Below are 55,702 nucleotides of genomic sequence, written 5' to 3' on the forward strand. Positions count from 1 at the left end.
CCGACCCGGCCGCCGCCGCCTTCATGCGTGGCGACACGCCAGTGCGCCAGAATGTGCTGGGCCGCACCGGCCGCAGCGTGTCGGCCGAAACCACCGACGACCACCGCCTGGTCCGCCTGACGGTGCGCTGGGTGCCGGACGACAGCGGCAACTTCCGCCGCCTGATCGTCGAGCGCACCAGCGACAACAAGTTTGCGACGCGCATCGAAACTGCCAAGATGACGACCAGCAGCCGGCTGTCCGGCGGCGTCATCCACAGCTCGCTGTTTGCCGCCACCGATGCGTCCAACATCCCCGACGCCGTGGCTGTGCAGGTGGCCGAGCTGTTCTCGGGCAACATTGACTTCCGCCGTTCGCTGCGCAAGGGCGACCGCTTCTCGGTGGTGTATGAAACCCTGGAAGCCGATGGCGAACCCCTGTCCAGCGGCCGCGTGCTGAGCGCCGAATTCGTCAACAACGGCAAGACCCACCAGGCCGTCTGGTTCCAGGAGCCCGGCGCCGCCAAGGGCGCTTACTACACACTGAACGGCGAAAGCATGCGCCGCGCCTATCTGGCATCGCCGGTCGAGTTTTCGCGCGTGACCAGCGGCTTCAAGATGCGCCTGCACCCCATCCTGCAAACCTGGCGCGCCCACCTGGGCACTGACTTTGCAGCCCCCACTGGCACCGCCGTGCGCACGGTGGGCGATGGCACGGTGGAGTTTGCGGGTGTGCAGAACGGCTACGGCAACGTGGTCTTCATCAAGCACCGCAACCAGCACGTCACGGTGTATGCCCACCTGAGCCGCATCGACGTGCGCCAGGGCCAGTCGGTCGAACAGGGCCAGACCTTGGGCGCCGTGGGTGCCACGGGCTGGGCCACGGGGCCGCACCTGCACTTTGAATTCCGCGTCAACGGCCAGCACCAGGACCCGATGACCATCGTGGCCCAGAGCGAAGCTGCGGCACCGGTGTCGGCCGCTGGACGGCCCGCATTTGACCGCCTGGCGGCCAACATGCGCGTTCAGCTGAACGCCGCTGCGCTCATCGAGCAAGCCAGCGCGAACTGATCCCATCTCCGCTGTCCAGTCCACCGCCCGCCAGGCCATGTCCGATCTCTACATCGGCCTGATGTCGGGCACCTCGCTCGACGGAATCGACGGGGTGCTGGCCGACTTCTCCGGCCCGCGCATGCGGGTCACGCACCACGCCAGCGCTGGCTTTGCACCCGCATTGCGTGCCGAGCTGCTGGCGCTCAACACCCCCGGCGACAACGAACTGCACCGTGCAGCCCTTGCTGGCAACGCCTTGTCGCGTGCCTATGCCGAGGTGGTGCACACCCTGCTGGCACACAGCGACCTGCCCGCCAGCGCCATCCGGGCTGTGGGTGCCCACGGGCAAACCGTGCGCCACCGCCCCCAGGAGTTCGATGACACCGGCTACACCCTGCAATTGCTCAGCCCTGCCCTGCTGGCCGAGCGCACAGGTATCACGGTGGTGGCAGACCTGCGCAGCCGCGATGTGGCGGCCGGAGGCCAGGGCGCGCCGCTGGTGCCCGCCTTTCACCAGGGCGTCTTCGGACGGCCTGGCGAAACGGTGCTGGTGCTGAACATTGGCGGCATCTCCAACCTCAGCGTGCTCGGAGCAGACGGCAGCGTGCTGGGGTTTGACTGTGGCCCCGGCAATGCGCTGATGGACCACTGGTGCCAGCTGCATACCGGCCAGCCGTTCGACAAGGGGGGCGCTTGGGCGGCTACCGGGCAGGTGCTGCCCGGCCTGCTGGAATCGCTGATGCAGGAGCCTTTTCTGCACAAGCCGCCCCCCAAAAGCACAGGGCGCGACCTGTTCAACCCCCCCTGGCTGGCTGGCCACCTGGAGCGCTTCGGGCCTGCCACGCCTGCCGATGTGCAGGCCACATTGACAGAATTCACTGCCACCGCCTGTTCAGCTAGCGTTGATAGCTATAAAAACAATAGTGAAACCCTGGCAATCTGCGGAGGAGGTGCCCTCAACACCCAGCTGATGCGCCGCCTCCAGGCCCTGTGCCCCACGCTGCAGGTCGTGGCCACCGAGGCCCTGGGGCTGCCCGCGCTGCAGGTCGAAGCCGCAGCCTTTGCCTGGCTGGCACGCCAGGCGCTGCACCAGGCCCCCGGCAACTTGCCCAGCGTGACCGGCGCAGCGGGCCCCCGCGTGCTGGGGGCGGTGTACCCCGCCTGAGCACTGCAGTACCGCAGATTCCTTGCACCCATGAAAAAACCGCCCGAGGGCGGTTTTTATCTTTGGTGCACCCGAGGCAGGGGCCTTCCGACCCGGCCCCAGGGCCCATCAGGCCGAGAAGCTGGAACCGCACCCGCAGGTGGTGGTGGCGTTGGGGTTCTTGATGACAAACTGGGCACCTTGCAGGTCTTCCTTGTAGTCGATCTCGGCACCCACCAGGTACTGGTAGCTCATCGCATCTATCAAGAGCGACACGCCATTCTTGGTCATGGTGGTGTCGTCTTCGTTGGTGATCTCGTCAAACGTGAAGCCGTACTGGAAGCCGGAGCAGCCGCCACCCTGCACGAACACGCGCAGCTTCAGGTCAGGATTGCCCTCTTCGGCAATCAGGTCCGCCACCTTGGCCGCCGCGCTGTCGGTGAAGAGGATGGGGGCGGGCATTTCGGTCTGGATGTTGTCGGCAACTGCGCTCATGGGGTACTCCGGGTTCGGTATTTGAGGTTAATACTACTGCAAACCGCTCGGGAATTCAGATCAGGGATTGTTTGACGCCAACTTCAGTGGGGGCTTTTCCTCCACCAGCACCGCCGTGGGGAACAACTGCCCGGCGATCACGGCCCCCTGGTGCATCTCCAACGCCTTGTAGTGCACATTGCCGGTGATCTGTGCCTTGGGCTGCAGCTCCAGCAGTTCCCCCGCATGCACGGGGCCCAGCACCTGGCCGTTGATGATCACGTGGTCGGCGTGCACAGCCCCCTCGACGCGCGCAGTTTCCGAAATCACAAGGATGCTGGGCTGCTCGGAGCCGGCCCGGATGTCGCCCACCACCTCGCCATCAATGCGCATGCCCTCGGCAAACAACACACTGCCTTCGATTTTGGTGCCCTGGGCGACCAGGCTTTTGATGGGGGGCTGCTTCTTACGCGAAAACATGGGCAGGACTCCTGGAAAAACAGGCGGGCTCCGGGGCCCACATGCGGGTGAACTGAAAAGGGCGACCCGCGCAAAGCAGACCACTCCGCACATGGGCGCTGTACAAGGGGGCCACTATTGGGCGTGACCGCCGCAGCGCCAGGCCATTCGTGGCCTTTTACTCAATCGCCATGGTCTGTGTGGTACGGACGTTGGTGCCGTCCAGCACGCGCGCGGTCACGGTTTTTACCACGGCATGGGCGGGCAAATCGAGGACACCTTCGATGCGGCGGTATTGCTTGACCTGCAGGGGCTGCCCTTGGGGTGGCAGGGTCTGTGTCCAAGGTCTGCCGTCCTGGGTGCCCGCCAACACCAGTTCCAGGCGGCCATTGAACTCGGGCGCGTTGCGCGCGGCCTGGATGACCAGCACCTGCCACCGCAGTTGCATCCCACCCAGCACTTCGGCCTGCAGGGCACGAATCGCGAGGCCATCGGTCTTGGCCGCCGGGATCAGTTTTTCAAAAAACCCCAGGTCTTCACGCAGCGTCCGGTTGTCGGCCTCCAACTGGCGCACCTGGGCCACCAGGCTGTCCTTGGCGGCCCGCTCAGTGGCCAGCAGGCTCTCGGCGGTGAGCGCCACCGTTTGCCGCTCCTGCCCTTCGTCACGCAGGCGGGTGATCTCGGCTTTCATCTTGAGCACCTCGTCGCGCGACACGGTGTCCAGACCCGCAATGGATTTGCCAAACTCAAATGCCCACAATGCGACCGCTGCACAAAAGCCCAGCACCACGGCCAGGGCCAGCCAACGAAAGGGCCAGGGCAAGGCACTGCGGATGGCGACCCGGGGGGCGCTGATGGTCAGCCGACGGCGCAGCAGGCGAAAGCGCATAGGGTCAACAGGCGTGTCATGGACATACGGCCCCAAAAGAAAAGAGCGCACCATAAACGAAAAAACCGCCCGAAGGCGGTTTTTCTCTGTAAAGCACCCAGGGAGTGCTTTGCAGCAGATGCCGCACAGGGCGGCATCCGGGCAGGACCAAGGCTTAACGCTTGGAGAACTGCTTGGCGCGGCGTGCGGAGTGCAGACCGACCTTCTTACGCTCGACTTCACGGGCATCGCGGGTCACGAAGCCGGCTTGGCTCAGTGCGGGCTTCAGCGTTGCGTCGTAGTCGATCAGAGCGCGGGTGATACCGTGGCGGGCAGCGCCAGCCTGGCCGGATTCACCGCCACCGTGCACGTTGATCTGGATGTCGAAGGTTTCGACATGGTTGGTCAACGCCAGCGGTTGCTTGGCAATCATGATCGAGGTTTCGCGGCCGAAATACTGCTGAATGTCTTTGCCATTCACAGTGATCTTGCCGGAACCCTTCTTCAGAAACACGCGGGCGACGCTGGACTTGCGACGGCCGGTGCCATTGTTCCATTCACCAATCATCTCAAGGCTCCTTAGATTTCCAGAGCCTTGGGCTGCTGGGCGGTGTGGGGATGCTCTGCACCACCGTACACCTTGAGTTTCTTGATCATTGCGTAACCAAGGGGGCCCTTGGGCAGCATGCCCTTGACAGCCTTTTCCAGCGCGCGGCCGGGGTGCTTGGCTTGCAGGTCGCGGAAGTTCGTGGCCGTGATACCGCCGGGGTAACCCGAGTGGCGGTAGTACACCTTGTCCAGGGACTTGGTGCCGGTGACCTTGAGCTTGGCTGCGTTGATGATGACGATGAAGTCACCGGTATCGACGTGAGGCGTGTAAATGGCCTTGTGTTTGCCGCGCAAACGGAGAGCAACTTCGCTGGCTACTCGTCCGAGGACCTTGTCGGTCGCGTCAATCACAAACCACTCGTGCACGACCTCAGCGGGCTTTGCGCTGAAAGTAGTAGTCATGAGTTTTCTCTTGATAAGAGGGTTTGGCGGGTCCTTTTCCACGGTCGGTGCTCCTCTTTCGGAAGCCTCTTAGGTGGCACTTGATCTTCGCCGCGGGACCACAAAAGCGCTGCGAAGCCTTCGATTATACGAATTTGTCCCTTGCCAGCGCAAGCAGTGCCGCCAGAGGGGGCCCAGCAACCGCCCCGGCTCAGTTGGGCGTCTGGCGGCGGCGCTGTTCCTCGGCCTCGTAGCGGCGGCGGTTTTCCACGCAGATGGTCTGCCCGGCCTGCGACGGTTTCTGGCACTCCTGGTGGATGCACATGGGCCGGGAGAGGAAATTGGCGTCAGCACAGACCTCCTGCGGCGAAGGCACCCGTGGCGGCGCAGGCTTGGGTTTGGGCTCGGCGACCACGGGAGGTGGTGGCGGCTCAGGCTCCTCGCGCACCACGATGGGCGTTGGCACAGGCTCCGGCGCGTTGCGCTTGGCATTGCGGGGAGTCACCCGGGGCGCAGACGCAGCCACCGAGGCCGGGGTAGCCACCGAGGCAGCCCCTGCAGCACCGACCACCTCTGCGGCCGCCGGGGCCGATGCCGGCACGTCAGCGGCCGGGGCAGCGTCCGTCAGGGCGGCTGCCACTGCAGGCTGGGCGGGCGGCTCGGCCATCTCGGTAATGATGTCATCGTGGGGCACCTTGTTGCCGCCCTGCATCCACCGCAGGCCGGCAGCAGAGGCCACGACCACCAGCACCGCCACCACCAGCCCCGCCACGAGGGGAAAGCGGCGTGCGGACCGGGCCGGTTTTTTGCCTGCAGCACGCACAGTGTCTCGCTCCAGCGGCAGGGCCCGTGGCTCTGCGCCTGGCTTGGGCACGACCCCATGCCTGCGGTGGTGGGCTGCGCCCTCATAGCGCGAGTCATCGGCGGCCACCGTGTCGCCCGCATCAATGAACACCGTGTCTCCCGGGTCGGCAAACACGGTGTCGGGATCTCCCAGCATGACCGTGTCCGCCCCCGGGTCCGTGGCCAGTCGGCCCGTGCTGCCGTCCCCCACCACGGCAGCCGCTTCTGGGGCCTCTGCCCGCTTCGCCTGGGCCTGCATTTCGGCCACGATGCGGGGGGCCGAGGTCACGTCCACCGTGGGCGTGAGCAAGCCAGGGCCGGGCTGGTCGGCGGGCTCGACCCAGATATCGCCCAACTCGGCCCGGAAATCAAAATGCTGCACGTCGTCCGGCGGCGACGTCATTTCCATGGCCTGGAGGAAGGCGTCGATGCTCTGCGGCCGGTCTTCGGGCCGCAGCGCCAGGGCCTGGGCAATCGCGGCCACAAAAGGCGCTGAATACTCCACCCCGAACTGGCGCTTGACGGTGCGTGCGATGCGGGAGAACGACACCATGCGGTCGCGGATGGAGCGCAGCGTGGCGGGCAGCGGGGTGTCGTTGGCCAGGCAGCCGTGCATGACGGCCGCCAGCGAATAGAGGTCGCTCCACGGCCCCTGGCGCAGTTCTTCATCGCCATCGGAGTACTGCTCGATGGGCGCGTAGTTCACCTTGAGCACGGCCGTGTGTTTGCGGTCCTGGTCGTTGATGGCGTGCCGGGCAGCGCCCAGGTCCAGCAGCACCGGTGGCCCGTTGTCCTGCAGAAAGATGTTGTCGGGCGAAATGTCGCGGTGCAGCGTGTTCCCATCGTGCAGCACGCGCAGGGCATCGAGCACCGACCAGAGCAACTTGCGCAGCCAGGCCTCGGGTGGGGGCGTGCGCATCTGCGCGCGGGCCTGCTTGAAGGTCATGCCGGTGTACAGCGGCATCACCATATAGGCGGTGTTGTTGGCTTCCCAGAACCGGAACACCTTGACGAGCGACGGGTGGTCAAACTGCGCCAGCAGGCGCGCCTCGCCCACGAACGAGGCCAGCCCGGCGTGGAAAGTCTGGTGGTCGGACGAGGACCGCACCCACAGCGACTGCCCTTCGGAGCGCCCGGCCAGGGCCGAAGGCATGTATTCCTTGATGGCGACCGCGCGGTGCAGGGAATGGTCAAACGCCTTGTAGACCATGCCAAAACCCCCCACCCCCAGGAGCGCCAGGATCTCGAATTCGGCCAGCCGGGTGCCAGGGGGCAGCGCATCGACATGGCTGACACCACTGGCGGGGGCTTGGTGGAGGCTTTCGGTCATGGTCAAAGGACGTGGCGTGCTTGCGGTATCGAAGGCGATTCAGGGGCGCAACGGAGCGCCAGCACCGCCGCAGGCGCGATCATGCGGCATGGCAGCGGGCGATTTCGAAACAAATGGCTAACAAACGGTGACCTGTCTGCCAAAAACATCACGCCCACCGCAATCGCGGCGGCTCGGGTAGTGCCGTGGCCCGGAAAGATACACCCAACCGCCCCCTGGCACCGCCCGGCCGCCCGTGGCAGCACGAAAAAGCCATCCCGGGGGCGCACTCGTTACCATTGGGCCATGTTCAGTTATCGCCACGCCTTCCACGCAGGCAACCATGCCGATGTGCTCAAGCACACGGTTTTGATTGCCGCCTTGCAACACCTTACCGAAAAAGACGCGGCCCTGACCGTGCTGGACACCCACGCAGGCGCAGGCCTGTACCGGCTGGACGGCGACTATGCCAGCACCAGCGGCGAGGCCGCCGACGGCATCGCCCGCCTGTTTGCCCCCACCGCGCCCGCCCTCGCCCCGGCCCTGCAAGCCTATGTGGACATGGTGAACGCCTTCAACCAGGGCAACACCCTGCGGGTCTACCCCGGCTCGCCCTTCATCACCCAGCGTTTGCTGCGCAGCCACGACAAGCTCAAGCTGTTCGAGCTGCACCCGACCGACCTGCGCTCCCTGGCGGGCAATGTCGCCCAGCTCGAAGCCGGCCGCCAGGTGGCCGTGCTGCATGAAGACGGGTTTGAAGGCATCAAGAAATTTCTGCCTCCACCGGCCCGCCGCGCGCTGGTGCTGTGCGATCCCAGCTATGAAATCAAGAGCGACTATGCCAAGGTGCTCGACATGGCGGCCGACTCGCTCAAGCGTTTTGCCACGGGCACCTATGCGTTCTGGTACCCCATCATCCCGCGCCCCGAAGCGCACGACCTGCCCCGCCGCCTCAAGACCCTGGCCACCAAGGCCGGCAAAAGCTGGCTGCACGCCACACTCACGGTGAAAAACAGCAAGCTCGTCGAGACGGCTGCGGGTGACGTCAAGCGCCCCGGCCTGCCCGCCAGCGGCATGTTCCTGATCAACCCGCCCTACACGCTCAAGGCCGCCCTGAAGACCGCGCTGCCGCAAATGGCCGAAGTGCTGGCGCAGGACAAACACGCCACGCACACCCTCGAATCCGGCGGCTGACGCCCCCCGGGGGCACAGCGCGGGGCGCTGTTTCGGACGATGGGCACTAGAGACGCCGATCTGAACGCCCTCTTCAAGGCGCCGCCGGGCAGTCCTTCTCGTCCTCGTCCAGTGCAAACAGCTCTACCGGCTTGAGCCCCAGGCCAACCATGCCCAGGGCTTCGGCCGCCCCCCGGCTGAGGTCAATCACCCGGTTGCGGACATGGGGCCCCCGGTCGTTGATCCGCACCACCACCGTCCGCCCCGTCGCCTGGCTGCGTACACAAACCCGCGAACCAAACGGCAACGTGGGGTGCGCCGCCGTCAGCGCGCGCATGTCAAACAGCTCCCCGCTGGCCGTGCGCCGCCGGTGGAACTGCGCCCCGTACCACGAAGCCAGCCCGACCTCATCAGCGGGGGTGGCCAGCCCCAGGGAGGATGCATCCACACCAGGCGGCGGGAGGGGGGGCGGTGGCGGTGGGTCGATCAGCATGGCCTCGCCCGGCACCGTCAAGAGGTGGGGGGCCAGCGCATCGGCCTCGGCCGACAGCCCCTGGGCCTGCGCAGGCAGGGCCACCGCCAACGCCGCAGCGCACAGCAACCAGGCGACCGCCATCTGCCAGACCAGCCCCTGGCAGGGTGGCGGCGGCAGGCCGCGCCCCCCCATCAGATCCCCAGGCGGCGACAGATCTCCAGCGTCGCGGCGCTTTGGTTCATGGTGTAGAAGTGCAAGGCGGGCACGCCCGCACTGCGCAGCTGGTCGCACAGGTCGGTCACCACATCCAGGCCGAAGGCCTTGATGCTGGCCGTGTCGTCGCCAAACCCCTGCAGGCGCAAGCGGATCCAGCGCGGGATCTCGGCGCCGCAGGCATCCGAGAAGCGCATGAGCTGCGTGGAGCTGCCAATGGGCATGATGCCCGGCACCACGGGCACTTCGGCGCCCAGGCGCTGCGTGTCTTCGAGAAAGCGGAAGTAAGCGTCGCTGTTGTAGAAATACTGGGTGATGGCCGAATCCGCACCGGCCTGCACCTTGGCCACATAGGCCTTCAGGTCGGCCTCGGGCGAACGGGCCTGGGGGTGCACCTCGGGGTAGGCCGCCACTTCGATGTGGAAGTCTCGCCCCGTCTCGGCGCGGATGAAGGCCACCAGGTCGCTCGCATACTGGAACTCGCCGCCCGCGCCATAGCCGCTGGGCAGGTCGCCGCGCAACGCCACCAGGCGCTTGACGCCCATGGCCTTGAGTGTGGCGAGCTGCTCGCGCACCGACTGGCGCGTGGCGCCAATGCAGGAGAAATGCGACGCGGCGCCCACACCTTCGGCCAGGATCTCGCGCACGGTGCCAAATGTGCCCTCTTGTGTGGAGCCCCCGGCGCCATAGGTCACCGAGCAGAAGTCCGGGTGCAGCGCGTACAGCTGCTGGCGGGCCACGCGCAGCTTGTCAGCGCCTTCGGGCGTCTTGGGCGGGAAAAACTCAAAACTCACAGGGAAACCGGTGCCCTGTGCATTGGCAGCATTCATGCAGCCCTCCTCGCATGGATAAAAAATTCACGGTTGCCGTCGCCGCCCTGGATGGGGCTGTCCAGCCACGCCAGCACAGCCAGGCCCACGGTGGCGCAGCAGTCGCGGATGCGCTGCTCGACCACGGCGTACAGCGCCTCGTCGCGCACGATACCGCCCTTGCCCACCTGGCCCGGCTGCAGCTCGAACTGCGGCTTGACCAGCATGACCAGCTCGCCCTGCGGTGCCAGCAGTGGCACCAGCGCGGGCAGCACCAGCGTGAGCGAGATGAACGACAGGTCGCCCGTCACCAGGCCAAACACGGGCGTGATGTCCACGTCGGCACGGTCGGCGCGGCGGCGGCGCTCCACCGGCAGCGTGCCCTGCGCGCGCGCCTTGGCCAGCTCGGCGCGCTCGGACTTGAAGGCTTCGATGTCTTTTTCCTTGGCATCGTCGCTGTCGTCGTAGTCCTCGTCCACCTGGCCGCCATTGCGCATCCAGCTGTAGGGGGCTTCGGGCTGGGTCTCGTTGTCCTCTTCCAGCTCGATGACTTCCGAGAGCGCCAGTTCGCAGGCCTGCTGCAGCGCTTCGGCCGTCAGCGCGCGGGCGTTCACGCCCTCGACACACACCACCCGCGCGTCGCTCCTCAGCCGCTCATGCAGCTGGTCATGGCCCACATCCACGCCGATCACCTGTGCGGCACCGCGCTGCAGCAGGCAATCGGTGAAGCCGCCGGTGCTCTGCCCCACATCCAGGCAGCGCAGCCCCTGCACCTTCAGGCCCAGGGCATCGAGCGCGCCTTCCAGCTTGAGCCCGCCGCGCGAGATGTACTTGGCCTCGGCGCTGTCGAGCAACTGCACCTCGGCAATCGCTGGGATGTCGTCGCCATTTTTGGCCACCTTCTGCCAGGGCGCGAGCGGCGACAGGCGCCATTCGACACCCGACGCAATCAGGCGCTGGGCCTGCGAGCGGGTGGCGGCATGCCCCCGCTCCACCAAAAACACATCTGCGCGCATGGCGCCCATCCTTCTTATGAGTAAAAACAGCCGCTACCGCGCGACCATCACGCCCTGATAGCTATTATTTATATAGCAATCAAGCTATGAGCATACGGCGCGCAAGCGCCGCTGCCCGGCCCCAGAACAGCAACGCTGCGCCGGGGGAAAGGGCGCAGCCCCTTCAGCGCATCAATAGCGGTAGGTATCGGGCTTGTACGGGCCTTGCTTGGGCACGCCGATGTAGGCGGCCTGGTCGTCGCTCAGCTCGGTCAGCATGGCGCCCACCTTCTTCAGATGCAGGCGCGCCACCTTTTCGTCGAGGTGCTTGGGCAGCACATAGACCTTGCCGTTTTCGTAGTAGTCGCTGTGAGTGAACAGCTCGATCTGGGCAATGGTCTGGTTGGCGAACGAGTTGGACATCACGAAGCTGGGGTGACCCGTGCCGCAGCCCAGGTTCACCAGGCGGCCCTTGGCCAGCAGGATGATGCGCTTGCCGTCGGGGAAGATCACATGGTCCACCTGGGGCTTGATCTCATCCCACTGGCAGTTTTCTTCGAGCTTGGCAACCTGGATCTCGTTGTCGAAGTGGCCGATGTTGCAGACGATGGCCTGGTCCTTCATCGCGGCCATGTGTTCATAGGTGATCACGTCGCGGTTGCCGGTGGTGGTCACGAAGATGTCGGCCTTGTCGGCCGCCCATTCCATGGTCACGACCTTGAAGCCTTCCATCGCGGCCTGCAGGGCGTTGATGGGGTCGATCTCGGTCACCCACACCTGGGCGCTCAGGGCGCGCAGAGCCTGGGCGCTGCCCTTGCCCACGTCGCCGTAGCCCGCCACCACGGCCACCTTGCCCGCGATCATCACGTCGGTGGCGCGCTTGATGCCGTCCACCAGCGATTCGCGGCAGCCATACAGGTTGTCGAACTTGCTCTTGGTCACCGAGTCGTTCACGTTGATCGCGCGGAACATCAGCGTGCCCTTGGCCGACATTTCCTTCAGGCGGTGCACACCGGTGGTGGTCTCTTCGGTCACGCCGATGATGTCTGCGCTCTTGCGGCTGTACCAGTTGCTGTCTTCGGCCAGCTTGGCCTTGATGGCGGCGAACAGGATGCGCTCTTCTTCGCTACCCGGGTTGGCCAGCACGGAGGCGTCCTTCTCGGCCTTCTTGCCCAGGTGCATCAGCAGCGTGGCATCGCCGCCGTCGTCCAGGATCAGGTTGGGGCCTTCGCCTGCAGTGCCCTTGGGGCCAAAGTCAAAAATGCGGTGGGTGTAGTCCCAGTACTCGGCCAGGGTCTCGCCCTTAATGGCGAACACGGGCGTGCCCGTGGCGGCAATGGCGGCGGCAGCATGGTCCTGCGTGGAGAAGATGTTGCACGAGGCCCAGCGCACATCGGCGCCCAGGGCCTGCAGCGTCTCGATCAGCACGGCGGTCTGGATCGTCATGTGCAGGCTGCCGGTGATGCGGGCGCCCTTGAGCGACTGCTTGGCGGCGAACTCTTCGCGAATGGCCATCAGGCCGGGCATCTCGGTTTCGGCGATGCGGATTTCTTTGCGGCCCCAATCGGCCAGGCCGATGTCGGCAATGATGCAGTCGGTGTTGACCGGGGCGTTGACGCGTGCGTTCATGGTGGTGTGCTCCAAAGCATGTTTGAAAAACCACTGGTCGGGGGAGTGACAAGGCTCACCACACGAGAAGTGGATGAGCGTCGTTGCGGGTAGATGGTTCCGAGCCTCACGCCCCGCCTGTGCTGGGGACGCTGCAACGCTCCTCGGATCGGCGGATTATAAAAGCAAGTGCCCGGCGGGGAAACATCCCCGGTCTGCGGGTGGGGCCGCCCGGCGCCTGCCCGCCCACGCCTGCGGACTTGCCAGCCCCATGTCACCTGCGCGGCTGCCGGGGCCGGCAGAGCCCCCGACACTGGCGCTCTTTCAAAAGACCCATCGAGGAGCACAGCATGGACCCCAAGGACAAGGTCGTCATCGTCACCGGCGGCGCCAGCGGCATCGGCCGCAGCATCGCGCGGCGGTTTGCGCAGGACGGCGCACGCGCCGTGGTCGTGGCCGACCTGCACCTGGAGCCCGCCCAGGCCGTGGCGGCAGAATTCGGCGGTCTGGCCGTGCGCTGCGATGTGTCGAAAGAGGCTGACATCCAGGCCCTGGTGGCCACCACACGCGAACGCTTTGGCCGCGTGGACGCCTACATCTCCAACGCGGGCATCCTTGGCCGCCCGGGGGGCATCGAACTCGAAGACCCGCTGTGGGACGCCATGTGGAACATCCACGGCATGGCCCATGTGTGGGCCGCGCGCGCCGTGGTGCCCGAGATGGTGGAGCGCGGCGAAGGCTTCTTCCTCGTCACCGCCTCGGCCGCCGGGCTGCTGACCATTGTCGAATCCGCCCCCTACGCGGTCACCAAACACGCCGCCGTGGCCTTTGCCGAGTGGCTGCGCATCGCCTACGGCCGCAAGGGCGTGGGCGTGGCCTGCCTGTGCCCGCAGTCGGTGCAGACCGCCATGGTCACGGGGGACGGCGGATCGGCCTCGCACGACGGTATCCTGCCGCCCGAGCAGGTGGCAGGCGATGTGCTGGCGGCCATGTTGGACGGCCGCTTCCTGGTGCTGCCCCACCCCGAGGTGGCGCAATACTTCCGCAACAAGGGGCAGGACTACGAACGCTGGATCGGCGGCATGCAGAAGATGTACGCCCGCCACACGCAGGCCCCTACAGGCTGATACCTGCTGCGAAGATTCCAGAGCGCCCGCCCGGTAAAATCCCGCGATTCGGCGCTCCGCGCCTGTCGCGCCCACTGCCGCAGCACTTGCCGCAGCGGGCCCTAGCCCTCTTGGAATCCCCCCGTGTCCTACGCCCCCGAAACCCGGCGCCGCCGCACCTTCGCCATCATTTCCCACCCCGACGCCGGTAAAACGACGCTGACGGAAAAGCTGCTGCTGTTCTCGGGCGCGATCCAGATCGCCGGTGCCGTGAAGGGCCGCAAGGCCAGCCGCCACGCCACGTCCGACTGGATGGAAATCGAAAAGCAGCGCGGCATCTCGGTGGCATCGTCGGTGATGCAGATGCTGTACCGCGAGCATGTGATCAACCTGCTCGACACGCCCGGCCACAAGGACTTCTCGGAAGACACCTACCGCGTGCTCACCGCCGTGGACTCGGCCCTGATGGTGATCGACGCCGCCAACGGTGTGGAAGCACAGACCCGCCGCCTGATCGAGGTCTGCCGCCAGCGCGACACGCCCATCATCACCTTCGTCAACAAGATGGACCGGGAAGTGCGCGACCCGCTGGACATCATGGACGAGGTCGAGCGCGAGCTGGGCATGCCCTGCTGCCCCATGACCTGGCCCGTGGGCCAGGGCAAGGCCTTCGGCGGCATCATCAACCTGCGCACCAAGACGATGACGGTGTTCGAGTCCGGCAGCGAACGCCGCCCGCAGGACTTTGAATCCATCCCGCTCACCGACGTGGACACACTGCGCGCTCGCTTCGGCGCAGAGTTCGACGCCGCCATGGACAGCATGGAGCTGGCCACCGGCGCATCGCCCGAGTGGAACCATGAGGCCTTCCTGGCCGGCAAGCTGACCCCCGTGTTCTTCGGCTCCGGCGTGAACAACTTCGGGGTGATGGAAGTGCTGGATGCCCTGGTGGACATGGCCCCGCCCCCCGGCCCGCGCGTGAGCACGCTCGAAGTCAACAAACAGCCCGTCGTGAAGACCATCCAGCCCGAGGACGAAGGTTTCTCTGGCGTGGTGTTCAAGGTGCAGGCCAACATGGACGCCAACCACCGCGATCGCATCGCTTTCGTGCGCGTGGCGTCTGGCAAGTACATGCCGGGCATGAAGCTCAAGGTGCAGCGCACCGCCAAAGAGCTGCGCCCCACCTCCGTGGTGACCTTCATGTCCCAGCGCCGCGAGGCCGTGGAAGAAGCCTACGCGGGCGACATCATCGGCTTCACCACGCACGGCGGCGTGCAGCTGGGCGACACGATTACCGACGGTGCCAGCCTGCAGTTCACAGGCCTGCCGTTCTTCGCACCTGAAATGTTCATGACCGTGGTGCTCAAGAACCCGCTGCGCACCAAACAATTGCAGCAGGGCCTGGCCCAGCTGGGCGAGGAAGGCGCCATCCAGGTCTTCAAACCCGACGCCGGCGGCAACATGCTGCTGGGCGCCGTCGGCCAGTTGCAGTTTGAAGTGGTGCAGCACCGCCTGAAGGCCGAGTACGACGCCGACGTGCGCCTGGAAGGCTGCCAGTACACGGGCGCGCGCTGGATCACTGCCGACAACGCGGCCGACCTGCGCGCCTTTACCGATGCCTACCCACTGCGACTGGCGCACGACGCGGCGGACACGCTGGCGTACCTGTGCACCTCGCCGTACGACGTGCGGCTGGCGCAGGAGCGGTTTCCCAAGATCCACTTCCATCCGCTGCGGGAGCATGCGGGGTTGGCGTTGCAGAAGGCCGGTTGAGCCCGCATGCAGCCTCTGGACCTCTGGCCGACAGCGGCCCGCCGCGACATCGTGGGCGTGTTCACCGACATCGACGACACCCTGACCACCGAGGGCGCCATCACGCCCGACGCGCTGCAGGCGCTGGCCGACCTGAAAGCTGCAGGCCTGATGGTCATCCCCATCACCGGGCGGCCGATTGGCTGGTGCGAGCCGTTCATGGCTGGGCCTGCCGGTGCGGGCTGGCCTGTGGATGCCATGGTGGCCGAGAACGGGGCCGTGGCATTTACCCGGGGCTCCGGCGCTCAACCCACGCTGGTCAAGCGCTACCAGCAAGACGCCGCCACGCGCAGTGCCAACCAGGCGCGCATGCGCGAGATCGCGGCCAAGGTGGCAGTCGAAGTGCCCGGCGTGGCTCTGAGCCGTGATAGCGCCGGGCGTGAGACGGACCTGGCTTTTGACTACGCCGAGTTCGACCGGCACACGCCCGACACCGTGCAGCAGGTGCTGGCCCTGCTGCAGCGCGAAGGTATGCAGACCACGGTGAGCAGCATCCACATCCACGGCTGCTTCGGCGACTTCAACAAATGGCAGGGCGCCAACTGGATCGTGCGCGAGCTTCTGGGTCGCGACATAACGCAGGAGCTGGACCACTGGGTGTTTGTGGGCGACTCGGGCAACGACCAGGCGATGTTCCAGCACTTCACCCACAGCGTGGGCGTGGCCAACATCGCGCGGTTTGTGCCGCAGCTCACGCACCTGCCGCGGTATGTGACCCAGGGCGAGCGGGGCGCGGGGTTTGCGGAAGTGGCGCGGGCTATTCTGGCGGGCCGGTAGCGCGGCGGGCGCCGCTGGGCCGCCCACTCATGGGAAAGTCCCATTCAAAACAGCGCCCTGCGCGCAATAGGCATACGTTATTAGCTACATATTTAATAGCAAATAACGCAACCGTATCGTGAGACAGCCGCAGCTACGCCTTGAGGAAGATATCGGTGTCCGGCGCAAAACATGCATGTAGCGGCAGCAGCGCCCCGCCCAGCGCCCGCGCGTCGGAGCCCATGGTGCCCAGCTCCAGCCGGGGCGGCTGGTGCAGGCCTTCCCAGTTGTAGTCGGCCAGCGCGTGGCGCGCGCCCTCGCACAAGGCCTGCAGCAGCTCGGGGGCCGCAGCGCCATCGACCACCACGGCATCCAGATCCAAAAACGCCGTGGCCGAGACGATGCAATGCGCCAGGCCGGCCGCAGCGCGCGCAATCCAGCCCCGGCTGTGTTCCAGCCACGGGGCCTGCAGCACGCGCTTGTCGTAGGCGGCCATGGGGTCGAGGCCGTGCTCGCGAAAGCGCTGCTCCAGCTCCCACAGCGAGGCCTGGCTGATGAGCTGCGCGGGCGCCTGGCCCGGCTGGGCGGGTGACAGCGGCAGCGAGGCCACGGCGCCTGCGTTTCCGTGCAGGCCCCGGTGCAGGTGCGAGTTGATGACCAGCCCGCCGCCGACAAAGGTGTCCATGAACAGGTACAAAAAGCTAGGGATGTCACGCCCGCGCCCCTGCAGCAGCTCGGCCACGCAGGCGGCCGAGGTATCTTTGGCAAAGCTCACGGGCAGTTCGGTCATCTGCTGCACCTGCTCGGCCAGGTCGATGTTGTTCCAGGCTTCGGACTGCGCCTCGGTCAGCCCCAGCATGCGGTGCCAGCCGCCCAACTGGAACGGCGCTGCCACGCCCACCCCCACCACCCGCGAGCGCAGCGGGCCCAGGCCGTCGAGCAACTGGTTGAGGTGCGTGCGGATAGCGGGTAGCAGCACGTCGATGTCGGGGAAGGCGTAGTCGAGCACGATGCGCTCGCGCACATGGCCGGTGAAGTCCACCAGAAGCCAGTCGGCGCTGCGGCGACCGATCTTGATGCCGATGGCAAAGGCGCCGTCGGGGTTCAGGCCAATCGGCACCGAGGGCTGGCCCACACGGCCGCGCACAGGCGCTTCGCGGCGCAGCAACTGGTCTTCGTCAAGCCGGGCGGTGATGAGGCCGATGGTCTGCGCCGTGAGGCCCGTGACCCGCGCCATCTCGGCCTTGGCCAGGCTGCCGTGGGTGCGCAGCGCCTGCAGCACCACGCGTTCGTTGAACTGGCGCAGCCCCACGTGGTTGGATCCACGCTGGCGCAGCAGCGCGGGGCCGGCGGCGGCGTTGTCAACGGCGGAGGGAGAAGCGTCGGTGTCCAGCATGATGATGAAACAGTCAGGCGTTCAGAGTGTCGCCGATGACGCCCTTGCGCAGCAGGAAGTTGCCCCAGGGCTGCAGTTCGCCGGTGACGACGATGGCATAGGCCTTTTTGACGCGCTCGTAGAACGCAAAACGCTCCACGCCCTCGGCCTGTTCGCTGGCCACGCCCTCGCGTGCCAGCACGTTCATGGTTTCGCGCTGCAGGGCTGAACGGTAGGGCGCCTCGGTACCACCCACCTGCATGTAGGCCACGGGGTGCGGCACATCCTGCGCCAGCGGCAGCACGCTGGTCACGGCCTGCACAGAGCGCGCCATGCCAATGCCGGGCAGGCGCAGCACGGGCTTGCCCACGCCCAGGCTCATGGCGGTGAAGTTGGCGTCGGCCAGCACGATGGCGTCGTCATGGCCCATCTCGGCCAGCACCTTGAGCAGGTCGGGGGTCAGCAGGGGATCAATGTTCTTCAGCATGGGGGCGTTTCAGGCAAGGCATTCGGCGGGCAGGTCAGACGCGGCCATGGCACCGGTCATCACGGCCACGGTGTCGCTCATGCTGATCTTCTTGGGGTTGACGACGGCGGCGCGCTTGCCCAGGCGGGCGATGTGGATGCGGTCGGCAATCTCGAACACATGGGGCATGTTGTGGCTGATGAGAATGACGGGCAGACCCTTGTCGCGCACGCGGCGGATCAGCTCCAGCACCATGTTGCCCTCCTTCACGCCGAGGGCGGCGGTGGGCTCGTCCATGATGACCACGTGGCGTGCAAAAGCTGCCGCACGCGCCACGGCCACGCACTGGCGCTGACCGCCGGAGAGCGTCTCGACCGCCTGTGTCATGGAGCGGATGCCGACTTTCAGCTCGGCCATGCGGGCCACGCTTTCTTCGAGCATCTTCTTTTTGTCGAGCATGCGCAGTGTGCTGCCCAGGAAGCCTGGGCGGCGCAGCTCGCGTCCGAGGAACAGGTTTTCGGCAATGGTCATGGCCGGGGCCACGGCCAGGTCTTGGTACACGGTTTCGATGCCCGCACGGCGCGCGTCGATGGGGCTTTTGAATTGGATGCGCTGGCCGTCGAGCAGGATCTCGCCCTCATCGGGCACGGTGGCGCCCGACAGCGCCTTGATCAGGCTGGACTTGCCCGCGCCGTTGTCGCCGATCACGGCCAGAATTTCCCCAGCGCGCAACTCAAAGTCAGCACCGTCGAGCGCGGTGACTTGGCCGTAGCGCTTGACCAGGCCCTTGGCCTGCATGACCAGCGGGGCGCTCGTTGTGTGGGTGGTTGCCTGGGTCGTTGTGTGGGTGGAGTTGCTCATGATCAACGCACTCCTTTGCGCGAGAGTTGGTCGGTGGCCACGGCCAGGATCACGAGGATGCCGGTGACCAGAATTTGGTACACCGACGACACGCCCATCAGCGTGAGCCCGTTACGGAACACGCCCACAATCAGCGCCCCCACCAGCGTGCCAAGGATGACGCCGCGCCCGCCAAACAGGCTGGTGCCGCCCAGCACCACGGCGCTGATGGCGTCGAGGTTTTCGGTCTGCCCCGCGTTCGGGTCGCCCGCGCCGGTGCGCGCCACCGACAGCAGCGACGCGATGCCGTAGAACAGGCCCGCCAGCACGTACACGCCCAGCAGCACCTTGTCGGTGGCAATGCCGGTAAGGCGCGTGGCCTCGGGGCTGTTGCCCACGGCGTACACATGGCGGCCCGGCGCGGTCTCGCGCAGCGCAAACCAGGTGACGAGGTACAGCACCAGCATCAGCACCGCGCCCCAGACGATGGCGGTTTGCCCCAGCTGAAAGGTGTTGCCCAGCGCGGTCATGCCCGCAGGGATGTCGGTGATGGTCTGCGCGCCCGAGTACAGCTGCGTGGCGGCAAACGCGATGTTGAGAGTGCCCAGCGTGACGATGAAGGGCGGCAGCTTGATCTTGGTGACCAAAAGGCCGTTGATCAGGCCGAACAGCATAGTCACCGCCATGCCGCACGCAATCGCCACCGGGGCCGAAAGGCCGTAGTCCACCGCCATCTTGGTCATGACGATGCCGCCCAGCGCCATCACCATGCCGCATGACAGATCAATGCCCGCCGTGAGGATGACCAGTGTCTGGCCGATGGCGATGACCGCCACCACCATGACCTGCTGCAGGATGAGCGCGAAGTTCTGCGCCGACAGAAAACGCTCGCTCTGCGTGGCAAAGAACGCACACGCCAGGATCAGCGCGATGAAAGGCCCCAGCGTGGCCAGCGGCGGTAGTTTGGAAGCGGACGAGGACATGGCGGCTCCGTGCGGGTGGACAAAAGTGGCGCTCAGAAAAAGCAGTTGTCGGTTGAGAGCCGATCGCAAAACTCAGCGAAGCGGTTCTGGCTAGGCGCTGCGTCGCAGGCAGTACGGTAGTACGGTAGTACGACAAGACGCAGCAACTACGCCAGAAGAGTTTTGAGAGCGGCTCTTACTTGGCGCCCCAGCACAGGTCGGTGCCGGTCTTCACATCCTTGCTGTCCACGCCCGCCATGGGCTTGGCAGCGATCAGCGTCACGCCGGTGTCGGTGTAGCCGCTGACCTTCTTGCCGGTCTTGGCGTATTCCACGCCCGCCGCCACGCCCATCGCCGCCATGCGCAGCGGGTACTGCTGGCTGGTGGCGGCGATCACGCCCTTGCCCACGTCGGCAATGCCCGCGCAGCCGCCGTCCACCGAGACGATGAGCACGTTCTTCTCCTTGCCTGCGGCCTTGAGCGCGTTGTAGGCACCGGCGGCGGCGGGCTCGTTGATGGTGTAGACGATGTTGATGTCGGGGTTCTTCTGCAGGCAGTTTTCCATGCCGGTCTGGCCCTTGGCGCGGTCGCCAAAGCTGTCGGCCATGCAGACCACTTCGGCGGGGCGCGACAGCTCGTTGCTCTTGGCATCGTTGGCCTGCAGGCCAAAGCCCTTCAAGAATCCGTTGTGCCGCTGCGCGCCCACCGGGTGGCCGGGGAACAGATCCAGCGTGGCGATCACAGGCTTCTTGCCCGCAGCGGCGGCCTTGGCGTACAGGCCAATCAGCTCACCCGCCTTGTAGTTGTCGGTGGCAAACAGCGCGTCCGTCGCATCCATGGGCTCGGTGGGGCTGTCCAGCGCGATCACCATCACGCCGCGTGCCTGCGCCTTCTTGATGGCGGGCACGATGGCTTTGGCGTCGCTGGGTGTAATGAGGATGGTCTTGGCGCCTGCGGCGATCAGGTTCTCCATGGCCGTGACCTGGCCCGCGTTGTCGCCGTCGGTCTTGCCTGCTGCCGACACCAGCTTGGCGCCCAGCTTCTTGGCCTCGGCCGTGGCGCCCTCTTTCATCTTCACGAAGAAGGGGTTGGTCTCGGTCTTGGTGATGAGGCCGATGACGGGCTCGGACGTTTGTGCCTGGGCCAGGCCACAGGCCAGGGCGCCGGTGAGGGCAAGGGCAGAAAGCGCGAAAGCGGGGGTGCGTTGCATGGCGTTGTCTCCGGGTGTTGGGATGGCAGATTCCTGTCGGCCCTGTGCTGCGCGGCTGGCAGGTGAACCACTCTTGTCGGGTGGATGGGATCGAACTATAGTGGCCGACAAGTTAATAAATCAAGTGGATTTACTTATGGTTTTCCCTATCCAGTCCGCCAGTTCTGCCCCCACCTCCAGCGCACCCACCGCACCGCCGCTGCGCGTAGCCACGGCGGGCGAAGCTTTGTTTGACTTGATCGAAGAGCCCGATGGCCGCCTGAAGCCCTGCGCGGGCGGCGCGGTCTACAACCTCACCCGCGCGCTGGGCCTGCAGGGCGTGGGCACGCAGTACCTCAACCCGCTATCGGGCGACATGCTGGGGCGGCAATTGGCGCGTGGCCTGGACGATGCGGGCGTGGCCCTGGCAGCGCCTACGCCGGTGCGCGCGCCCAGTGCGCTGGCGCTGGCCGTGCTGGACGCCGAGGGCAAGGCCAGCTACAGCTTCTACCGCGATGGCGTGGCCGACCGCCAGGTGACGGCCGCAGCGCTGACGGCCGCCTGCGCTGCGTTGCCCGACCTGCAGGTGGTGGCCACGGGCTGCCTGGCTTTGGTGGCGCAGGACGCCGCCATCTACCAGCCCTGGCTGGCAGCGCAGCGCGCAGCGGGCCGCATGGTGGTGGTGGACGCCAACCTGCGCCTGTCGGCCGTGGACGATGCTGACGCCTACCGCGCCAACGTGATGGCTGCCCTTCAGCACGCCCACCTCATCAAGGTGAGCGACGACGACCTGGAGGCGCTGGCTGTGCCAGGCGCCAACGCATTGGAACGCGCCCACTATTTGCAGGAGCAAACACAGGCGCAATGGCTTGCCCTGACCCTGGGGCCAGAGGGTGCCTGGCTGCTGCAGCGTGATGGGCTGGCCGTGCATGCGCGCGAAGAGGCACCGATCACGGTGGTGGACACGGTGGGTGCGGGCGACTGTTTTCTGGCGGGATTGATCACCGCCTTGCTGGCCGGGCCTGAGCGGGGGGAAGAAGCACTGGCCCTGCGCGCGGGGGGCTTGGTGGCGCCCATCGCGGAAGCCCGGTTGCGCGCCGTGCTGCACCATGCGCTGGCCAGCGCCAGCCACTGCGTGGAGCGGGCAGGCTGCACGCCACCCCGCTACGAAGAAGTGCGCGAAAGGCTGGCGCTGCGGCGCTCTGCGACCGCCGCAGGCCGGTAGCCTTTACTCGGCGGGCTTGGCGGCCGGTTTGCGGGCCCGGCTGCGGGGACGGGCAGCGGGGGCCTTGGCGGGCGTGGTGCCTTCTGCCTCCGCAGCAGAGGCCTCAGGCACGGCGGCGGGAGGTTCGGCATGGACCGCTTCACCCGCATCACCCCCAGCACGCGCACCGCGTGCACGGGGCGTGGCGGCCTTGCGGGTGCTGGCGCCAGGCTTTGCGCTGTCTCCACTGCGTGCGCGGCTGCGGCGAGGGGCTACGGCTTCGGATCGGTCGGCCTCGGTGGATGCGCTGACCTCCGGGGTGTCCGCGCCCTCTTCTGCTTCGGAGCGCAGCGCTTGCGGCGCGCTGGTGTCGATCACCGGCTCTGGCAGCACCGCTTCAGGAGCAACGGGCTGGCTGAAGTAGCGGCTGGCTGGTCGCTCAGCGGGAGCATCGGCCTGCTCGGGCTCAAAGTGTTCGTTGCGCTGCGCGGGGCGCGTTTCTGCACGATCTGCGCGGTCCGCCCCGTCACCACGACGCCCTCGGCTGCGGCCCTGTGCGCCCTGCCCTTCGCTGTTGTCAGAACGCAGATCGGGTGCCGTCGCCACCGCATGGAAATCGTGTCGTGTGGCTCCGCTCTGGCCGGTGCGCTCACCAGCCCCTTCAGGCCGTGCAGGCGCGACTGGGGCGCTCGGCCCACCATGGCTGCGGTACACATACGCACCCGATTTTTCATCCCGCCCAAACTCCAGCAGCCCACGCGCCTGCGCTTCTTCCAGCAGGTTTCCAAAGGTGCGAAAGCCATAACGGCCTTCGCTGAAATCGGGCTTGCGGCGCTTGATGGCCTCCTTGAGCACGGAGGCCCAGATCTTGCCGGTGTCGCCCCGCTCCAGCAGCAAGGCTTCAAAGGTCTCGGCGGCCAGCTCCACGCCCTGGGTGCGGCGCGCGTCCTGGCTTTCCTTGCGGCTGCGTTCCTCCTCGGGGCTACGGCGGGGCGCGGGTGGTGGGTTGCTGCCAGGGCTTTGGCGGCGGGCCTGGGCGCGCTGGTTTTCACGCACCAGATCGTCGTAGAAGATGAATTCGTCGCAGTTGGCGATCAACAGGTCGGACGTGGACTGCTTCACGCCCACGCCGATCACCTGCTTGTTGTTCTCGCGCAGCTTGGAGACCAGCGGAGAGAAGTCCGAGTCGCCGCTGATGATGACGAAGGTGTTGACGTGCGACTTGGTGTAGCAAAGGTCCAGCGCGTCCACCACCAGGCGGATATCGGCCGAGTTTTTGCCCGACTGGCGCACATGCGGGATTTCGATCAGCTCGAAGTTCGCCTCGTGCATGGTGGCCTTGAAGCCCTTGTAGCGCTCCCAGTCGCAATAGGCCTTCTTGACCACGATGGAGCCCTTGAGCAGCAGGCGCTCCAGGATGGGCTTGATGTCGAACTTTTCGTACTGCGCATCGCGCACGCCCAGGGCGACGTTTTCAAAGTCGCAGAACAGGGCCATGCTGATGCTGTCGGAGGGGGATGCCATATCGTGTGTGAGTTCCGTTCAATGCTGCGGATCATCACACGGAACGCATTGCCCCCTCCGAAGGGCGTGGCCTCAGGTTGGTTTGGCCAAGCCCAGTTTCTCGACCAGCGCCTTCTCGCGGGTGAAGGTGTCCTGCGCAAACTTCTTGTACGCCGACGTGCTCATGTACATGGGCACCATGTCGTAGCGGGCGAGGGCCGTCTTGTAGCTGTCCTGCTCCATGGCCTGCTTGAAGGCATCGTGCAGGCGCTTGACCACCGCATCGGGCGTGCCCTTGGGCGCGCCGATGCCAAAGGGCGAGTTCTGCACCAGGTTCAGGCCCAGCTCCTTGAGCGTCGGCGCATCGGGGAACTTGGCCAGGCGCTCCGCGCCCCAGGTGTTGAGCACGCGCAGTTTGCCCGCCTCGACCTGCGGCGCAAAGCCGGTGGAGTCGGCCGCCGCCATGATCTGCCCGCCCAGGATGGACTGCATGAGATCCGCGCTGCCCTTGTAGGGCACGTGCAGCAGCTCCAGGCCCAGCTGTTGCGCAATCAGCTCCATCGTCAGGTGCGGGCTGGTCATGGTGCCGGTGGAGCCATAGCTCAGCTTGCCCGGGTTGGCCTTGGCCCAGGCCACGAAGTGTGTCCACGTCTTGAGTGGGGAGTCGGCAGGCACCACCAGGCCAAACGCATAGCCGGTGACGTTGAGCACGTAGCTGATGTCCTTGACCGGGTCCCAGTTGATCTTGGTGGTGTAGGGCAGGCGGAACACGCCCAGCGGGATCTGCGCCACGGTGTAGCCGTCGGCTGGAGAAGTTTGCAGCTGCTGTGCGGGCAATGTGCCGCCAGCACCGGGCTTGTTCTCCACGATCACGGGCTGGCCCAGGATCTTGCTGGCGTTGTCGGCCAGCGCACGCATGGTGATGTCGGTGGGCCCCCCGGCCGGGAAGGCGATGACCAGCTTGATGGGCTTGTTGGGAAAGCTCTGGGCCTGCGCCAAAAATGCGGGGGCGGCGAGGCTGGCGGCTCCCCATTGGATGATCTGGCGACGTTGCATGGCAGGCTCCTGAAAAAGCAAAACAAAGACTTCGCCATTGGACTGCAGCCCGTACCGCGAGGGCATGCGGAAACCCCCTAGCCGATGTCACCAAGGCGCCAGCGCGCAGCCCTTGCGCCAGTGCACAGACGGGGACGCATCACGCCTTGTAGGTGGACAACAGGATGCTGGTTTCGGTATTGGCAATGCCGGGCGTAAGGCGGATGCGCCCCAGCGCGGCGTCAAACGCCTCCAGGCTCTCGGCACGCACCTCGGCCACGATGTCCCAGCGGCCGTTGGTGGTGTGCAGCGTGCCCACCGTGGGCTCCCCGCGCAGTGCGCGGATCACGGCGGGGGCTGCGTTGCCCTCCACCGCAATGCTCATCCAGGCGCGGATGCGCTGGGGCTCTGAATCGGGCCGCAGGCGCACGGTGTAGCCGGTGATGACGCCGCTCTCCTCCATCTTGTGCAGGCGGTTTTGCACCGTGCCGCGCGACACGCGCAGCTTTTGCGCGAGGGTGGCCACGGGCGTACGGGCATCAGCGCGCAGGATGCTGAGGATTTCGCGGTCGGTGTCGTCGAGTTTGGTCATAGTGGGGACTGCAATTGGCAGATCGGCAATTTTCAGCGCATTTTGAACAATCCTGGCGCTATTGAATAGCGCTGGCTGTTCAGAGAATGGGGCCTTCTCTTCTTTCACCGGCTCTTTTTTGCTGCGCCCTGCCCCACCATGCCCACCTCTGCCCAAGCCCCCTGCGCCGTTGTCATGGTGCGCCCCCACCACTTCCACCCCAACCCCGAAACCGCCGGAGACAACAGCTTTCAGGCCCGCGCCACCGGCCTGGCCGCTGAAGACATTGCGCGCCAGGCGTGGGACGAAGTCACGGCCGCCGCTGCGGCGCTGGAGGCCGCTGGCGTGCGTGTGCACCTGTTCGACGACCGGGGCGAGCGCCACACGCCCGATGCGGTGTTCCCCAACAACTGGTTCTCCACCCACGCGGGCGGGCATGTGGCTATCTATCCGATGTATGCGCAGAACCGCCGCCGCGAGCGGCGCAGCGATGTGATCGAGTTGCTCAAGATCGAGTACCGCGTACAGGACGTGATTGATTACTCGGGGCTGGAGGCCGATGGCATGTTTCTGGAAGGCACCGGAGCGATGGTGCTCGACCACATCCACCGCATCGCCTACACCGCGCAATCCCACCGCGCCGACCCGGTGGCGCTGGAGCGCTTTTGCACCCACTTCAACTACGAGCCCATGGCCTTTGCCACGGCCGACGCCCAGGGCCGCCCTTGTTATCACACGAATGTGATGCTGTGCGTGGGCACCGACTTTGCGCTGGGCGGTTTTGACCTGATCACCGACCCAGCGCGTCGCCACGCCGTGCGCGCGCGGCTGCGCGAGACGGGGCGGGAGCTGATCGCACTGAGCCCCTGGCAGATCGGCGAATTTGCAGGCAACGCGCTGGAGCTGCAGGGCACACAAGGCCGGGTGCTGGCAATGTCAGCACGCGCGGCCGCCAGCCTGTCGCCCACACAGAAGGCCGTGATCGAACGCAGCGCCGCGCTGCTGCCACTGGCCGTGCCCACCATTGAGCTGGCGGGTGGGTCGGTGCGCTGCATGCTGGCGGGGATCCACCTGGCGCGGCGTGCCATTTTTCAAGCAAAAAATGCCGCTACCGCCTGATGATCAAGCCTTTATTGCTATATATTTGATAGCAATCCACATCTACCCGGCAGACGGCGGCTCCACATCCAGCCGCGCGTCGCAGCCGATGCCCGACGCGATCCAGCGCCGCGCCAGGGCCGACATCGCACGCACCGCCCAGGGCTGGGTGAACCCCATCACGCCGCCCGGGTCGGCCACCATGCCACACCAGTAGCGCTGGTCCGCATCGCTCCAGCGCAGGGCCACACAGGCGCCCTTGCGGCGCCGCGACACCAGCACGCCCAGCGGGCAGGGTTCGGCCAGGCAGCACAGGCCACAACCGTTGCAGGGTGCGCCTTCGGCAGGCTTGGTCGGTGCTTCGGGGTGCAGCCACACCACGGTGGACGGGACAGGGGGTTGTGCGGGCATAGGCGGCGGCGGATGGAGCGCAGCACGGGCACAGCGCCGCGCGCGCACCACCCCATTGTGCCGCTCGGAGGCTTCTGCACACACCGGTATCGCGTGGCATGTGGGCGTGCGGAGCCCCCCCAGGGTTACCCGCAGGGCCCACCGCCGCCAGCACAAAAAAAGCCCCTGCCGCTCTCGCAGCAGGGACTGAACCGGCCGCAAGGGCCGGGGAGGGAGGCACGCAATGGGAGAGTCGAAATGCAGGCTCAGCAGCCCAGGGGGCGGTTGGGGCGCATCGGCACGATGCCGCTCACACGCAGTGTGGCGCCGGAGCCATCGGTGGCCGTCAGCGTCTTGCCGGTGAACCGCACCTGATCGCTCTCGCGCACCACGGCGGTGTCGGTGGCTTCGCCGCTTGCGTATTCCTTGCCGTCAAATGTCAGGAACACCTGGTGCAGGCTGGTGGCATCGGGGCGGTAACGAATGTCGCCAAAAGCCGTGGCGGATGAGCCCACCTTGTTGGCACCGTCAAAGCGGAAGGTGCACAGCTCTGGCACCGAGCCGATGGGGTTTTTCTTGTCCACCTCGGTGAGGTTGAGCGCGCCGTTGCCGTACACGCCGTTCAGCCCGTCGAGGGTCGCGCCACTCACGGTCAGCACACCGGGCTCGTTGCTGGGGGTGGGGTCGTCGTCATTGCCGCCGCCACAGGCGACCAGCAGCACCGAGGTGGCGGCGAGGGCGGTACAGGTCTTGAAGAAATGAAGCGTATTCATGGTGATGGCGTCCTTGAATGTGAAGAGAAGCTGGGGAGCAAGTCCCCTGCAACCCATCGTAGGAAGCCCACCCCACAGGCGGCGTGCGCCATGTTCCGCGCTGCGCGTAGGACGGGGGCCGACGAGGCTGTGCGCCCGTCGCCCCCTGTGCTCAGCGCCTCAGCGCGCCAGCACCGGAGCCAGCGCCTTGCCCGTGTGCGTGCCCGCAGCCACCACCTCTTCGGGCGTAGCGGCCGCCACGATGCGGCCACCGGCGTTGCCACCCTCCGGACCCAAGTCCAGAATCCAGTCGGCCTCGGCGATCACATCGAGGTCGTGCTCGATCACGATCACGCTGTGGCCGCCGTCCACCAGGCGGTGCAGCACACGGATGAGCTTGTCCACATCGGCCATGTGCAGGCCCACGGTGGGCTCATCGAGCACATACAGCGTGTGCGGCGCCTTCTGGCCCCGGCGGCCCACCTCGTCGCGCACCTTGGTCAGCTCGGTCACCAGTTTGATGCGCTGCGCCTCGCCGCCGCTCAATGTGGGCGACGGCTGGCCCAGGGTGAGGTAGCCCAGGCCTACGTCCTTCAGGAGTTGCAGCGGGTGCGCGATGCTGGGCATAGTGGCGAAAAAGTCCACCGCCTCGTCCACCTCCATCTGCAGCACATCGCCAATGCTCTTGCCACGCCAGGTCACGGCCAGCGTTTCGGGGTTGAAGCGCGCGCCGTGGCAGGTCTCGCAGGGCACCTTCACGTCGGGCAAGAAGCTCATCTCGATGGTGCGCACACCCGCGCCTTCGCAGCTGGGGCAGCGGCCTTCGCCGGTGTTGAAGCTGAAACGCCCGGCCGCGTAGCCGCGTGCCTTGGCCTCCAGCGTTTCGGCAAACAGCTTGCGGATGGTGTCCCAGAAGCCGATGTAGGTGGCAGGGCACGAACGCGGCGTTTTGCCGATGGGCGTCTGGTCCACTTCGAGCACACGGTCGATGCTCTCGAAGCCCGACAGGCCCGTGCAACCGACCAAGGGCGGCGCCTTACCCGCGTCCATCGCATCGCGTCCGGCTTTGGTACTGCGCTGCTGCACCCAGGCCTGCACGTTGGCGAGCAGCACATCGCGCGCCAGGGTGGACTTGCCCGAGCCGCTCACACCCGTCACCGCCACCAGGCGGTGCAGTGGCACGGTGGCCGTCACGTTCTGCAGGTTGTGCAGCTGCGCGCCATGCACGGTGAGCCAGCGCATCGCAGCGCGCTCCTTGGCCTCGGTGAGTGCATCGGCGGCTAGCGCAGCGGCCTGGGCAGCGCGCTTCTTCACCGCCGCGCTTTGTCGGCCAGTGGGCGCTGCCGCCTCGGCCTGAGCGAAGGCGGCTGTGGCCTCGGCGCTGATCTCGCCCGCCACCATGCTGCGGCGCAATTGCAGCGGGTGTTTCATCGCGTGCAGCAGGTAGCGGCCGGTTTGCGAATCTTCGGCAGCCGTGAGGTCGCTCACCGAGCCCTGCGCCACCAGGCGCCCGCCGCGTTTGCCCGCGCTCGGGCCAATGTCGATGATGTGGTCGGCGCGGCGGATGGTGTCTTCGTCGTGCTCCACCACCACCAGCGTGTTGCCCTTGTCGCCCAGCTTGTGCAGGGCGTTGAGCAAAATCTGGTTGTCGCGCGCATGCAAGCCAATGGTGGGCTCGTCGAGCACGTAGCACACGCCCTGCAGGTTGCTGCCCAGCTGCGCGGCCAGGCGGATGCGCTGCGCCTCGCCACCGCTGAGCGTGGGCGCGCCCCGGTCCAGCGTGAGGTAACCCAAGCCCACTTCTTCGAGGAATTCGAGGCGGCTCTGGATCTCGGGCACCAGGTCGCGGGCGATGTCGGCCTCGCGGGCTGTCATGCCGCCTTCCACGCGCAAGGTCTCCACCCAGCGGCGCACGTCCGTGACGGACAGCGCAGCAATGTCGGTGATGCCCACGCCTGCAAACTGCACCGCGCGGGCCGTGGCGTTCAGGCGGGTGCCGCTGCAGGTTGGGCAGGCCGCATCGGCCAGGTCTTCCACCTCGGGCTCGGCAAAGGTCTGCTCGCGGCCTTTTTCCTTGTCGTCCTGCACCGAGTCGTCAAACACCTTGCGCTGGTCTTTGGTGAGCTTGACGCCCGTGCCCACGCAGTCGGGGCACCAGCCGTGCTTGCTGTTGTAGCTGAACAGGCGCGGGTCCAGCTCGGCATAGCTGGTGGCGCACACGGGGCAGGCGCGTTTGGTGGAAAACGCCTGCAGCGTTCCAATGCCCGCCGTGGGCTGACCGCCCTCCATGGCTTCGCGCAGGCCTGCAATGCTTGAGAGAACGTGCACCACGCCCTTGCCGTGCGTGAGCGCATCGGCCAGCGCGGAGCGCAGTGCGGCCTCGTTCTCGGGCGACACATCGAGGCTGGCCACGGGCAGCTCGATGGTGTGTTCCTTGAAACGGTCAATGCGCGGGAAGTTGGTGGTCGGCAAAAAATTGCCGTCCACCCGCAGGTGCGTGTAGCCGCGCGGGCGGGCCCAGTCGGCCAGCTCGGTGTAGACGCCCTTGCGGTTCATCACCAGCGGCGCGAGCAGGCCGATGTGCTGGCGGCGGAACTGGGTGAGCAACTGCGCGGCAATGCTCTCGGGCGTTTGCGGCTGCACGGCCGCGCCGTCCTTGGTGCAGTGCTGCGTGCCGAGCTTGACGTAGAGCAGGCGCAAAAAGTGCCACACCTCGGTGGTCGTGCCCACGGTGGACTTGCGCCCGCCGCGCGAGAGGCGCTGCTCGATGGCGACGGTGGGCGGAATGCCGTAGACCGCGTCCACTTCAGGACGCCCGGCGGGTTGCACGATGGAACGCGCATAAGCATTGAGCGATTCCAGGTAGCGGCGCTGCCCTTCGTTGAACAGGATGTCGAACGCGAGCGTGGACTTGCCCGAGCCGCTCACGCCTGTGACCACGTTGAACTTGCCGCGCGGGATGTCCACGCTCAGGTTCTTGAGGTTGTGCTCCTTGGCGTTGACGATTTCAATGGCATTTTTGGCCTCCTGCGCGCTTCCATCTTGCCCCGACAGCTCTCTTTTTCGTAGCAACGCCGCTTTTTCGTGCACCGAATGGCCGCCCACGCCCAGCGCCAGTTCGTAGTCGCGCAGCGCCTGCCCGGTGTGCGAGGTGGCGTGCTGGCGCACGTCCTCGGGCGTGCCCTCGGCCACGATCAGGCCGCCTGCATAGCCGCCCTCCGGCCCCAGATCGATGAGCCAGTCGCTCGCGCGGATCACGTCCAGGTTGTGCTCGATGACGATGAGCGAATGCCCCGCATCGATGAGCTTGCGCAGCGCACGCATGAGCTTGGCAATGTCATCAAAGTGCAGGCCGGTGGTGGGCTCGTCGAACAGGAATAGCGTGCCTTTGCGTGCGACGGCCTGGCGGGATTTGGAGGCTGTCTTCGCCGCCTCGGCCAGGAAGCCTGCCAGCTTGAGCCGCTGCGCCTCACCGCCAGACAAGGTCGGCACCGGCTGGCCCAGCGCCACGTATTCGAGCCCCACATCCACGATGGGCTGCAGCGCGCGGATCACGTCGCGGTCGTTGGCAAACACCGCCGCCGCCTCGGCCACGGTGAGGGCCAGCACATCGGCCACGTTCAGCGTCTTGCCGCCGCGCTCGATGGTGATCTCCAGAATCTCAGGCCGGTAGCGCTTGCCGTCGCAGTCCGGGCAGCGCAGGTACACGTCGCTCAGGAACTGCATCTCCACATGCTCAAAGCCCGAGCCGCCGCAGGTCGGGCAGCGCCCGTCGCCGCTGTTGAAGCTGAACTTGGCAGCGGTGTAGCTGCGCTGTTTGGACAGCGGCGCTACTGCGAAGAGTTCGCGGATGCTGTCCCACGCGCCCACATAGCTCACGGGGTTGGAACGCGCGGTCTTGCCGATGGGCGACTGGTCCACAAACACCACGTCCGACAGGTGGTCGGCGCCCAGCATGCGGTCGTGCGCGCCGGGGCTGTCGGTGGCCTTGCCGAAGTGACGCAGCAGCGCGGGGGCCAGCACGTCCTGGATCAGGCTCGACTTGCCCGACCCGCTCACGCCCGTCACCGTGACCAGGCGCTGCAGCGGAAACTCCACCGACACGTTCTGCAGGTTGTGCTCGCGCGCGCCCTCGAGGATGAGGCGCGGGGTCGATTCGGTGACCATGCGCTTGAAGCCGAAGCCCACATGCTTGCGCCCGCCCAGGTAGGCGCCCGTGAGCGTGTCGGCCTGGCGCAGGTCGGTTGTCGTGCCGTCAAAAACAATCTGCCCGCCCAGGCGGCCGGGGCCGGGGCCCATGTCGATCATGCGGTCGGCCGCGAGCATCACCGCCGGGTCATGCTCGACTACCACCAGTGTGTTGCCCGCATCGCGCAGGCGCAGCATGGCCTCGGTGATGCGGTGCATGTCGCGCGGGTGCAGGCCGATGCTGGGTTCATCCAGCACAAACAGGGTGTTGACCAGGCTGGTGCCCAGCGCCGTGGTGAGGTTGATGCGCTGCACCTCCCCGCCACTGAGCGTGCGGCTTTGGCGGTCGAGCGTGAGGTAGCCGATGCCCACGTCGCACAGGTACTGCAGGCGTGTGGTGATTTCTTCGTGCAGCAGCTTGAGCGCCTGGGCATCGCCGCCCTTGGCGTCGTCACCCACCGGCAACTGCATGCGGTCGAAGAACCGACGCAGGCGGTCGATGGGCAGCAGCATCAGGTCGTGCAGGCACAGGCCGGGCAGCGCTTCGAGCTGCTCGCGCGACCATTGCACGCCCTCAGGCAGGAAACGCTTGCCGGGCTCCAGCACCGCGTCGGCGTCTTCCTTGCGACCGATGCGCCAGAGCAGGCTTTCGGTCTTGAGGCGCGCACCCGCGCAGGTGGGGCACGGCGTGTAGCTGCGGTACTTGGACAAGAGCACACGGATGTGCATCTTGTAGGCCTTGCTCTCCAGGTATTCAAAGAAGCGCTTGATGCCGTACCACTGCTTGCTCCACTGCCCGTCCTTGTAGCCAGGGGCGCCGCCGATCACCCATTTCTTCTGGTCATCGGTCAGCTTGTACCAGGGCGTGTCGCGCGGGATGCCTGCGGCCTCGGCGTGGCGCATGAGGTCGTCCTGCGCTTCCTGCCATGCGGGGGTCTGGATGGTCTTGATGGCGCCCGCGCGCAGCGTGAGCTTGTCGTTGGGGATGACAAGGCCGTAGTCCACCCCGATCACGCGGCCAAAGCCCCGGCAGCTGTCGCAGGCGCCCACGGCCGAATTGAACGAGAACATCGAGGGGATGGGGTCGCTGTAGCGCAGGTCGCTGTCGGGGCAATGCAAGCCTGTCGAAAAGCGCCACAGCTCGGGCTCGCCTTCATCCACCAGGCGGTACACATTCAAGCGCCCGGTGCCGCGCTTAAGGGCCACCTCGATCGCCTCGATCACGCGAGCCTTCTCGGCGTTGCCCAGGCGGAAGCGGTCAGCCACCACATCCAGCACCTTGCGCGGGCCGGTGGGTGTGGCCACTTCGCGTTCGGCCTGCACCTTGGTGAAGCCGCTGGCGGACAGCCACTGCTCGACCTGCTCAGCGCTGGTGTTGGCAGGCAGCTCGACCGGGAAGGTCAGGACGATACGTGGGTCGCCCGCCTCGGCGCTGCGCTGCTGCAGCTCGGCATAAATGGTCTCGGGCGAGTCGTGGCGCACCGGCTGCGCGGTCTGCTTGTCAAAGAGCTGGCCCGCACGCGCGAACAACAGCTTGAGGTGGTCGTTCAGCTCCGTCATCGTGCCCACGGTGGAGCGGCTGGAGCGCACGGGGTTGGTCTGGTCGATGGCAATGGCCGGGGGCACACCCTCGACCTTGTCCACGGCGGGTTTGTCCATGCGGTCGAGGAACTGGCGCGCGTAGGCGCTGAAGGTTTCCACATAGCGGCGCTGGCCCTCGGCATAGAGCGTGTCGAACACCAGGCTGGACTTGCCCGAGCCGCTGGGGCCCGTGACCACCGTGAGTTCGCCGGTGCGGATGTCCAGATCCAGGTTCTTGAGGTTGTGCTGGCGTGCGCCACGGATGCGGATCTGTCCCTGGGTCATGGAGGCGGTCTTTCGGGTGTGAGGCAGAACATTCTAGGGACGCCCGGAGCCCCGCGTATGCGCCAGGCGATTACCCCCGCAGGGCAGTGCGACGGGGTTTGACAAGGCACAAAAACCCACGCTGCAAAGGGTATTTCACTCGGACAAACCCCTTTGGCGCCCCGGGGGCATGCGTATAGACTGCCCCTTCACCGCGACAACAAGACACCAGCAAGAGGAGACAGCCATGAAGCAATGGCAAACACTGTGGGCCGGCCTGGCCCTGGCCCTTTCCGTGGGCGGCACCAGCCACGCCCAGATCCTGATCGGCCAGACCGCCGGGTTTTCCGGCCAGGTGGCGGCCGGGGTGAAGGAGACCACCGACGGTGCCCGGCTGTACATCGACGCCATCAACGCCAAAGGCGGTGTCAACGGTCAGAAAATCGAGCTGATCTCCCTGGACGACAAGTTCGACCCCAAGCTGGCAGCGGAAAACGCGCGCACGCTGATTGAAGACAAGAACGTCTCTGCCCTGTTCCTCAACCGGGGCACACCCCACACCGAAGCCATCCTGCCGCTGCTGGACAAACACGGCGTGGTGCTGGTGGCACCGTCCACGGGCGCCATGGTGCTGCACCAGCCCGTGCGCAAATACATCTTCAATGTGCGCGCCACCTACCAGCGCGAGGCGGAAAAGGCGATCACCCACCTGGCCTCCATGGGCATCAGCCGCGTGGCGCTGGTGTATGCGGACGACAGCTTTGGCGCCGACGGCATCCAGGGCGCACAGAAGGGCCTGGCGGCCGCCAAGCTGACCGCCGCGGTGTCCGAAAAGTTCGACCGCGCCAAGCCCGACTTCGCCCCCATTGCCGCCAAGGTGGCCAAAGCCGATGCGCAGGCGGTGCTGATGGTGGCCTCGGGCTCTGCGGTGGTGGACGCCACCAACGCCCTGCGCACAGCGGGTTCGGCCGCGCAGATCGTGACGCTGTCCAACAACGCCTCCAGCGGCTTCATCAAGAGCCTGGGTGCCAACGCCCGGGGCGTGATCGTGACCCAGGTGTTCCCCAACGAGCGGGCCGTGACCTACCCGATGGTGAAGGAAGCCCAGGAGCTGGCCAAAACCAAGGGGCTCAACGAGATCAGCCCCGCCATGCTGGAAGGCTTTGCCGCCGCCAAGGTGCTGGTGGAAGGCCTCAAGCGCGCAGGCCCCAAGCCCACCCGCGACAAGATCCAGACCGCGCTGGAAAGCATCAAGAAGCTGGACCTGGGCGGGCTGGAGGTGAACTTCAGCCCCGAGGACCATACCGGACTGGACTTTGCCGACCTGTCCATCATCGGCACGGACGGGCGCTTCCGCCGCTGAGCGCCTGGGCGCTAGGTCTACGCGTTTTTACAGTTGTCCCGCGCGGGGGCGTCCCTACACTCGGGCGCTCCACACGCAGGAGACAACCCCATGAAGAAAACTGGCCTGGCCGGCGCGCTCTGCGCCCTGGCCGCCACCCTGGGCATCGGTTCCGCCCACGCACAGATCCTGATTGGCCAGACGGTGGGCATCACCGGCTCAGCCGCAGCCACGGTGGCCGAGTCCATGCAGGGCGCCGCCCTCTACATCGACCACATCAATGCCAAAGGCGGCGTGGGCGGCCAGAAGGTCGAGGTGGTTTCGCTGGACGACAAGTTCGACCCCAAGCTCACGCTGCAGAACACCAAGACACTGATAGAAGAAAAGGGCGTGATCGGCCTGTTCATGACACGCGGCACGCCCCACACGCAGGGCATCATGCCGCTGCTGGAGCAGCACGGCGTGCCGCTGGTCGGCCCTTCCACCGGGGCCATGGTGCTGCACCAGCCGGTGCCCAAGTACATCTTCAACGTACGGGCGCCCTACCAACGCGAGGTAGAAAAGGCCATCACCCACCTCAACACCCTGGGCATCAAACGCATCGGTGTGGTGCATGTGGACGACACCTTTGGTGCGGATGGCCTTGCGGGTGCGCAGTCCGGCTTCAAGGCCAACCAGCTGGACGCCCTCTTCATCGAAAAGTTTGACCGCGCCAAGCCCGACTACAGCGCGATCGCACCCCGGGTGGCACAAAAGCAGCCGCAGGCCGTTGTTTTCATCGGCACCGGTGCGGCGGTGGTAGATGGCATCAAGGCCTTGCGTGCCGCAGGCGTCAACGGGCAGATCGTGACGCTGTCCAACAACGCATCGGGCGGCTTCGTGAAACTGCTGGGCGACCAGGCGCGGGGTGTGGTGGTCACCCAGGTGTTCCCTTCTGAGCGCTCACTCAACTACCCCGTCGTCAAGGAGGCCATGGAACTGGCGCGCGCCAAGAAGATTGCGGACCTCACCCCCGCCATGGTGGAAGGTTTTGTCAGCGCCAAGGTGCTTGTGGAAGGACTCAAGCGCGCAGGCCCCAAGCCAGACCGCGCCAAGCTGCATGCGGGGCTGGAGAGCATCAAGAAGTGGGACCTGGGCGGGGTAGAGCTGAGCTACAGCCCCACCGACCACAGTGGCCTGGTGTTTGCCGATCTTTCCATCATCGGCAGTGATGGCCGCTTCAAGCGCTGAGGCACCAAGCCGCTGACGCGCCAAAACACGGCGCAGCGGCGCCACCAAAAAAGAAGCCCGGGGCGAATGCACCGGGCTTTTTTGTGTCCCGTCATGGCTGGTTGACAGGCGCCACACAGGCACCTGCAGGCCATGCGGCGGAACGCTTACTGTGCGCTGGCAGGAGCAGCTGGAGCAGCAGGCGCCGCAGCGGGAGCTGCCACCGGCGCAGATGCAGGTGCGGCCGCACTGGCAGGGGCCTCTGGCGCGTGCACGGCATCGGCGCCGTGTTTTTCACCGCCCATGTCGGCCTTGTCGCCCGCCACGATGATCACGTACATCGACAGCGCTGCGAACAGAACGAAGCCAACAACAATCTTCCACATAACAATCTCCTTGGGTCCTTGGGAATGGGTTTGTTCAATCAAGGGGCCTGCTGACACGCAGGGTTATCGGTTGTACTGGTGCGCGGCACAAGCCCCTTGATGGAACACAGGGCCCGCCCCTTGCGGGTTGGGCCCTGCACACCGGTCGGTGCCGATCGGCAACCCCACAGGGTCACCGGTCGGGCATCACGAATCAGTCGTTGGCGTAGATGTCCACGTCCTTGGTTTCCTTGATGAACAGGCCACCAATCACCACCGTGGCACCGGCGATGATGATGGGGTACCACAGGCCGTTGTACATGTTGCCGGTCTGGGCCACGATGGCGAACGCCGTGGTGGGCAGCAGGCCGCCAAACCAGCCGTTACCAATGTGGTACGGCAGGGACATGGACGTGTAGCGGATGCGGGTCGGGAACATTTCCACCAGCATGGCGGCAATCGGGCCGTACACCATGGTCACCAGCAGCACCAGGTAGACCAGGATCGCGATGACCATGACCTTGTCGATGCGGGCGGGGTCCGCCTTGGTGGGGTAGCCAGCGGCCTTCAGAGCATCGGCCACGGCCTTCTTGAACTCGCCGTCCTTCTTCTTGGCTTCGTCAGCGGGCAGGCCCTTGCTGCTGTAGCCGGTGATGGCGGTTTCGCCGATCTTGATCACAGCAGGGGTGCCTGCTGCGGCAGGGGCGTTCTCGTAGCTCACCGAAGCGCCGGCCAGCACCTGCTTGGCGATGTCGCACGAGCTGGTGAACTTGACGGTGCCGGTGGGGTTGAACTGGAACGAGCACTCGTTGGCGTCTGCCACCACGACAACCTTGTTCTTGGCCTGGGCTTCAGCCAGGGCGGGGTTGGCCGCCTTGGTGAGTGCGCCGAACACGGGGAAGTAGGTCAGCGCGGCCAGCAAGCAGCCTGCCAGGATGATGGGCTTGCGGCCGATCTTGTCAGACAGCGAACCGAACACGATGAAGAAAGGCGTACCGATCAGCAGCGAGATGGCCACGAAGATGTTGGCCGTCGCGCCGTCCACCTTCAGCGCTTGCGTCAGGAAGAACAGTGCATAGAACTGGCCCGAATACCACACCACAGCTTGGCCAGCCGTCAGGCCCACCAGTGCCAGGATCACGATCTTGAGGTTCTTCCACTCGCCGAAGGATTCCTTCAGTGGGGCCTTGGAGGTCTTGCCCTCGGCCTTCATCTTCTGGAATGCAGGCGATTCGTTCATGGCCAGGCGAATCCACACAGAGATGGCCAGCAGCACGATGGACACGATGAACGGAACGCGCCAGCCCCAGTCTGCAAAAGCCTCTTCACCCACAATGGTGCGGGTGCCCAGGATCACCATCAGCGACAGGAACAGGCCCAGCGTTGCGGTGGTCTGAATCCAGGCGGTGTAGGCACCACGGCGGCCGTGCGGAGCATGCTCGGCCACGTAGGTGGCGGCACCACCGTACTCACCGCCCAGGGCCAGGCCCTGCAGCAGACGCAGCACGATCAGGATGATGGGAGCGGCTACACCAATCGACGCGTAGGTCGGCAGGATACCCACGATGAACGTGGACAGGCCCATGATCAGGATGGTGACCAGGAAGGTGTACTTACGGCCGATCATGTCGCCCAGGCGGCCGAAGAAGATGGCGCCGAAGGGGCGAACAATGAAGCCCGCGGCAAACGCCAGCAGCGCGAAGATGAACGCCGAGCCGGCATCCAGACCGCTGAAGAACTGCTTGGCAATGATGGCCGCGAGCGAGCCGTAGAGGTAAAAGTCGTACCACTCGAAAACAGTGCCGAGCGACGAAGCGAAGATGACCTTCCGCTCTTCGGGCGTCATCGGCCGCGGTGCGGGATGGACTGTAGCCATGGTGAATGTCTCCTGTTGGTTATTCAGACCGCGCTGCGGCGGGCTGTACGCATTCTTGGAGATTGCACTGACCACGCTCTGACGCGAAACCAACAAGAGCTTTCATCAAACTGACCGCTCTCTGACAACTTAGGGTGAAACCCGCAGCACCCCTTTCAGCATCCGGAAACAGCTCACGACTTCGCGGGTAAACCCGATGGAAGCTGGCTGACAGCATCCCAGCCCGGGCCATCAAACCATGTGTCTCCATCGAGGTAGGCGCGCAGCATGGGCAGGCTGTCGAGCCCCCAGAAAATCTTGCCATCCACTGCGAACGCAGGCACGCCAAACACACCCGCCGCCTGCGCGGCCTCGGTGTTGGCGCGCAGCAGCGCCTTGGGGCCGTCGCTGTGCATGTCCTGCCCTGGGCGGATCTGATCGGCCAGCTCGGCCGCCAATGCAGCCAGGCGCTCAGCATCCAGCGCATCGTGCCCGCCCTGCCACACGTGGCGCAGCACGGTGCCCGCCACAAAGCGGTTGATGCGGCCATCGTCGCTGCAGGCCAGAGCCTGTCGCAGCAGCGGCAGCGGATTGAACGGGTGGCGCGCGGGCATCGAGAGCGGCGTGCCCTGCGCGTGGCCCAGCCAGGTCACGTGGCGGTAGGTCCAGGCGCGCTTGGGCACGATGCCCGCCGGGCCGGGATTGCTGTGCTGCTGCAGCAGCGCGCCCAGCAGCACGGGCTGGTAGGCCACGCTGTAGCTCAGGCCCTCCAGCACCTCGGGCAGGCGTTCAAACGCCAGCCAGGCATAGGGCGAGACAAAGTCCAGGTAGAAGGTGATGTGCTTCATGTCAGCTCTCCATGTCATTGCGCGGCGGCCCACCGGGCATAAAACGGGCGCGTCCCGGACGAGGGAAGCCGCTCAGGGGGGTGTCTCAAGGCCAATGCCTGCACGGCCGAGCAGTTGCCCCCAGATGCCCCGGCGCAGGTTGCCATCGGCGCACGACCAGAGGCGGATCTCGTCCAGCGTGCGAAAGCAGCCTTCGCAGTGGCTGCGGTCGGGGGACATGCGGCACACCGAGATGCAGGGAGAGGGCACGGGCTCGGCATTTTCATGGTCAAAATGGCCGTCTGCGCGCAACTGAGTTGCCTTAGCAGCTAGCAAATCAATAGCATTCATGCCGCGACCGGGGCCTGGACCACATCCACCACCGGGGCGCCCGTCAGGCGCTGCAGATCGCTGGGATGCAGTGCAAACACACCATGCGGGTGCCCTGCGGCGGCCCACACCACTTCAAAGCGCAGCAGGTCCTGGTCGATGAGCGTGACAGGAGGCGTGGCGTGCGCCACGGGCGATACGCCGCCGATGGAAAAGCCCGTGCGGCTCTTCACAAAGTCGGCATCGGCGCGGCCGATCTTGCCGCCCACATGGGCCTCCACCTTTTTCTCGTCCACCCGCCGGTCGCCCGAGGTGACCACCAGCACGGCCACGTCGTCGCTCTTGCGGCGGAAGATGATGCTCTTGGCAATCTGTCCCACGGCAATGCCCAGCGCTTCTGCCGCCTGCTGCGCGGTGCGCGCGGCGTCGTCCAGCATCTGCGGGCGGTGGGGGTGGCCCAGGGATTCGAGCGCTGCAGCCACGCGCTGCACGCCCTCGGGCAGGTTTTTCAGTTCAGCTCCACACATCGTTTTTCACTCCGAAATCACAGTCGTCTCGGGTATTTTGACCGCATGGCGCCAGCCCCGGCCCCTGCGCCTGTGAAACGGGCCCAGCGAAGCCATAGGGCGTGCCCCTTCCGCACGGGGAGAAGGGGGCAGAGATGCGTCAGCGTCTCAACAACAGCAGCCCCTCACCCCGCACGCTTGGTCAACAGCGCGTTGGCAGCACGGGAGTTGGGCTTGCGATCCAGAAAACCGCTGATGTACGCGCCTGCATCGATGAGCTTGTCGAGGTCAATGCCCGTCTCGATGCCCATGCCCTGCAGCATGTAGACCACGTCTTCCGTCGCCACATTGCCCGTGGCGCCCTTGGCATAGGGGCAACCACCCAGGCCCGCCACGGACGACTGGAAATTCCACACGCCCAGCTCCATCGCGGCCAGCGTGTTCGACAGCGCCTGGCCGTAGGTGTCGTGGAAGTGGCCCGAGACTTCATCGATACCAAAGTGCTGCAGCGTCGCCTCCAGCGCCTTTTGCACCTTGCGCGGCGTGCCCACGCCAATGGTGTCGGCCACGTCCACACGCTGTACGCCAATGCCCTTGAGCAGGCCCGCCAGATAGGCCACACGCTCTGGGGCAATGTCACCCTCGTACGGGCAGCCCACAGTGCAGCTCATGGCTCCGCGCACGCGGATGCCTGCGGCCAACGCGGCCTCTACCACTGGGGCAAAGCGCTCAATGCTTTCGGCAATGCTGCAGTTGATGTTGCGCTGGCTGAAGGCCTCGCTGGCGGAGCCGAAGACGACGATCTCGTCGGGCTTGTCCAGCAAGGCGGCCTCAAAGCCCTTGAGGTTGGGCGTGAGCACCGAATACGCGACGCTGCTCTGGCGGGTGATGCCCGCCATCACCTCATGGTTGTCAGCCATCTGCGGCACCCACTTGGGGCTGACGTAGCTGGTGACTTCGATCTCTTTCAGGCCCGCCTGTTGCAGGCGGTGCACCAGCTCGATCTTGACGGCGGCGGGCACCGGGGTCTTTTCGTTCTGCAGGCCGTCGCGGGGGCCAACGTCGATGAGGCGGACGCGGGAGGGGATGCTCATGGGGCTACCAAGGGTGGACAAGGAATCTCGCCATTGTCTCGCCAGCGCCGCTGCAGGGCCACCCCATATCGTGCCAGACCACTCGCCGGACGCGCCATCAGCCGCTCTGCGCCTCAGCGTCTTCCACCTCTTGCCGCAGCAAGGCCACCATGGCCTGCGCCGCCAGCGACAGCGGCCGCCCGCGCAGGGTGATCAGCCCGATGGGCCGGTGCAGCACGGGCGCCTTGAGCGGACGCGTGACCACCTCGGGCCTGCGCACTACTTGAGCAGCCAGCTCAGGCAGCGCGCTCACCCCCAGCCCCGCCGCCACCATGGCCGCAATGGTGGCCAGGTGCTCCACCTCGTAGTGGGGTTCAAAACGGATGCGGTGCGTCAGCAACGCCTCTTGCGCGTACTGCCGCACGCTGGTGCCTGCGGGCATGGAGATGTGGGGCAGCTCGGCCACATCGGCCCAGGCCACGGCGCCCCGTACACGGGCCAGCGGGTGCGTGCGCGGCAGCAGCAGCACGAATCGGTCGGACACCAGCGGGGTGTAGTCCAGGTCCGCATAGGCGGGGTTGGCGGCCGTGAGGGCAAAGTCCACCCGCCCGGCGCGCACCATGTCAAACGCAGGGCCCGCCAGGCTGTCGATCAGCTCCATCTGCACGCCCGGGTGCTGCGCGGCAAACCGGGCAAACGCGCGGGGCACGGCCCCGGCCGCCAGCGACGGCAGCGCCGCCAGCGCAACGCGGCCCACCTGCAGCTGCGCCACTTCCTGCACGCGGCGCACTGTTTCTTCCATCTGGTGGCGCAGGAACCGCGCCTGCTCGGCAAACACCTCACCCGCCAGCGTGAGCTGCACGGTGCGCGTGGTGCGCTCGAACAGGCGCACGTCCAGCATCTCCTCCAGCCGCGCCACCGTGCCGGACACCGCAGACTGCGACAGGTGCATCTGCAAGGCCGTGCGCCGAAAGCTCAGCGTCTCGGCCAGCGACAGGAACACATCCACCTCGCGGGCGGACCAATTGATCTTCATGGCCGATCAGTCTATCGAAAAAGACGTCTGGACCGCGCAATGCAGGCTCCCTAGACTGCATTGCACGCAAGCACGCTCAGCAAGACACAGGAGACACGATGGAAACAAGTTCGCCTCGCAACGCACGCACCGTGGTGGTGGGTGGAGGCACTATGGGGGCCGATGTGGCCGTCGTTCTGGCGCGCGGGGGCGCCCACGCCACAGTGGTGGACCCGCACACCGAGCGCCGCAACCGGCTGCTGCCCCACATCGCCCAGGAGCTGGCCGCCGCCGGTCAGGCCACCCACGCAGGCCCGGTGCAGGTGTGCGCCTCGCTCCAAGAGGTGGACTGGACCGGCGTGGTGCTGGTGGTCGAATGCATCACCGAGCAACTGGCCGCCAAGCAGCAACTGTTTGCCGAGCTGGAAGCCGTGGCGCCCGCCAACGCCGTGCTGGCCAGCAACAGCTCGGGCTTTCCCATCAGCGCCATTGCCCAGGGGCTGGCCACGGCGCAGCGCATGCTGGGCCTGCACTTCTTCATGCCCGCCCACCTGGTGCCGCTGGTGGAGGTGGTGCTGGGCGAGCGCAGCGACCCGGCCCTGGGCACCTGGCTGCACGCCTTCATGCGAGGCTGCGGCAGCGTGCCGGTGCTGGTCAAAAAGGATAAGCCCGGCTTTCTGGCCAACCGTATGCAGCACGCCCTCTCGCGCGAGGCGTTTGCCCTCATCGACGAAGGCATTGCCTCGCCGGAGGATGTAGACGCCGCCGTGCGCTTTGGCTTCGGCTTCCGCTTTCTGGCGGCCGGGCCGGTGCTGCAGCGCGACCATGCGGGTATCGAGGTGCATACGGCCGCCGCGGCCACCATGTACCCAACCCTCTCCAACACCGACATACCCGCCCAGGCCCTGCGCGACAAGGTGGCCCAGGGCCAGCTCGGCATGAAGACGGGCAAGGGATTTTTCGATTGGCCCGAAGACCGCAAGCAGGCCGAGCGCGCGCGCTATGACACGCTGCTGCGCCAGGGCTTGGCGCTGTTGGCCAGCGAGCTGCCCACCATCGAGCCCCCTGCCGACGCTGCCCCCCATACCGGAGATCGTTCATGACTGCATCGCCCGCATCACCCGCTATGGCCAGCCAGTGGGCCGACCCGCTGATCGTGACCGTGGCCCCCAACGGGGCGTACAAACAGCCCGCTGACCACCCCGCCGTGCCCATCACCCCCGCCACGCTAGCCACCACGGCCAAGGCCTGCCTGGATGCGGGCGCGGCCATGCTGCATATGCACATCCGCGACGGACAAGGCCGCCACAGCCTGGATGTGGAGGGCTACCGCGAGGCCCAGCGCGTGGTGCGCCAGGCTGTGGGCGATGCGATGGTCATCCAGATCACCAGCGAGGCCGCAGGCGTCTACCAGGCCCCAGCGCAGATCGCCATGGTGGAGGCGCTGCAGCCTGAGGCCGTCTCCATCGGCCTGCGCGAGGTGGACAAGCCTGAGATTGGCGAAGCGGGACTGCAGCGCTTCTTCGCCGGCCTGGCCCAGCGCCACACCATGGTGCAGGTCATCCTGTACGACGTGGCCGACCTGCGCCGCTGGCAGGCCTTGCGCGCCAGCGGCGTGGTGCCGGATGCACCTTGGTTTCTGCTGTTTGTGCTGGGCCGCTACAGCGCGGGCCAGACCTCCAGCCCGCGCGACCTGCTGCCATTTTTGAACGCCCATGAGGGGAACGAGCCCTGGGCCGTGTGCGCCTTCGGTGCGGCGGAGAACGCCTGCGTGGCCGCCGCTGCCGTGTTTGGCGGCCACGCCCGCGTGGGGTTTGAAAACAACCTGCTGTGCAAGGACGGCAGCGTTGCGCCCGACAACGCCGCACTGGTGCGCCAGGCGGTAGAAGCCGCCACCGCTCTGGGCCGCCCGCTGGCCACCGCAGCCGACATCCGTCACCGCTATAGCGCGCCCTGAGCGCCCCCTTTCACTTCCTCCATCGACATCAACCCGCAGCAGACGGGTTTTATCCACCCCCACAGGAGACAGACATGCACCACCGCGACCTTCGCTTGCTCACGCCCCGCACCACCCGCCGCACCGTGCTGCACGCTGCCTTGGCCGTCCCCCTGGCCTTGGGCCTGGCAGGGCAGGCCGCCGCGCAGTCGGCCGCCACCGCGTTCCCCAGCAAGACCATCCGCTTTGTGGTGCCCTACCCGCCTGGCGGCCCCACCGATCTGATGGCCCGTATGCTGCAACCCGAGCTGCAAAGCCGCCTGGGCGTGCCCGTGGTGGTGGACAACAAGGGCGGCGCCGGTGGCAACACCGGCAGCGCCGAAGTCGCCAAGCAGGCACCCGCCGATGGCCACACGCTGCTGCTGGCAGCCAGCGGGCCGATGGCGGTGAACCCCTCGCTCTACGCGAGCATGCCGTTCAACCCTCTGACCGATCTGGCGCCGGTGATCCAGCTCTCGGCCTTTCCGCTGGTGCTGGAAGTGCACCCCTCGCTGGGCGTCAAGACCCTGGCCGAATTCCTGGCCCTGGCCAAGGCAGGCAAACCGGTGCTCAGCTTTGCGTCGGCCGGCAACGGCACACCGCAGCATCTGGCGGGCGAGCTGTTCAACACCATGGCGGGCGTGAAGATGGGCCACATTCCCTACCGGGGCGCAGGCCCGGCGCTCAATGACCTGATCGGTGGGCAGGTGAACGTGATGTTCGACATCGTCGGCAGCTCGCTGCCCCACATCCAAGCGGGCAAACTGATCCCGCTGGCCGTTACGTCCAGCGAGCGCGCCAAGGTCCTGCCCAACGTACCCACGATGGCCGAGGCTGGCATCGCGGGCTACCAGATCACGGGCTGGCATGGCATTGCCGTGCGTGCGGGCACCCCGCAAGCCACCATCGACAAACTCAATGCCACGGTCAACGCGATCTTCAAGGACCCCGCCTTCCGCACCAAATGGGAAGCCATCGGCACGCCGGTGGTGGCGGGCAACGCGGCCGACTTTGGCGCGCTGATCAAGGCCGATGCGCAGCGCCTGGGCAAGCTGGTGCGCGATGCGGGCGTGACGGTGGACTGACCGCCACACCGTCCCACAGCGCGCTGGCGCAGCTCAGTAGCCGCGCCCTGGGTTGACGATACCGGCCACGGCCTCGCCCCGTTCCAGCGCCACCATCTTGCGCGCGATCTGGGCGATGCTTTCATCGCGCAACGTGCGCGCCGAGGTGTGCGGCGTGACGGTGATGCGGGGGTGCGTCCAGAACGGGTGGCCCGCGGGTAGCGGCTCGGTGCGGAACACATCGAGCGTGGCGCCCGCCACATGGCCGCTGTCGATGGCGGCCAGCAAATCCTCGTCCACCAGATGCGCTCCGCGCGCCACGTTGATGACATAGGCGCCGGGCCGCAGCCGGGCCAGCGTGTTCTTGTTGATCACATCGGTGGTGTCGGGCGTGAGGGGCAGCAAATTGACCAGCACACGGCTCGCAGCCAGAAAATCGTTGAACTGGTCCGTCCCCGCGAAAGCGCGGCCCCCCTCGATGGCCTTGGGGCTGCGGCTCCAGCCGTTGATCGGAAAGTCAAACTGCCCCAGCGCCTTGGCCACGCGCTCGCCCAGCACGCCCAGGCCCATCACGCCGATGGGGTAGTCGCTGCGCAGGCGCGGCTTGCGGTAGCCCCAGCGCCCGGCGGCTGTGTCGGCCTCGTAGCCGTCAAACTCGCGGAAGTGGCGGATGACCGCGTGGCACACATATTCGGCCATCTGCACGGCCATGCCTGCATCGTCCAGCCGCACCACCAGGGCCTGGGGCGGCAGGCGCAGCTTGAGCAACCCATCCACACCCGCGCCAATATTGAACAGCGCCTTGAGGCCCAGTTGCTCGTCGATGAACTGCTGGGGCGGCGCCCAGACCACGGCGTAGTCGGCCTGCGGCGCGCCGGGTTGCCACACGGAAATCTCAGCGCCGGGCAACGCGGCGGAAAAGCCCTGGAGCCAGGGCTCGGGCTTGGCATCGGTACAGCAAAAGGTGATTTTCATGGGGACCAAGCGTAGCCGCATTGGGCACTCCGCGCTGTCACGCAAGGCATCACCCCGCTTGCTCTGAGCCCGTCTAAGGGCGCACGAAGACGCGCCCAGGCTTCGACAAGTTCAGCCCGAACGGATGGCGGACGCCACCCATGCGGTACCTGCGGTGGGGTTCAAGCCTTCTCGGCCACCACGAGCTTGAGCAGCTCTGCCCCTTCGGTCACCTGGTCACCCGGCGCATACAGCAGCTCTTGCACCACGCCGTCGGCTGGCGCGGCAATGGTGTGCTCCATCTTCATGGCTTCCATCACCGCCAGCGGCTGGCCCTTGGCCACTGTGTCACCGGCCTTCACGGCAAACGAGACCACCTTGCCGGGCATGGGGGCCGTCAGGCGCCCGCCTTCGGTCGCCACTTCGCCCGCATGGGCCAGCAGGTCGATGGCGGTGATCTGCGTGGCGCCGCGCGGGGTGAACACATGGTCTACCTCGCCCTGGGCGTACACCGCAGCGCGGGTGCGCTGGCCGGCAAACTGCAGCTCGATGCCATCGGCTTGGGCGGCAAACACCAGCGGCCCCGCCACAGCGGCTTCACCCTCGCCGACCGTCAGATGCAGGCTGCCGCCACGCTCGTAAGCCAGCCAGGCCTTGGCATGCTCGCCGCCAAACTCGAACTCGAAGCGGCGCTGCACCACGCCATGGGTGTGGAAGCCATCGCGGCGGCTGAACGGGTCCACGCCTTCGCTGGCGCGCTCCTTCAGCAGCGTTTGCGCCACCGCAGCAGCGGCGGCCAGCGGCAGGCCAACGGGCTCCTGATGGAACAGCACAGCCTGCTCGCGCGGGATCAGCGCGGTGTCGAGCTGTGCGCTCGCAAACGCATCAGTGCGTGCCACGCGGCGCAAGAACTGCACATTGGTCGCCAGGCCCACGATGTGGGTCTGCGCCAGCGCTTCATCGAGCCGTGCCAGCGCCTGCTCGCGCGTGTCGCCATGCACGATGAGCTTGGCCACCATGGAGTCGTAGAACGGGCTGATCGCATCGCCCTGGCGCACGCCCGAATCGACGCGCACCGAGCCACGTTCAAACGTCACGCACTCGGGCAGCGCATACACATTCAGCGCGCCGGTGGCGGGCAGGAAGTTGTTGTCGGGGTTCTCGGCACAAATGCGCGCCTCGATGGCGTGGCCGGTGATGCGCAGGTCCTGCTGCTGCACGGGCAGCGGCTCGCCAGACGCCACACGCAGTTGCCACTCCACCAGGTCCAGGCCGGTGATGGCCTCGGTCACGGGGTGCTCCACCTGCAGGCGGGTGTTCATCTCCATGAAGTAGAACTTCATCTGGTCGGGCCGCTCGTAGCCACCCGGCTGCTCCACAATGAACTCCACTGTGCCCGCACCGACGTAGTTCACCGCCTTGGCGGCGGCCACGGCAGCCTCGCCCATCTGTGCACGCAGCGCAGGCGTCATGCCGGGGGCGGGGGCTTCTTCCAGCACCTTCTGGTGGCGGCGCTGCACCGAGCAGTCGCGCTCGAACAGGTACACGCAGTTGCCATGCGTGTCGCCAAACACCTGGATCTCGATGTGGCGGGGGCGCTGCACGTATTTTTCGACCAGCACCGCATCGTCGCCAAAGCTGTTGATGGCCTCGCGCTTGCACGATTCCAGCGCAGCGGCAAAGTCCTCGCTCTTGTCCACCGCACGCATGCCCTTGCCACCGCCGCCCGCGCTGGCCTTGATGAGCACGGGGTAGCCAATGCGGTCGGCCTCGCGCTGCAGCAGGGCCGGGTCCTGGTCGCTGCCGTGGTAGCCGGGCACCAGCGGCACGCCGGCCTTTTCCATGAGCTGCTTGGACTCGGCCTTGAGCCCCATGTCCTTGATGGCCGAGGCGGGCGGGCCGATGAACACCAGGCCCGCTGCGGCGCAAGCATGCGCGAAGTCCTCGTTCTCGCTCAGGAAGCCGTAGCCGGGGTGAATGGCCTGCGCGCCCGTGGTTTTGGCGGCCTCGATGATGCGCTCCCAGCGCAGGTAGCTGTCCTTGGGCGCGCTGCCGCCGATGTGCACGGCCTCGTCGCACACGGCGACATGTTTGGCGTTGGCATCGGCGTCGGAATACACCGCGACGGTTTTCACGCCCAGGCGCTGGGCCGTGGCGGCGACTCGGCAAGCGATCTCGCCTCGGTTTGCAATCAAAATTTTTGTGAACATGGCTTCCTCGCTCTACCTGCTGGACTGATTTAAATAGGGACTCGACGGCTCGTGGATCTGAATGGCGACGGAGATCCGGCTTTTTTCCGTCATCAAGAAGCGTTCGATCTGGGCGACCAGATCCTGCGACCACCACGACTGGTCCAAGCGCAGCTCAGCACCCCGTAAATCGGTGCTCCAAAACTCGCGCTGGCCACTGCTTCCACGCACTGACAACTCACGGACCTGCTGCAGCTCCAACACAACGGCTTCGCGCCAGAAATTTGGGGCCACCCTCAGCTTGTCGCGGGTGAAACAAAACACCGGCCTCGGGCGCAAGCCCCGATGCCAGATCAGGAGCAGGACCACAAACAATACGGTGAGCGAGCCGTAACGGAACGCGGCCTCACTCCAGTGGCGGTAAACACCACCAGCACTAAAAATCAGCATCGGAAGCGATGACAGCCACACCGGCCAGGCAGCTTCATACAGGCCATCGTCCCGTAACTGGTATTGAGGAATCATGTGGCTCCTTCTGCAGCAGACATCACGACGTTGCCCCAGGCACTCGGGCACCTGACGAGCCCGTGAGCTTGCGTACCACGGCGCGCAGAAACTTGAACAGCACCACCAGCAGCAGCACCGACACGGCCACCATCACCACCAGCGCCACACCAAACGCCACCGGGTACTGCGTGGCCAGCCACACCACGGCCACCACCAGGCCGTCTTCAAAGAACGATAGGCCCCAGTTGGAAAAAGGCTCGGGCGAGGTGTTCACCGCTGCCCGCGTGGTCATCTTGGTGGCCAGCGCCGTGGCCGATAGCGAGCCGCCCAGCAGCCCCGCCAGCACGGCCAGGGTGGCGTTGTCGGCACCGAACACACCAAAGGCCAGGGCCGCGCCTGCAGGCACGCGGATGAAGGCGTGCACAGCGTCCCAGGCGCTGTCCACCCACGGCACCTTGTCGGCAAAAAACTCCACCAGCAGCATGAAGCCACTGACCAGCAGCACCAGCGGGTGCTGCAACACGGCCAGACCGGGCGGCAGCGGCATCCAGCCCAGCACGCCCATCATCCCCACCAGGAACACCACGGCATACAGTCGGAACCCGCTGGCCCAGCCCAGGGCGGCAGCCAATGCCAACAGGCTGGGCATATCGAGTTGGGCGGTCGCTGTGGCCGCCGCGTCGCCCACCGCGCGTGCGGTGCCACCATCCACATGCAGCCCCAGCGTGTGGAGCCACTGCACGATGTTGAACCAGAGGGTGTCCATGGCGCTGCCTGTGCCGACCGATCAGCCCAGCCAGTTGGGCTTGCGCTTGTTGAGGAAGGACTGCACGCCCTCCTTGCCTTCGTCACTGGCGCGGATGTCGGCAATGCCCTGTACTGTGGCGGCGATCAGGCCCGCGTTGATTTCGCGCTCGGCCACGTCGATGACCAGCTTCTTGCAGGCGCGCACGGCGCTGGGGCTGGCGCTGGTCAGTGCCTTGAGCAATTCATCGACCTTGGCATCGAGCTGGTCGGCGGCCACCACCTCATGCACAAAGCCGGTGCGCAGCGCATCAAACGCGCCAAAGCGCTCTGCCGTCAGAAAGTAGCGGTGCGCAGCCCGCGCGCCCATGGCACGGATCACATACGGGCTGATGGTGGCAGGGATGAGACCCAGCTTCACCTCGCTCAGGCAGAAGCCTGCGGTGTCCACGGCCACGGCCATGTCGCACGCGGCCACCAGGCCCATGCCGCCTGCGTACACATCGCCCTGCACACGCGCCACCGTGGGTTTGGGACATTCATAGATCACGCGCAGCATCTCGGCCAGCTTGCCCGCATCGGCGATGTTCTCGTCACGCGTGTAGTCGGCCATGCGGCGCATCCAGTTGAGGTTGGCGCCCGCGCAGAACGCTGGGCCCTCGGCGGCCAGCACCACGGCGCGCACATCGGGGCGGGCGCCAACGTCGGTGAAGGCGGCGGTGATTTCGGCAATGACTTCGTCGCTAAAGGCATTGCGCACCTCGGGCTGGGTGAGCGTGATGCGCGCCACCGCGCCGGTCTGGGTGATGGAAAGGTTCTGGCTGCTCATGGCTTGGACGGGTTTTTGCAGAAAGTAGACGAGGTCCAGCTCCGGGCAAGGCTGGCCCAGCGCTGTCAGTGCGGCGGTGATCTGGCCACGGTGGTGCGTGCCGTGGTTGAACACATGCGCCAGCGTGGCCGCAAACGGCAGCGATGCCGCCGTGCCGCGCATGGTGGTGTAGTCGAGCGTGCCGCCCCAGCGCTCGGGGGAGAACGACGCAATCAGCGGCGCCCAGCGGGCGGCCCCTTCGCGCAGGCGGGCATCCAGCTGCGCGCGGTCGCGCTCCAGCTCGGCATCCAGCGCCACCTTGGGCGAGATGCCTTCGGCAAAGCGCACGAACCACAGATGGTGCTCGCCCACCAGAAGGTGGTTGAGTGTGCCGTGAATGCTTTTGAAAAACAGCCCCACATCGCGCCGGTAGTCATCTTCCGGCAGCGCCCGCACGGCTGCGAGCAGGCGCGCCGTGGCCCACACGTTGTAGCCTGCGAGCAGGTCGAAATGCGCAGACCAGCCCGTGTTCATGGCGCATCGCGGGTGGCCAGCACCCGGCTCCAGAAACTATCCAGCACCGCCAAGGACATGGCGCGCGCTTCGGGGTTGCCGCCCTGGTGCACGCCCAGTGGAGATACACCATTGGGCACATCAGCCCGCAGGCGTACCGGGGCCGAGCCATCAAACCCGTGGTAGCTGCCTTCGAACACATGCACAGCGATATCGCTGCCTGCGCTGCGCACCTGCAGGCTGCGGGCAAAGTCCACACAAGGCTGGGCAGGGGTCCAGTCGTCCAAGGCCCCCAGCAGCATCACCAGCGGCGTGGACTCCAGCATGGCCTGGCGCTTGCCCAGCGGGCCACAGCCGGGGTAGAAAACTGCCGCACCGGCAATGGCGGGCTCTCCCGCTTCGGGATGTAGGCGGCGCTGCTCCAGCAGGGTGAGCGTGGTGGTCGCACCGTTGGACCACCCCATCACGCCGATCCGCCGTGCATCTACCTGCGGCTGGGCGGCCAGCCAGGCCAGCGCAGCGCGCGCGTCCTGCACCCGCTGGGCCACATCCACACCCCGCTCGCGATAGCGCGTCTGGCAGATTTCGCGCAGGCTGCGCGAGCCAAAGCTGTCGGGCATCAGCACCGCATAACCTGCGGCATGCAGGCGCTCGGCCGTTTCACGGTAGCGCTCGGCCAAGCCACCCCCCTTGGTGTACAGCCCACCACAACCGTGCAGTGCGAGCACCGCCGGGCGACGCTCCGGGCCCTCTGCGGGCAACCAGTGCGCGCGCAGCACCACGCCAGAGGGCTGCGGCGGGAGGTCCACCCGCTGCAGCGCTGGCGCTGCATGCACGGTGACCACCGAGAATACGATGGCCATGCGCAGCAAACAACGAGAGACAAGACCCATGCTCAAGCGCTCCTGCTACTTTCGGCCACCGGTTGGCGCAAAGCCATGGCTGTCGAGAAACTCCGACACCAGCGGCTGCCACACCTGGGGGAACTGGTTGAACAGAAGGTGTCCATCCTCCCCATGGGGCGGCACCTGCACGAATTTCGCGCTGCCACCCGCCTGCACAAAGGCAGCATGCCACTCGCGCGGCAGCTGGCGGCCAAAGAACTGATCGTTCTCGGCATAGATCCAGAGCATCGGCACGCGGGCCTGCGCACCATAGTCCCGGTAGACCTTCTCCAGGCGCGCGGAAGAACAGGGATTTTGTGGCCGCCCCACCGGGTCCCCCCCGGAGCCCCCCGCGAAGTTGATGGCCGCACCCAAACCCGATGGATTCATCGCCGCGAGTGCCACGGTGGAGGCCCCGCCAAAGGACTGCCCTACGGCCAGCACGCTGTCGGGCGCCACGTCCGGCCGCTGGCGTACTGCAGCCAGCACTGCCAGCGACTGGTCTGCAGCGGCTGCAAAACCTGGCGCGAAGTTGCGGCTGTTGCAAGCCCCCGTGTCTTCCACATCGGGCCCACCAGACACACCATAGCCCACGCGTGTGGGCACAGCGACAACAAAGCCACGCTGCACAAAATAACGCGATGCATCGACGAAACGCGCACGACCCAGACGCGCACGCGCTTCAGCGCTGGTGGCACGGCCATGGTTGAGGATGGCGATGGGCGCCGGGCGCGGGTTGGCATCATCGGAAAACACCGTCACGCGGATGGTTTGTGCGGCCTCCTTGCCCCACGCGTCGCGCACGCGCACAGGCACGTCGATCTGCTCCTCCACCAGCCGCGCGAACGCAGCAGGGGGCAGAACCAGCAGCAGACTGGCGACGAGGCAATGCAGCAAAGCGTGGCGGCGCATGGCGGGTACTCCGGGATGCCTACATCCGGAACACACCAAACTTGGTGTCTTCAATCGGCGCGTTGCGCGTGGCCGACAGGCCCAGCGCCAGCACGCGGCGGGTGTCGGCGGGGTCGATCACGCCGTCGTCCCACAGGCGGGCGGTGGCGTAGTAGGGGTGGCCCTGGTCTTCGTACTGGCGGCGGATGGGGGCCTTGAAGGCTTCTTCTTCCTCCATGCTCCACTGCCCGCCCTTGGCCTCGATGCCGTCGCGCTTGACGGTGGCCAGCACGCTGGCCGCCTGCTCGCCGCCCATCACGCTGATGCGCGCGTTGGGCCACATCCACAGGAAGCGCGGCGAGTACGCACGGCCGCACATGCCGTAGTTGCCCGCACCAAAGCTGCCGCCGATGATGATGGTGAACTTGGGCACGCTGGCCGTGGCCACCGCCGTGACCAGCTTGGCGCCGTGGCGGGCGATGCCTTCGTTTTCGTACTTGCGGCCGACCATAAAGCCGGTGATGTTCTGCAGGAACACCAGCGGGATCTTGCGCTGGCAGCACAGCTCGATGAAGTGCGCGCCTTTTTGCGCGCTCTCGCTGAACAGGATGCCGTTGTTGGCGATGATGCCCACGGGCATGCCCTCGATGCGCGCAAAGCCACACACCAGGGTGCTGCCAAAGCGGGCCTTGAACTCGTCGAACTCGCTGCCATCCACCACACGCGCAATGATCTCGCGCACATCAAAGGGCTTGCGCGTGTCCACGGGGATCACGCCATACAGCTCTTCCGCTACAAATTTAGGAGCCACCGGGGCTTGATCAGCAGGCGCAGGGGCCTTGTTTTTATTCAAATTGCGCACCGCCGTGCGCGCCAGCTGCAGCGCATGCAGGTCGTTCTGCGCCAGGTGGTCGGCCACGCCCGACAGGCGGGTGTGCACATCGCCACCGCCCAGGTCTTCGGCGCTTACCACCTCGCCCGTGGCGGCTTTGACCAGTGGTGGGCCGCCCAGAAAGATGGTGCCCTGGTTCTTGACGATGATGGATTCGTCGCTCATCGCAGGCACGTAGGCGCCACCCGCCGTGCAGCTGCCCATCACCACCGCGATCTGCGAGATGCCCTGGGCGCTCATGTTGGCCTGGTTGAAGAAGATGCGGCCGAAGTGGTCACGGTCGGGGAACACGTCGTCCTGGTTGGGCAGGTTGGCACCGCCGGAGTCCACCAGGTAAATGCAGGGCAGGCGGTTCTGTGCGGCCACCTCTTGCGCGCGCAGGTGCTTCTTCACCGTCATGGGGTAGTAGGTGCCGCCCTTCACCGTGGCGTCGTTGCACACAATCATGCAGTCCACCCCGCTCACGCGGCCGATGCCTGCGATCAGGCCCGCGCCCGGTGCATCGTTGTTGTACATGTTGAGCGCGGCCAGCGGGGCCAGCTCCAGGAAGGGCGTGCCGGGGTCGAGCAGGTTGGCAACGCGCTCGCGCGGCAGCAGCTTGCCGCGTGCAGTGTGTTTGGCGCGGGCCGCTTCGCCGCCGCCCTGGGCGATCTTGTCCTGCTGGGCACGCAGGTCATCCACCAGCGTGCGCATGGCAGCAGCATTGGCCAGGAAGTCCCCCGAGCGGGCGTTGAGTTGGGTGTCGAGAATGGTCATACGGTCTTGCTCTTTCAAGCGGTTTTCTGTTCTTCCAGGCCCAGCTGGTCCTTCATCTCATCGCGGATCTTGAACTTCTGGATCTTGCCCGTCACCGTCATCGGGAAGCTGGTGACAAAGCGGATGTAGCGCGGCACCTTGTAGTGCGCAATCTGGCCCTTGCAGAAGGCACGGATGTCGTCCTCGGTCGGCTTGGTGCCCGGCTTAGCGATGATCCAGGCGCACAACTCCTCGCCATATTTCTGGTCGGGCACGCCCACCACCTGCACGTCCTGCACCTGCGGGTGGCGGTACAAGAATTCTTCAATCTCGCGCGGGTAGATGTTCTCTCCGCCCCGGATCACCATGTCCTTGATGCGGCCGACGATGTTCACATAGCCCTCGGCGTCCATGGTGGCCAGATCGCCGGTGTGCATCCAGCCGTCGGCATCAATGGCTTCGCGCGTCTTGGCCTCGTCGCCCCAGTAGCCGTGCATCACCGAATAGCCCTTGGTGCAGAACTCGCCCCGCTGGCCGATGGGCACTACGGCCCCGGTGTCGGGGTCCACGATCTTCACCTCCAGGTGCGGCTGCACCTGGCCCACGGTCGATACGCGCTTGTCCAGCGGCGTGTCGGTGCTGCTCTGGCAGCTCACCGGGCTGGTCTCGGTCATGCCGTAGGCAATGGTGATCTCGCGCAGGTTCATCTGCTCCACCACACGCTTCATCACCTCGGTCGGGCAAGGCGATCCGGCCATGATGCCGGAGCGCAGCGTGCTCAGGTTGAATTCGGCAAAACGCGGGTGGTCCAGCTCGGCGATGAACATGGTGGGCACGCCGTGCAGGCCGGTGCAGCGTTCGTCCTGCACCGTCTGCAGCACGGTGAGCGGGTCAAACCCGTCGTTGGGGTACACGATGGTCGCGCCGTGCGTGAAGCACGCCAGGTTGCCCAGCACCATGCCAAAGCAGTGGTAAAGAGGCACGGGGATGCACAACCGGTCTTCGGGCGTGAGCTTCATGCACTCGCCAATAAAGAAGCCGTTGTTCAGAATGTTGCGGTGCGTGAGCGTGGCGCCCTTGGGAAAGCCTGTGGTGCCGCTGGTGAACTGGATGTTGATGGGGTCGGTGGCTTTGAGCGTCGCTGCGATGGGCGCCAGGCGCGGGTCGGCCGCATTGCCGCGTGCCAGCAGGTCGGTAAAGCGCATCAGGCCGGGCTCGTCGACGCCCTGCCCGGCTTCGTCATCAATCCACACCACCGTCTTCAACTGCGGCAACTTGGCAGCGTGCAGGTGGCCGGGCTGCTGGCCCTGCCACTCGGGCGCCAGTTCGCGCAACATGCCCAGGTAGTCGCTGGTCTTGAAGCGCGCCATGGTCACCAGCAGCTTGCAGCCCACCTTGTTGAGCGCGTATTCCACCTCGGCCGTGCGGTAGGCCGGGTTGATGTTGACCAGCACCAGGCCCACCTGCGCGGTAGCCAGCTGCATCAGCACCCATTCGGCATTGTTGTGCGACCAGATCCCAACGCGGTCGCCGGGTGCGAG

General features: G+C 66.2%; 50 protein-coding genes, 1 pseudogene and 1 riboswitch (2 of these 52 running past the window's edge). Of the genes and pseudogenes, 13 read left to right on the top strand and 38 right to left on the bottom strand.

The window, feature by feature from the left end:
* On the top strand, positions 1 to 1,049 hold the 3' portion of the coding sequence (locus ACSQ3O_RS23035; protein ID WP_436140601.1) for a peptidoglycan DD-metalloendopeptidase family protein. Its footprint begins 313 nt before the window's first position; 1,049 of the gene's 1,362 nt are visible here — the last part of the coding sequence; its start codon lies off the left edge, out of view; its stop codon occupies positions 1,047 to 1,049.
* A gap of 37 nt (positions 1,050 to 1,086) precedes the next feature.
* Positions 1,087 to 2,196, top strand: a complete 1,110-nt coding sequence (locus ACSQ3O_RS23040) for an anhydro-N-acetylmuramic acid kinase (protein ID WP_436140602.1) — start codon at positions 1,087 to 1,089, stop codon at positions 2,194 to 2,196.
* A 108-nt stretch (positions 2,197 to 2,304) separates the two neighbouring features.
* Here the strand turns inward: ACSQ3O_RS23040 and erpA are convergent, their stop codons facing one another.
* The 6 genes from erpA to ACSQ3O_RS23070 all read right to left on the bottom strand — a co-directional run bounded on the left by erpA (position 2,305) and on the right by ACSQ3O_RS23070 (position 7,139).
* Entirely contained in the window at positions 2,305 to 2,670 is a 366-nt protein-coding gene (erpA, locus tag ACSQ3O_RS23045; protein ID WP_056414289.1) for an iron-sulfur cluster insertion protein ErpA, read from the bottom strand.
* Between the two features lie 60 nt (positions 2,671 to 2,730).
* Entirely contained in the window at positions 2,731 to 3,129 is a 399-nt protein-coding gene (locus ACSQ3O_RS23050) for a bactofilin family protein (RefSeq protein WP_137747738.1), read from the bottom strand.
* A 157-nt stretch (positions 3,130 to 3,286) separates the two neighbouring features.
* The gene (locus ACSQ3O_RS23055) at positions 3,287 to 3,997 is read right to left on the bottom strand and encodes a DUF6776 family protein (protein WP_436140603.1); all 711 of its coding nucleotides are present in this window, start codon (positions 3,995 to 3,997) and stop codon (positions 3,287 to 3,289) included.
* Positions 3,998 to 4,151: 154 nt separating this feature from the next.
* Positions 4,152 to 4,544, bottom strand: a complete 393-nt coding sequence (gene rpsI, locus ACSQ3O_RS23060; RefSeq protein WP_011804080.1) for a 30S ribosomal protein S9 — start codon at positions 4,542 to 4,544, stop codon at positions 4,152 to 4,154.
* A gap of 11 nt (positions 4,545 to 4,555) precedes the next feature.
* Positions 4,556 to 4,987 carry a 50S ribosomal protein L13 gene (gene rplM / locus ACSQ3O_RS23065; RefSeq protein ID WP_026437700.1) on the bottom strand — a complete coding sequence of 144 codons (432 nt, stop codon included), beginning with the start codon at positions 4,985 to 4,987 and terminating at the stop codon, positions 4,556 to 4,558.
* A 190-nt stretch (positions 4,988 to 5,177) separates the two neighbouring features.
* Positions 5,178 to 7,139: a serine/threonine protein kinase gene (locus ACSQ3O_RS23070; RefSeq protein ID WP_436140604.1), complete on the bottom strand. Its 1,962-nt coding sequence runs from the start codon at positions 7,137 to 7,139 to the stop codon at positions 5,178 to 5,180.
* A gap of 285 nt (positions 7,140 to 7,424) precedes the next feature.
* Here ACSQ3O_RS23070 and ACSQ3O_RS23075 point away from each other — a divergent pair, with 285 nt between their 5' ends.
* Entirely contained in the window at positions 7,425 to 8,312 is an 888-nt protein-coding gene (locus ACSQ3O_RS23075; protein ID WP_436140605.1) for a 23S rRNA (adenine(2030)-N(6))-methyltransferase RlmJ, read from the top strand.
* A gap of 73 nt (positions 8,313 to 8,385) precedes the next feature.
* Here ACSQ3O_RS23075 and ACSQ3O_RS23080 read toward each other — a convergent pair whose 3' ends face one another.
* From ACSQ3O_RS23080 to ahcY, 4 genes are all read right to left on the bottom strand, one after another.
* Complete coding sequence (locus tag ACSQ3O_RS23080; protein WP_436140606.1) at positions 8,386 to 8,958, bottom strand: septal ring lytic transglycosylase RlpA family protein; 573 nt, start codon at positions 8,956 to 8,958, stop codon at positions 8,386 to 8,388.
* Positions 8,958 to 9,809 carry a methylenetetrahydrofolate reductase [NAD(P)H] gene (gene metF / locus ACSQ3O_RS23085; protein WP_298456976.1) on the bottom strand — a complete coding sequence of 284 codons (852 nt, stop codon included), beginning with the start codon at positions 9,807 to 9,809 and terminating at the stop codon, positions 8,958 to 8,960. The genes ACSQ3O_RS23080 and metF overlap by 1 nt, the downstream gene beginning before the upstream one ends.
* A complete protein-coding gene (locus ACSQ3O_RS23090; protein WP_436140607.1) occupies positions 9,806 to 10,804 on the bottom strand; it encodes a TlyA family RNA methyltransferase in 999 nt (332 codons plus the stop codon). Before ACSQ3O_RS23090 ends, metF begins: the two co-directional genes overlap by 4 nt.
* A gap of 171 nt (positions 10,805 to 10,975) precedes the next feature.
* On the bottom strand, positions 10,976 to 12,412 hold the full coding sequence (ahcY, locus tag ACSQ3O_RS23095; RefSeq protein WP_436140608.1) for an adenosylhomocysteinase: 1,437 nt from the start codon (positions 12,410 to 12,412) through the stop codon (positions 10,976 to 10,978).
* A 68-nt stretch (positions 12,413 to 12,480) separates the two neighbouring features.
* Positions 12,481 to 12,563: riboswitch (S-adenosyl-L-homocysteine riboswitch) on the bottom strand.
* 178 nt (positions 12,564 to 12,741) lie between these two features.
* Here ahcY and ACSQ3O_RS23100 point away from each other — a divergent pair.
* The 3 genes from ACSQ3O_RS23100 (at position 12,742) to ACSQ3O_RS23110 (ending at position 16,086) form a co-directional block, all read left to right on the top strand.
* Positions 12,742 to 13,518 carry an SDR family oxidoreductase gene (locus ACSQ3O_RS23100; protein WP_436140609.1) on the top strand — a complete coding sequence of 259 codons (777 nt, stop codon included), beginning with the start codon at positions 12,742 to 12,744 and terminating at the stop codon, positions 13,516 to 13,518.
* Positions 13,519 to 13,641: 123 nt separating this feature from the next.
* Entirely contained in the window at positions 13,642 to 15,270 is a 1,629-nt protein-coding gene (locus ACSQ3O_RS23105) for a peptide chain release factor 3 (RefSeq protein WP_436140610.1), read from the top strand.
* 6 nt (positions 15,271 to 15,276) lie between these two features.
* Positions 15,277 to 16,086 (top strand): HAD-IIB family hydrolase, encoded by an 810-nt coding sequence (locus ACSQ3O_RS23110; RefSeq protein WP_436140611.1) that lies wholly within the window; start codon positions 15,277 to 15,279, stop codon positions 16,084 to 16,086.
* A gap of 133 nt (positions 16,087 to 16,219) precedes the next feature.
* Here the strand turns inward: ACSQ3O_RS23110 and ACSQ3O_RS23115 are convergent, their stop codons facing one another.
* The 5 genes from ACSQ3O_RS23115 to ACSQ3O_RS23135 form a co-directional block, all read right to left on the bottom strand.
* Positions 16,220 to 17,461, bottom strand: coding sequence for an ROK family transcriptional regulator (locus ACSQ3O_RS23115; RefSeq protein WP_436140612.1), 1,242 nt, complete (start codon positions 17,459 to 17,461; stop codon positions 16,220 to 16,222).
* A gap of 13 nt (positions 17,462 to 17,474) precedes the next feature.
* Entirely contained in the window at positions 17,475 to 17,927 is a 453-nt protein-coding gene (locus ACSQ3O_RS23120; RefSeq protein ID WP_436140613.1) for an RbsD/FucU family protein, read from the bottom strand.
* Positions 17,928 to 17,936: 9 nt separating this feature from the next.
* Complete coding sequence (locus tag ACSQ3O_RS23125; RefSeq protein WP_436140614.1) at positions 17,937 to 18,767, bottom strand: ATP-binding cassette domain-containing protein; 831 nt, start codon at positions 18,765 to 18,767, stop codon at positions 17,937 to 17,939.
* Between the two features lie 2 nt (positions 18,768 to 18,769).
* Positions 18,770 to 19,729 carry an ABC transporter permease gene (locus tag ACSQ3O_RS23130; RefSeq protein ID WP_436140615.1) on the bottom strand — a complete coding sequence of 320 codons (960 nt, stop codon included), beginning with the start codon at positions 19,727 to 19,729 and terminating at the stop codon, positions 18,770 to 18,772.
* 175 nt (positions 19,730 to 19,904) lie between these two features.
* Positions 19,905 to 20,918 carry a sugar ABC transporter substrate-binding protein gene (locus ACSQ3O_RS23135; RefSeq protein WP_436140616.1) on the bottom strand — a complete coding sequence of 338 codons (1,014 nt, stop codon included), beginning with the start codon at positions 20,916 to 20,918 and terminating at the stop codon, positions 19,905 to 19,907.
* Between the two features lie 136 nt (positions 20,919 to 21,054).
* Here ACSQ3O_RS23135 and ACSQ3O_RS23140 point away from each other — a divergent pair, with 136 nt between their 5' ends.
* A complete protein-coding gene (locus ACSQ3O_RS23140) occupies positions 21,055 to 22,122 on the top strand; it encodes a PfkB family carbohydrate kinase (protein ID WP_436140617.1) in 1,068 nt (355 codons plus the stop codon).
* A gap of 3 nt (positions 22,123 to 22,125) precedes the next feature.
* Here ACSQ3O_RS23140 and ACSQ3O_RS23145 read toward each other — a convergent pair whose 3' ends face one another.
* The 3 genes from ACSQ3O_RS23145 to ACSQ3O_RS23155 form a co-directional block, all read right to left on the bottom strand.
* Positions 22,126 to 23,625, bottom strand: a complete 1,500-nt coding sequence (locus ACSQ3O_RS23145; RefSeq protein WP_436140618.1) for an NYN domain-containing protein — start codon at positions 23,623 to 23,625, stop codon at positions 22,126 to 22,128.
* A 72-nt stretch (positions 23,626 to 23,697) separates the two neighbouring features.
* On the bottom strand, positions 23,698 to 24,660 hold the full coding sequence (locus ACSQ3O_RS23150; RefSeq protein WP_298457000.1) for a Bug family tripartite tricarboxylate transporter substrate binding protein: 963 nt from the start codon (positions 24,658 to 24,660) through the stop codon (positions 23,698 to 23,700).
* Positions 24,661 to 24,799: 139 nt separating this feature from the next.
* Positions 24,800 to 25,231 (bottom strand): Lrp/AsnC family transcriptional regulator, encoded by a 432-nt coding sequence (locus ACSQ3O_RS23155; RefSeq protein WP_298457002.1) that lies wholly within the window; start codon positions 25,229 to 25,231, stop codon positions 24,800 to 24,802.
* Between the two features lie 138 nt (positions 25,232 to 25,369).
* Here ACSQ3O_RS23155 and ctlX point away from each other — a divergent pair, with 138 nt between their 5' ends.
* Entirely contained in the window at positions 25,370 to 26,329 is a 960-nt protein-coding gene (gene ctlX, locus ACSQ3O_RS23160) for a citrulline utilization hydrolase CtlX (RefSeq protein ID WP_436140619.1), read from the top strand.
* Positions 26,330 to 26,371: 42 nt separating this feature from the next.
* On the opposite strand, the gene ACSQ3O_RS23165 is transcribed toward ctlX, so the two are convergent.
* From ACSQ3O_RS23165 to uvrA, 3 genes are all read right to left on the bottom strand, one after another.
* Positions 26,372 to 26,719, bottom strand: coding sequence for a hypothetical protein (locus ACSQ3O_RS23165; RefSeq protein ID WP_436140620.1), 348 nt, complete (start codon positions 26,717 to 26,719; stop codon positions 26,372 to 26,374).
* Positions 26,720 to 26,964: 245 nt separating this feature from the next.
* Complete coding sequence (locus ACSQ3O_RS23170) at positions 26,965 to 27,471, bottom strand: hypothetical protein (protein ID WP_137747766.1); 507 nt, start codon at positions 27,469 to 27,471, stop codon at positions 26,965 to 26,967.
* A gap of 159 nt (positions 27,472 to 27,630) precedes the next feature.
* Positions 27,631 to 33,504: an excinuclease ABC subunit UvrA gene (gene uvrA / locus ACSQ3O_RS23175; protein ID WP_436140621.1), complete on the bottom strand. Its 5,874-nt coding sequence runs from the start codon at positions 33,502 to 33,504 to the stop codon at positions 27,631 to 27,633.
* Positions 33,505 to 33,730: 226 nt separating this feature from the next.
* On the opposite strand from uvrA, the gene ACSQ3O_RS23180 reads away from it, so the two are divergent.
* Entirely contained in the window at positions 33,731 to 34,846 is a 1,116-nt protein-coding gene (locus ACSQ3O_RS23180) for an ABC transporter substrate-binding protein (RefSeq protein WP_436140622.1), read from the top strand.
* Between the two features lie 90 nt (positions 34,847 to 34,936).
* Positions 34,937 to 36,055: an ABC transporter substrate-binding protein gene (locus ACSQ3O_RS23185; RefSeq protein WP_137747769.1), complete on the top strand. Its 1,119-nt coding sequence runs from the start codon at positions 34,937 to 34,939 to the stop codon at positions 36,053 to 36,055.
* Positions 36,056 to 36,201: 146 nt separating this feature from the next.
* On the opposite strand, the gene ACSQ3O_RS23190 is transcribed toward ACSQ3O_RS23185, so the two are convergent.
* From ACSQ3O_RS23190 to ACSQ3O_RS23220, 7 genes are all read right to left on the bottom strand, one after another.
* Positions 36,202 to 36,420: a hypothetical protein gene (locus ACSQ3O_RS23190; protein ID WP_137747770.1), complete on the bottom strand. Its 219-nt coding sequence runs from the start codon at positions 36,418 to 36,420 to the stop codon at positions 36,202 to 36,204.
* 193 nt (positions 36,421 to 36,613) lie between these two features.
* A complete protein-coding gene (locus ACSQ3O_RS23195) occupies positions 36,614 to 38,275 on the bottom strand; it encodes an MFS transporter (protein ID WP_137747771.1) in 1,662 nt (553 codons plus the stop codon).
* 173 nt (positions 38,276 to 38,448) lie between these two features.
* Complete coding sequence (locus tag ACSQ3O_RS23200; RefSeq protein ID WP_436140623.1) at positions 38,449 to 39,102, bottom strand: 2-hydroxychromene-2-carboxylate isomerase; 654 nt, start codon at positions 39,100 to 39,102, stop codon at positions 38,449 to 38,451.
* A 72-nt stretch (positions 39,103 to 39,174) separates the two neighbouring features.
* A complete protein-coding gene (locus ACSQ3O_RS23205) occupies positions 39,175 to 39,432 on the bottom strand; it encodes a DUF1289 domain-containing protein (RefSeq protein WP_436140624.1) in 258 nt (85 codons plus the stop codon).
* The gene (locus ACSQ3O_RS23210; RefSeq protein WP_436140625.1) at positions 39,429 to 39,938 is read right to left on the bottom strand and encodes a YbaK/EbsC family protein; all 510 of its coding nucleotides are present in this window, start codon (positions 39,936 to 39,938) and stop codon (positions 39,429 to 39,431) included. The genes ACSQ3O_RS23205 and ACSQ3O_RS23210 overlap by 4 nt, the downstream gene beginning before the upstream one ends.
* Positions 39,939 to 40,102: 164 nt before the next feature.
* Complete coding sequence (locus ACSQ3O_RS23215; RefSeq protein ID WP_137747775.1) at positions 40,103 to 41,011, bottom strand: hydroxymethylglutaryl-CoA lyase; 909 nt, start codon at positions 41,009 to 41,011, stop codon at positions 40,103 to 40,105.
* Positions 41,012 to 41,108: 97 nt separating this feature from the next.
* Positions 41,109 to 42,026, bottom strand: coding sequence for a LysR family transcriptional regulator (locus ACSQ3O_RS23220; RefSeq protein WP_137747776.1), 918 nt, complete (start codon positions 42,024 to 42,026; stop codon positions 41,109 to 41,111).
* A gap of 98 nt (positions 42,027 to 42,124) precedes the next feature.
* Here ACSQ3O_RS23220 and ACSQ3O_RS23225 point away from each other — a divergent pair, with 98 nt between their 5' ends.
* From ACSQ3O_RS23225 to ACSQ3O_RS23235, 3 genes are all read left to right on the top strand, one after another.
* Entirely contained in the window at positions 42,125 to 43,108 is a 984-nt protein-coding gene (locus tag ACSQ3O_RS23225) for a 3-hydroxyacyl-CoA dehydrogenase family protein (protein WP_436140626.1), read from the top strand.
* Positions 43,105 to 43,962 (top strand): 3-keto-5-aminohexanoate cleavage protein, encoded by an 858-nt coding sequence (locus ACSQ3O_RS23230; protein ID WP_436140627.1) that lies wholly within the window; start codon positions 43,105 to 43,107, stop codon positions 43,960 to 43,962. The genes ACSQ3O_RS23225 and ACSQ3O_RS23230 overlap by 4 nt, the downstream gene beginning before the upstream one ends.
* A 74-nt stretch (positions 43,963 to 44,036) precedes the next feature.
* Positions 44,037 to 45,065 carry a Bug family tripartite tricarboxylate transporter substrate binding protein gene (locus ACSQ3O_RS23235; RefSeq protein WP_436140628.1) on the top strand — a complete coding sequence of 343 codons (1,029 nt, stop codon included), beginning with the start codon at positions 44,037 to 44,039 and terminating at the stop codon, positions 45,063 to 45,065.
* A gap of 33 nt (positions 45,066 to 45,098) precedes the next feature.
* On the opposite strand, the gene ACSQ3O_RS23240 is transcribed toward ACSQ3O_RS23235, so the two are convergent.
* The 10 genes and pseudogenes from ACSQ3O_RS23240 to ACSQ3O_RS23285 form a co-directional block, all read right to left on the bottom strand.
* Positions 45,099 to 46,019: a 2-hydroxyacid dehydrogenase gene (locus tag ACSQ3O_RS23240; protein ID WP_436140629.1), complete on the bottom strand. Its 921-nt coding sequence runs from the start codon at positions 46,017 to 46,019 to the stop codon at positions 45,099 to 45,101.
* 161 nt (positions 46,020 to 46,180) lie between these two features.
* Complete coding sequence (locus ACSQ3O_RS23245) at positions 46,181 to 48,208, bottom strand: acetyl-CoA carboxylase biotin carboxylase subunit (protein ID WP_436140630.1); 2,028 nt, start codon at positions 48,206 to 48,208, stop codon at positions 46,181 to 46,183.
* A 12-nt stretch (positions 48,209 to 48,220) separates the two neighbouring features.
* Positions 48,221 to 48,712: a hypothetical protein gene (locus ACSQ3O_RS23250; protein WP_436140631.1), complete on the bottom strand. Its 492-nt coding sequence runs from the start codon at positions 48,710 to 48,712 to the stop codon at positions 48,221 to 48,223.
* 22 nt (positions 48,713 to 48,734) lie between these two features.
* Positions 48,735 to 49,460 carry a DUF4126 domain-containing protein gene (locus ACSQ3O_RS23255; protein WP_436140632.1) on the bottom strand — a complete coding sequence of 242 codons (726 nt, stop codon included), beginning with the start codon at positions 49,458 to 49,460 and terminating at the stop codon, positions 48,735 to 48,737.
* A 21-nt stretch (positions 49,461 to 49,481) separates the two neighbouring features.
* Complete coding sequence (locus ACSQ3O_RS23260; protein ID WP_137747783.1) at positions 49,482 to 50,267, bottom strand: enoyl-CoA hydratase/isomerase family protein; 786 nt, start codon at positions 50,265 to 50,267, stop codon at positions 49,482 to 49,484.
* Positions 50,268 to 50,345: 78 nt separating this feature from the next.
* Positions 50,346 to 50,780 (bottom strand): annotated as a pseudogene (locus tag ACSQ3O_RS23265) (DinB family protein); the annotation flags it as partial.
* Positions 50,777 to 51,652, bottom strand: a complete 876-nt coding sequence (locus ACSQ3O_RS23270; protein ID WP_436140633.1) for a dienelactone hydrolase family protein — start codon at positions 51,650 to 51,652, stop codon at positions 50,777 to 50,779. The gene ACSQ3O_RS23270 and the pseudogene ACSQ3O_RS23265, both read right to left, overlap by 4 nt.
* Positions 51,653 to 51,667: 15 nt before the next feature.
* Positions 51,668 to 52,555, bottom strand: a complete 888-nt coding sequence (locus ACSQ3O_RS23275) for an alpha/beta hydrolase family protein (protein ID WP_436140634.1) — start codon at positions 52,553 to 52,555, stop codon at positions 51,668 to 51,670.
* A 19-nt stretch (positions 52,556 to 52,574) separates the two neighbouring features.
* Positions 52,575 to 54,182, bottom strand: coding sequence for a carboxyl transferase domain-containing protein (locus tag ACSQ3O_RS23280; RefSeq protein WP_436140635.1), 1,608 nt, complete (start codon positions 54,180 to 54,182; stop codon positions 52,575 to 52,577).
* A gap of 14 nt (positions 54,183 to 54,196) precedes the next feature.
* Positions 54,197 to 55,702 carry the 3' portion of an AMP-binding protein gene (locus ACSQ3O_RS23285; protein ID WP_436140636.1) on the bottom strand. Its footprint extends 228 nt past the window's final position, so 1,506 of the gene's 1,734 nt are visible here — the last part of the coding sequence; the start codon falls outside the window, past its right edge; its stop codon occupies positions 54,197 to 54,199.

Source organism: Acidovorax sp. LjRoot74, assembly GCF_964254355.1.
GTDB lineage: Bacteria > Pseudomonadota > Gammaproteobacteria > Burkholderiales > Burkholderiaceae_C > Acidovorax.

Bases quoted from the DNA above. Each gene is read 5' to 3' on its own strand.
- ACSQ3O_RS23040 (WP_436140602.1), top strand. From the start codon at position 1,087: ATGTCCGATCTCTACATCGGCCTGATGTCGGGCACCTCGCTCGACGGA.
- erpA (WP_056414289.1), bottom strand. From the start codon at position 2,670: ATGAGCGCAGTTGCCGACAACATCCAGACCGAAATGCCCGCCCCCATC.
- ACSQ3O_RS23050 (WP_137747738.1), bottom strand. From the start codon at position 3,129: ATGTTTTCGCGTAAGAAGCAGCCCCCCATCAAAAGCCTGGTCGCCCAG.
- ACSQ3O_RS23055 (WP_436140603.1), bottom strand. From the start codon at position 3,997: ATGCGCTTTCGCCTGCTGCGCCGTCGGCTGACCATCAGCGCCCCCCGG.
- rpsI (WP_011804080.1), bottom strand. From the start codon at position 4,544: ATGATTGGTGAATGGAACAATGGCACCGGCCGTCGCAAGTCCAGCGTC.
- rplM (WP_026437700.1), bottom strand. From the start codon at position 4,987: ATGACTACTACTTTCAGCGCAAAGCCCGCTGAGGTCGTGCACGAGTGG.
- ACSQ3O_RS23070 (WP_436140604.1), bottom strand. From the start codon at position 7,139: ATGACCGAAAGCCTCCACCAAGCCCCCGCCAGTGGTGTCAGCCATGTC.
- ACSQ3O_RS23075 (WP_436140605.1), top strand. From the start codon at position 7,425: ATGTTCAGTTATCGCCACGCCTTCCACGCAGGCAACCATGCCGATGTG.
- ACSQ3O_RS23080 (WP_436140606.1), bottom strand. From the start codon at position 8,958: ATGGGGGGGCGCGGCCTGCCGCCGCCACCCTGCCAGGGGCTGGTCTGG.
- metF (WP_298456976.1), bottom strand. From the start codon at position 9,809: ATGAATGCTGCCAATGCACAGGGCACCGGTTTCCCTGTGAGTTTTGAG.
- ACSQ3O_RS23090 (WP_436140607.1), bottom strand. From the start codon at position 10,804: ATGCGCGCAGATGTGTTTTTGGTGGAGCGGGGGCATGCCGCCACCCGC.
- ahcY (WP_436140608.1), bottom strand. From the start codon at position 12,412: ATGAACGCACGCGTCAACGCCCCGGTCAACACCGACTGCATCATTGCC.
- ACSQ3O_RS23100 (WP_436140609.1), top strand. From the start codon at position 12,742: ATGGACCCCAAGGACAAGGTCGTCATCGTCACCGGCGGCGCCAGCGGC.
- ACSQ3O_RS23110 (WP_436140611.1), top strand. From the start codon at position 15,277: ATGCAGCCTCTGGACCTCTGGCCGACAGCGGCCCGCCGCGACATCGTG.
- ACSQ3O_RS23115 (WP_436140612.1), bottom strand. From the start codon at position 17,461: ATGCTGGACACCGACGCTTCTCCCTCCGCCGTTGACAACGCCGCCGCC.
- ACSQ3O_RS23120 (WP_436140613.1), bottom strand. From the start codon at position 17,927: ATGCTGAAGAACATTGATCCCCTGCTGACCCCCGACCTGCTCAAGGTG.
- ACSQ3O_RS23125 (WP_436140614.1), bottom strand. From the start codon at position 18,767: ATGAGCAACTCCACCCACACAACGACCCAGGCAACCACCCACACAACG.
- ACSQ3O_RS23130 (WP_436140615.1), bottom strand. From the start codon at position 19,729: ATGTCCTCGTCCGCTTCCAAACTACCGCCGCTGGCCACGCTGGGGCCT.
- ACSQ3O_RS23135 (WP_436140616.1), bottom strand. From the start codon at position 20,918: ATGCAACGCACCCCCGCTTTCGCGCTTTCTGCCCTTGCCCTCACCGGC.
- ACSQ3O_RS23140 (WP_436140617.1), top strand. From the start codon at position 21,055: ATGGTTTTCCCTATCCAGTCCGCCAGTTCTGCCCCCACCTCCAGCGCA.
- ACSQ3O_RS23145 (WP_436140618.1), bottom strand. From the start codon at position 23,625: ATGGCATCCCCCTCCGACAGCATCAGCATGGCCCTGTTCTGCGACTTT.
- ACSQ3O_RS23150 (WP_298457000.1), bottom strand. From the start codon at position 24,660: ATGCAACGTCGCCAGATCATCCAATGGGGAGCCGCCAGCCTCGCCGCC.
- ACSQ3O_RS23155 (WP_298457002.1), bottom strand. From the start codon at position 25,231: ATGACCAAACTCGACGACACCGACCGCGAAATCCTCAGCATCCTGCGC.
- ctlX (WP_436140619.1), top strand. From the start codon at position 25,370: ATGCCCACCTCTGCCCAAGCCCCCTGCGCCGTTGTCATGGTGCGCCCC.
- ACSQ3O_RS23165 (WP_436140620.1), bottom strand. From the start codon at position 26,719: ATGCCCGCACAACCCCCTGTCCCGTCCACCGTGGTGTGGCTGCACCCC.
- ACSQ3O_RS23170 (WP_137747766.1), bottom strand. From the start codon at position 27,471: ATGAATACGCTTCATTTCTTCAAGACCTGTACCGCCCTCGCCGCCACC.
- uvrA (WP_436140621.1), bottom strand. From the start codon at position 33,504: ATGACCCAGGGACAGATCCGCATCCGTGGCGCACGCCAGCACAACCTC.
- ACSQ3O_RS23180 (WP_436140622.1), top strand. From the start codon at position 33,731: ATGAAGCAATGGCAAACACTGTGGGCCGGCCTGGCCCTGGCCCTTTCC.
- ACSQ3O_RS23185 (WP_137747769.1), top strand. From the start codon at position 34,937: ATGAAGAAAACTGGCCTGGCCGGCGCGCTCTGCGCCCTGGCCGCCACC.
- ACSQ3O_RS23190 (WP_137747770.1), bottom strand. From the start codon at position 36,420: ATGTGGAAGATTGTTGTTGGCTTCGTTCTGTTCGCAGCGCTGTCGATG.
- ACSQ3O_RS23195 (WP_137747771.1), bottom strand. From the start codon at position 38,275: ATGGCTACAGTCCATCCCGCACCGCGGCCGATGACGCCCGAAGAGCGG.
- ACSQ3O_RS23200 (WP_436140623.1), bottom strand. From the start codon at position 39,102: ATGAAGCACATCACCTTCTACCTGGACTTTGTCTCGCCCTATGCCTGG.
- ACSQ3O_RS23205 (WP_436140624.1), bottom strand. From the start codon at position 39,432: ATGAATGCTATTGATTTGCTAGCTGCTAAGGCAACTCAGTTGCGCGCA.
- ACSQ3O_RS23210 (WP_436140625.1), bottom strand. From the start codon at position 39,938: ATGTGTGGAGCTGAACTGAAAAACCTGCCCGAGGGCGTGCAGCGCGTG.
- ACSQ3O_RS23215 (WP_137747775.1), bottom strand. From the start codon at position 41,011: ATGAGCATCCCCTCCCGCGTCCGCCTCATCGACGTTGGCCCCCGCGAC.
- ACSQ3O_RS23220 (WP_137747776.1), bottom strand. From the start codon at position 42,026: ATGAAGATCAATTGGTCCGCCCGCGAGGTGGATGTGTTCCTGTCGCTG.
- ACSQ3O_RS23225 (WP_436140626.1), top strand. From the start codon at position 42,125: ATGGAAACAAGTTCGCCTCGCAACGCACGCACCGTGGTGGTGGGTGGA.
- ACSQ3O_RS23230 (WP_436140627.1), top strand. From the start codon at position 43,105: ATGACTGCATCGCCCGCATCACCCGCTATGGCCAGCCAGTGGGCCGAC.
- ACSQ3O_RS23235 (WP_436140628.1), top strand. From the start codon at position 44,037: ATGCACCACCGCGACCTTCGCTTGCTCACGCCCCGCACCACCCGCCGC.
- ACSQ3O_RS23240 (WP_436140629.1), bottom strand. From the start codon at position 46,019: ATGAAAATCACCTTTTGCTGTACCGATGCCAAGCCCGAGCCCTGGCTC.
- ACSQ3O_RS23245 (WP_436140630.1), bottom strand. From the start codon at position 48,208: ATGTTCACAAAAATTTTGATTGCAAACCGAGGCGAGATCGCTTGCCGA.
- ACSQ3O_RS23250 (WP_436140631.1), bottom strand. From the start codon at position 48,712: ATGATTCCTCAATACCAGTTACGGGACGATGGCCTGTATGAAGCTGCC.
- ACSQ3O_RS23255 (WP_436140632.1), bottom strand. From the start codon at position 49,460: ATGGACACCCTCTGGTTCAACATCGTGCAGTGGCTCCACACGCTGGGG.
- ACSQ3O_RS23260 (WP_137747783.1), bottom strand. From the start codon at position 50,267: ATGAGCAGCCAGAACCTTTCCATCACCCAGACCGGCGCGGTGGCGCGC.
- ACSQ3O_RS23270 (WP_436140633.1), bottom strand. From the start codon at position 51,652: ATGGGTCTTGTCTCTCGTTGTTTGCTGCGCATGGCCATCGTATTCTCG.
- ACSQ3O_RS23275 (WP_436140634.1), bottom strand. From the start codon at position 52,555: ATGCGCCGCCACGCTTTGCTGCATTGCCTCGTCGCCAGTCTGCTGCTG.
- ACSQ3O_RS23280 (WP_436140635.1), bottom strand. From the start codon at position 54,182: ATGACCATTCTCGACACCCAACTCAACGCCCGCTCGGGGGACTTCCTG.